The sequence below is a fragment of the Corallococcus praedator genome, assembly GCF_003612125.1.
Lineage (GTDB): Bacteria > Myxococcota > Myxococcia > Myxococcales > Myxococcaceae > Corallococcus > Corallococcus praedator.
This window is the reverse complement of the sequence record NZ_RAWI01000023.1, coordinates 1-48,949: the sequence shown is the minus strand read 5'-3', so window position 1 is coordinate 48,949 and position 48,949 is coordinate 1. Positions and strand designations below refer to the sequence as shown.

Here is a 48,949-nt window from a genome sequence, read left to right as displayed (position 1 = left end):
TGCTCACCCCCGTCCCGCCCGCGCCCGAGCAGGTGAAGACGTGGGACGAAGCCCTCACGCTGGTGCGCCAGCGCTCCACGGACCTGCGCAACGCCGAGGCGGGCGTGGAGCGCGCCCAGGGCCGGTGGCGCCAGTCGCTGTCGCTGCTGCTGCCCAACGCGCGGGCCTCCGCGGGCGTGGGGTTCGATGTGCTCCATCCGGACAGCCCCTCCGCCCCCGGCGGCGGTGTGGTGGGTGGAGGTACGACGGGAGGCGCTGGCACCAAGGTCCCCAGCGCGCCCCTGGGCACGCTGTCCGTGTCGCTCACCCAGTCCGTGGTGGATGTAGGCGCATGGCGGGGCCTGTCGTCAGCGCAGGCATCGGAGCTGTCGTCGGTGGCCAGCCTGAAGGACACGCAGCGCCGGCTCACCCAGGGGCTGGCGCAGGTGCTGGTGGCCACGGTGGCCGCCGAGCGCGCCGCGGAGATCAACCGGGTGGGCCTGCGTCAGGCGCTGGAGCGTCAGGCCCTCACCCAGCGCTCCTTCGAGCTGGGCGCGGGCACGCAGCTGGACGTGGTGCGGGTGGGCCAGGACGTGGCGCTGGCGCGGCAGTCGCTGGTGGCCGGTGATGAACAGCTGCGCCGCACGCGCGAGTCGCTGGGCCTGTCGCTGGGCACGGACCACGGCGTGGGCGTCAACCCGGACTTCAACCTGTCCGGGCTGGTGGAGCAGACGCGCCGGGACTGCTCTCCCCTTCAGGACCTGGGCGCCCGGGCCGACCTGCAGGCCGCGAAGTCCAACGTGGACGCGGCCCGGGACAGCCGGCGGCAGGCTTCCGCGGGCTATCTGCCCACGGTGGGGGTGAGCAGCACGCTCTTGGGCCTCACCACCGATCCCGGCTTCGGCCGCTTCGCCCTGTGGAATGTGTCCGCGGTGCTGTCCGTCCCCCTCTGGGAAGGCGGCCTTCGCGGCGGCCTCGTCCGGGAGCGCGCGGGCGTGGAGGAGCAGGCCGCGCAGCAGTTGGAGGCCGCGCGCCGCAGCGTGGGCGTGGAGGTTTCTCGCGCCCGGCGTGGAGTGGAAGTGTCCGAGGCGCTGTTGAAGACGGCGGCCGAGTCCCTCGACCTGGCGGACCGGACCGACCGGCTCACCCGGCGGGCCTTTGAGGTGGGACGCGGTGGCAGTTTGGAGCTGGTGCAGAGCGGAGCCGCCCTCCGCCAGGCCCAGCTCGCTTTGGTTTTGAGGGAATTCGAGCTCGTCCAGGCCCGCCTGGATGCGTTCCTCACGGAGGCCCGGTGCGACTGGTGACGAGGGTGCGCCCCCTGAAGGCGCTGTTGACGAAGACGCTGTTTGGCGCGGCCCTGGTGGCCGGCGCGGCCGGGTGCTCGGGCAAGACGGAAGTGAAGACCGCCCCCCCGCCGCGCGAGGTGCAGGTCGTGGCGCTGGCGCCGCACGAGGTGCGCGACACCGGGGAGTACCTGGGTTCGCTCCTGTCGCGGCAGAGCGTCACCGTGCTGCCGCAGGTGGCCGGCTACGTGAGGAAGATCCACGTGAAGCCCGGCCAGAAGGTGGAGGCGGGCACGCCGCTGGTGGAGGTGGACGCGCGCCAGGAGACCGCGGCGCTGGACAGCGCCCAGGCCCAGCAGAGCTCCTCCGCGGTGGACCTGGAGCTGGCGCGCCGCACCCTGGCGCGCACCGAGTCCTTGAACAAGGAAGGCCTCGCGAGCGTGCAGGAGCTGGAGCGCGCCCAGGCGGCCGTGAAGGCCGCGGAGGCCGCCCAGCGCGCGGCCGGCGCGACGGTGGCCCAGCGTCAGGTGCAGCTGCAGTTCCATGTCGTTCGCGCGCCGTTCGCGGGCACCATGGGGGACGTGCTGGTGCGCGTGGGTGACTTCGTGGGCGCGACCACGACGCTCACCACGGTGGCCCAGGCGGACGCGCTGGAGGTCAGCGTGTCGGTGCCGGCCTTCCGCGCCCGTTCGCTCAAGCCGGACACCGTGCTGGAGCTGTTGGATCAGCAGGGCAAGCTCATCCTCTCCAGCACCGTCTTCTACGTGGCGCCGCAGACGGACCCGCGCACGCAGCTGGTGGAGGTGAAGGCCGCCTTCCGCAACACCGTGGGCCTGCGCCCCAGCGAGCTGCTGCGCGCGCGGCTGGTGTACTCCACGCGCGACGCGCTCCAGATTCCGGCGCTCGCGGTGGTGCGCCAGAGCGGGCAGCCCTTCGCGATGGTGGTGGAGAAGAAGGACGGCAAGACGCTGGTGGAGCGCCGCCCGGTGTCGCTGGGCACGCTGGGCGACATGTCCTACGTGGTGGAGGGCGGCCTGAAGCAGGGCGACCTCGTCGCGGTGTCCTCGCTGCACATGCTGAAGGACGGCATGGCCGTGATTCCCAAGCAGGTCAGCGCTCCCAACGACCCCGCGCAGGCGCCGGGCACGGCGCGCGCGGACGAAGTCCCCACCCGTGCCATGGCGCCCCGGCCCGCGGCGGGCGGCACCACCGGCGGCAGCCGCTAGGCGTTTCGAGAGAGGGCGTCACCCCGTGTTCGTCGACTTCTTCATCCGCAGGCCCGTCTTCGCCATCGTCTGCTCCATCATCCTGACGCTGGTGGGGCTCATCGCCATCCCCACGCTTCCCATCGCGCAGTACCCGGACCTGGCGCCGCCGCAGGTGACGGTCACCAGCACCTACGTCGGCGCGAGCGCCGAGGTGGTGGAGGCCGCCGTCACCATCCCGTTGGAGCAGGAGCTCAACGGCGTGGAGGACATGCGCTACATCACCTCCACCAGCAGCAACGACGGCACCAGCACCATCACCGTCACCTTCGCGCCCACGCGCAACATCGAGGTCGCGGCCGTGGACGTGCAGAACCGCGTCAGCCGCGCCGCCGCGCGTCTGCCCGCGCAGGTGAACCAGACGGGCATCGTGGTGAACAAGGCCTCCAGCCAGATGCTGCTGACGGTGGGCCTGTCCAGCCCGGACAACCGCTATGACGCGAAGTTCCTGTCCAACTACGCGGACGTGAACCTCAAGGATGCCATCAAACGCGTGCGCGGCGTGGGCGAGGTGCGCATCTTCGGCGAGCGCAAGTTCTCCATGCGCCTGTGGTTGGACCCCACGGAGCTGGCCCGCCGCCAGCTCACGCCCCAGGACGTGGTCAGAGCCCTCCAGGAGCAGAACCTCCAGGTGGCCGCGGGCCAGGTGGGCCAGCCGCCCTCCAGCGACGAGCAGCCGTATCAGATCGCCGTGCGCGCCCGGGGCCGCCTGATTGAGCCGGAGGAGTTCGGCGACATCGTCCTCATGCGCAACACGGACGGCCGCGCCGTCACCGTGAAGGACGTGGGCCGCGTGGAATTGGGCGCGGAGAACTACGCCACGCTCCTGCGCTTCAACGGCCGCACCGGCGTGGGCATGGCCATCTTCCAGTTGCCCACCGCCAACGCGCTGGACGTGCGCGACGGCGTCATCAAGGAGTTGGATCGGCTGTCGCAGGCGTTCCCGCCGGGCCTGGAGTACCGCACCGGCACGGACACCACGCTGGCCGTGCGCGCCTCCGTCAACGAGGTGGTGCACACGCTCATCGAGGCCATCGCGCTCGTCATCCTGGTCATCTTCCTGTTCCTGCATGGGTGGAGGAGCGTGCTGATCACGGCGCTCACCCTGCCCGTCTCGCTGGTCGGCACGTTCGCGTTCGTCTACCTGATGGGCTTCTCCATCAACACGCTGACGCTGTTCGGACTCACCCTGGCCACGGGCCTCGTCGTGGACGACGCCATCGTGGTCATCGAGAACATCGAACGGTTGATGGCGGAGAAGGGCCTGTCGCCGATGCAGGCGGCGCGCGAGGGAATGAAGGAGGTGGCCGGCGCGGTGGTGGCCATCTCCGTGGTGCTGGTGGCGGTGTTCATCCCGGTGGCCCTCTTCCCGGGCACCACGGGCTCCATCTACCGCCAGTTCGCGCTCACCATCGCCGCGTCGGTGGCCCTGTCCACCTTCTGCGCGCTGACGCTGACGCCCGCGCTGTCCGCGCGGCTGCTCAAGCACCACCACGGGGAGAAGTGGGTCTTCTTCCGCAAGGTGGACCAGGTGCTGGACTGGACGCGCGACACCTACGGCAAGGGGCTGCGCAAGCTGCTGGGCTACCCGCTGCTGGTGCTGGTGGCGTTCCTCGCCTGCATCGGCGCCACGGTGATGCTCTTCCGCGCGGCGCCCACGGGCTTCATCCCGGACGAGGACCAGGGCTACGTCATCATCTCCGTGCAGGGCCCGGAGGGCATGTCGCTTGCGCAGACGGAGAAGGTGCTCCAGGAGACGGAGGCCGTCCTCAAGGCCCAGCCGGAGGTGAACGTGATGTTCGCCATCGGTGGCTTCTCCCCCAACGGCAACGGGTCCAACTACGCCACGGTCTTCACGGCGCTGAAGCCCTGGGAGGAGCGCAAGGGCAAGGACCAATCGGTGGCCGCGCTGGTGGAGCGGCTGCGCGGCCCGCTGGGCAAGATTGGCAGCGCGCGCGTCATCCCCTTCCAGCCCCCGGCCATCCGAGGCGTGGGCAGCGTGGGCGGCTTCCAGTTCATCGTGGAGGACGTCGCCGGCAGCCACTCGCTGGAGGAGCTGGCCAACGCGACGCAGGAGATGGTGCAGAAGGGCAACGAGGAGGGCCGCCTGAGAGGCGTCTTCACCCCGTTCAACGCCAACACGCCCATCCTCGACGTGGAGGTGGACCGCCAGAAGGCCAAGGCGCTGGGCGTGCCCATTGAGCAGATCTTCGGCGTGATGCAGCTCTACATGGGCAGCCAGTACGTCAACGACTTCAACTACGCGAGCCGCACGTATCGCGTCTATGTCCAGGCCGAGCAGCAGTTCCGCGACAGCCCGTCGGACATCGGCTCGTTCTACGCGCGCACCGAAACCGGGGACATGATTCCGCTGGAGTCGCTGGTGAAGGTGACGCCCATCGTCTCCGCGCAGGTCATCAAGCACTACAACCTGTTCCGCTCCGTGGAGATCAACGGCCAGGGCGCGCCCGGCGTGTCGTCCGGTCAGGCGCTGGAGGCCATGGAGAGCGTGGCCAACCAGGTGCTGCCGCAGGGCATGGCCTCCGAGTGGACGGGCATCAGCCTGGAGCAGAAGGAGTCCGGCGGGCAGACGATGATCATCTTCGGCCTGGGCATCCTCTTCGTGTTCCTGGTGCTGGCGGCGCAGTACGAGAGCTTCAGCCTCCCGTTCGTCATCATCCTGTCGGTGCCCCTGGCCATCATGGGCGCGCTGGGGTTGCAGGTGGCGCGCGGCTTCGCCAACGACGTGTTCTGTCAGGTGGGCCTGGTGATGCTGGTGGGCCTGTCCTCCAAGAACGCCATCCTCATCGTGGAGTTCGCGGAGCAGCTGCGCGAGCAGGGCAAGAGCTCCCTGGAGGCGGTGGTGACGGCGGCGGAGGTGCGGCTGCGGCCCATCCTGATGACGTCCATCGCGTTCCTCCTGGGCGTCGTGCCGCTGATGACGGCGTCGGGCGCGGGCGCGGCGGCGCGCAACTCGCTGGGCACCGCGGTGTTCGGCGGCATGCTGGTGTCCACCATCGTCAACCTCATCTTCATCCCCGGCCTCTACGTGCTGATGCAGAAGCTGCGGGGCGACGCGAAGCGGTCCAGCGAAGTGGAAGCCCTGCCGGCGGCCCACGCGCCCTGAGCTGACAGCGCTTGAAACAGCAAACCGCCCTCCCCTCCCGACGTGGAGAGGAGGGCGGTTTCGTCTTCAGCGTGCTGGGGCGCGCCTTCAGATTTCGTGGGCGGTCTGCTCGTACACGAGGACGTGGCGGGAGCCGGGCAGGAGGATGATGTTGAGCGTGCGCCAGTTGTCGCCGTTGGGGCCGGTGCTGAACTCGCGGAAGTAGCTCTTCACCTGCGCGTTCGCGGCGTCCTCGCCGTAGTGGTCGAGGATGGCCTGGTGCAGCGGCTGGAACTGGAGGTACATCTGCGACAGGAACGCCGGATAGGTGTACGTGTCCGGGGTCGGGTCGTTGCGGTAGCCCCGGTACTCGCTGCGCGCGAGCACCACAGCGGCGGCGGCGTCCAGCGACGCGGGAGTCGAGTACGGCCACGCGAAGTCATACCGGTCCAGGAAGGAGTACATGTCCTCGCGGTACGCATTGCCCCCGCCGAGCACCGCATTGAGCTCCCCGTCGAGGGGGAACGCCACCAGCGTCACCGGGGCATTGGCCGGCGCCGGGGCGGGGTTCGGCACGCACGCGCCGCCCACGCAGGAGGCCTGGAGACGGTAGTTCTTGGCCAGGCCGTTGCTCCAGCCCACCACCACCAGGTACTCGCCCGGCTGGTTGAGGGTCGCGAGCGGAAGCTTGCTCAGCTCGCCGTAGCCGGAGTCGTCGTCCCCGTAGCGCGGCATGAAGCCGTAACCGTACTGCGTCTTCGGGCCGTACACGTACAGGCCGGTGTCCACCCCCATGCCCGTGCCCAGGTGCGTGACCTCCAGCGCCACCTGCGTGTGCGCCGCGACGGTGAGCTTGTAGCCCTCGTAGTTCGCCGTCGTGCCGGTGTTCCCTGTCACCGCGCCGCCCACGGAGAGGTTGCCCGCGATGTAGAGGTAGCTGTCGAACGGCGCGGGCGGAGCCGGCACCAGCGACTGCGTCGCCGTCGTCACCGTGTCGCCGGCCTCGGGGGCCGGGGTCTGCTCCGGCGGGCCACCACAGGCGCCCAGGAGGCCCGCCGCGGACATCCACAGCATCGCGCTGCGCACTGCCATTCCACGCTTCATCGCTTCCGCCTTCGTTCAAGGGGGCGGGAGGGGCCCGCCCGGGGAGTGAAGCGGCCCCTGTGACAGCTTGAAGACGGGAACTCAAGCAACAGGTGAAACACAGGCGCCCCCGGCAAGCGAGGCGACAGGGGCGCCTGTCTCGGCGTCTTAGAAGCTGGCGGTGGCGGTGATGCTGCCGCCCGCGGCGGGCGTGTTGACGGTGTTGTTGCCACCGCCCTGCCACACGAGGTTGCCGGCGCCGTCACGCTTCACGCACTTCCACTGGATGGAGGTGTTGGCGGGCATGGCGTAGGTGGCGCGCCACGTGGGGTACGCGGTGGGGCTGAGGAGCTTGTTGGTGGCCGTGCCGCTCCAGTTGGACAGCTCCGTGATGCTGCCCGTGACGTAGACGTTCTGGCCCATCACGGTCGTGCCGTTGTTGCACACGAACTCCACGTTGGCGGTGGTGCCGGTGGGGGGCGGGGTGGTGCCGGTGGTCCACACGGAGTAGTCCGTGCCGGAGGCGGCCAGCGTCCAGCCGGTGCCGGGGCTCCAGGCGGTGGCGCCAATCTTCACCGCCACCTTGCCGGCGATGGTGGCCGCGTAGAGGCCCGCTTCCGCGCGCAGGATGGTGACGGGGGACTCCGACGTGAGGCCCGCGTTCTTGCGAATGGTGATGAGGTCCTTGATGGAGGTGCCCAGGCCCCAGTTGAAGTAGTGCGGCCAGTAGACGGTGGGGATGCCCGGGTGGGTCAGGATGTAGGCGTAGCCCTGCATCACCTTGGTGCACGGCACCGGCCAGTGGTTCTGCCCGTTGCCGCACGCCTCGCTGGGGCCCGTGTCGTGGTTGTCCACGAACGTGACGGAGCGGGAGGGCCACCAGCCGATGGTGCCCGCGGGCTTGCCGTCGCTGGCCTTGAGGCGCGCGTAGTTGTTGTTGGTGAGAACGTCGTTGAGCAGGCCCTTCGTCGCGAAGTCGAAGGCGGCGCAGGTGCCCGTGGTCTGGTCCACCCAGCCGATGATCTGGCTCTTCCAATTGTCGGGGTTGTTCGCGTCGAAGTAGTTCGTGGGCCAGTGCTCACCGACGCAGAACCACGGCGAGGTGTCCGTCACGTACTCCTTCACGTAGGAGCCGGCGAAGCCCTTCACGAAGTCGAAGCGCCAGCCGGCGAAGCCCACGCCCTTCAGGCGGCTGTTCATCCACGTCTTCAGGTCCGAGCGCACGATGGCCTGCGAGTGGTCCAGGTCGCGGGCGGCCGCGTAGCCTTCACCGCTGTCCGGGTTGCCGCAGGCCGTGGCCCACTCGTCGCCCTTGGCCACTGTGTTGCAGCCGCCCCAGGTGGGGTTGGTGAAGTCCGCCCAGTTGGCGGTGCCCACGCGGTGGTTCACCACGATGTCCGCGATGGGCTTCACGCCCTGCGCATTGAGCGCGGCCAGCGCGGCGGTGAGCTCCGCCTCCGTGCCGTAGCTGGAGTTGAGCACGTTGAGCTGCCGGGGCAGGTAGCCCTGGATGGCGGCCGCGTCGGAGGGCGGCGGCAGCCACACCATGGTGAAGCCCGCGGACTTCAGCGTGGCCGCGTTGTTCTTCACCGTGTTCCACCAGCCGCCGGCGCTGGCGGAGTTCCAGTGGAAGCCCTGGATCATCACGTCCGTGCTGGCGCCATCCAGCGGCTTGGCCGCGGCGGGCGCGGCGGCGAACAGGCTGGCCACGGAAGCGGCCAGCAGGCGGGTCTTCAGCGTCATCTTGAGCTCGGGGTTGGGGGAGGAAGCGGCGGCAAGCTAGTCCTGCCTTTCCCTGCAAACCAGGACCGCCCGTCAGGGCCACCCTCCCACACGGTGCGCACGGGCGACGCCGCGGTGCGTCGCGCTTTGCTGAACGGCGGAGCTGTCTAGAATCCCACCCTCCGCCGTTCCCACCCCCGAGCGTTGCCCTTGATTGAACCCGAGACGGCCCTTCCGGCCACCGCACCGGTCGCCGAAGAGCGTTGGTCGTGGCCTCCCCTGTTCGGCCTGCTGGAGGTCCAGTTCGGCGCGGCCGTGGGCTTCCTTCAGACGGCGGTGCCGTACTGGCTGGCGAAGGACGGGATGCCGCTGGCGCAGATTGGCGTGCTGTCGGGCACGGCCTTCTCCCCGCACGCGTGGAAGCTGTTGTGGGTGCCGCTCATCGACCTGGGGCCCTGGCGTCGGGTCTGGTACGGCGTGAGCACGCTGCTCACGGCGCTGCTCATCCTGGCGTGCGCGCTGCTGCCGGATCCCGCTCACCAGTTGGGCGTCTTCACGTTGCTGCTGACGGCGTTGCAGGCGGCGTCGACGACGGCGCACGCGGCGCTCAACGGGCTGATGGCCACGACGTCGAAGCTGGAGGACAAGGGGCGCACGGCGGGCTGGCAGATGGCGGGCAACGTGGGCGCCACGGCGCTGCTGGGCGCGCTGGCCATCTTCCTCGCGAGCCGGTTCTCCCGGCAGGTGGCGGGCACCGTGCTGGCCACGCTGGTGCTGGCGAGCGGCGCGGGCATCTTCTGGATCACCGAACGGCATGACCCGTCCACGGTGCCCACCGGGCCGCTGCTCAAGGCCGCGTGGGAGCGGGTGAAGGGCATCGTGGTGGACCTGGCGAAGACGGCCTTCAGCCGCGAGGGCATCATCCTGCTGGTGCTGTGCCTGGCGCCGGTGGCCTGCGGCGCGCTCTCCAACCTGTTCAGCGCGATGGCCCACGACTACCAGGTGCCGGAGCACACGGTGGAGTTGGTGAACGGCCTGGGCATGGGCGTCATGGGCGCCGCGGGGTCGCTCGTGGGCGGCTGGCTGTCGGACCGGATGAACCGCAAGCTCGCGTACGCGCTGGCGGGCGCTGCCACCGGCCTGTGCGCCTTCGCGATGGCGGCGGCGCCGATGACGACCACGACGTACATCTGGGGCACGCTCGCATACAGCTTCGCCAACGGCGCGGGCTTCGCGGCCTTCGCGGGCATGGTGCTGGAGATGGTGAGCGAGGGCGCGGCGGTGACGACGAAGTATTCGCTGTTCGTCGCGGCCTCCAACTTCGCCATCAGCTACACCACCGCGCTGGACGGGCACGCGTCGGCGTTCCGGGGCATCGGCACGCGCGCGAGCATCGCGGCGGACGGCCTCATCACCTTCGGCGGCATCAGCATCGTGGTGATCATCTTCGCGCTCTTCCTGCGCAAGAAGCCCGCGGCCCCCGCCGCCACCGCGTGAGTCCCATGTCCCCTGCCCTGCCCACCGTCGAGGTCGTCACCTGGCGGGAAGCCTTCCGCTCGGACTTCGAACGGCTCAACCGCCAGTGGATTGAAAAGGACTTCCACATCGAGGGCTCGGACCTGGCCTCGCTCACGGATCCGCACGGGACCTTCGTGGCCCCGGGCGGTGAGGTGTTCTTCGCGCTCGTGGACGGCCGGGTGCTGGGCACGTGCGCGCTGCGCAAGGCGGACGGCGACACGTACGAGCTGTGCAAGATGGCGGTGTCCCCGGAAGCGAGGGGCCGGGACCTGGGGGACGCGTTGATGCGGGCCGCGCTGACCACGGCCCGCGAGCGCGGCGCTCGGCGGATGTACCTGGTGACGAACAGCGCGCTCGCACCCGCGCTGGGCCTGTACCGCAAGCACGGCTTCGTCACCACGCGCAGCGGCCCGGAGCTGGCGGCCGCGACGGGCTACTCGCGCGCGGACGTGGAGATGGTCGTCGACCTGTGAGGGCATGAAGAAGCGCCGCGTTCCCGAGAAGGAGCGCGGCGCCTTTCGTGCGGCTTCGGTCCTGACTCCTTCGTGTGCACCGTGACGCCAGCGAACAGGCCGGCGCGCAGGGCCAGTCCTTCCGGCGGGAGCGCGGGGCATGACGCCGTCCTGCGCGCGCGGGATGACGGGCGCATCCGCGTCCGATAGCGGGCCGGTCTCAGTGCGTGACGGGAGGTGATGGCGGGCCGGCGCCGCGCTCCCGTGCGTAAAGCTTTCGTGCACCGGTAGCGTCGGCGCCCCCGGCCTCGACGGCGCGCCCGTCAGCCTCCCTTCGCCCGGGGCACGCGTCCTAGCACGGGCCGCAGCACCGGTGCATGGCCAGCCAGAAAGCCCCACAGCCGGCTGGCGACCGGCCCGTGCGGCCGGTCACGCCGGCGCGCTGCCACGAGTTCCTCGATGACGCCGGGAAAGTGCCGTCCGGCAATGGACCGCAGGCGTCCGTCCCGCAACTCGGCCTCGATCATGAACCGCGGCAGATGCCCCCACGCCATGCCGTGCAGGACCAATTCCTTCTTCATGAGGTGGTCTGGCGCGGAACACCGAGGCGCGCCTTCGACCAGGAAGTGGCCCTGTTCGGGAGGATGCCGCGCCGAGTCCCGGAGCACGCACTGGGTGAAGGCTTGCATCTGCCGCGGCGTGATGGCGGTCTTCGGCTGGAAGGGAAGGAAACCCGGCGCCACCACCGGCACGAGCGCGACTCGGCCCAAATCCATCCACTCCATCCGTACGTCGCTCTTGGGTACACGGTGCACGATGAGGTCGGCCTCGTCCTCCAGCAGCCGCTCCCATGGGCCGCTCACCGCCTCGAACTGCAGATGCAGCCGCGTCTGCGGACATTGCGCGAAGAAGCGGCTGAGCAGCGCCAGCACCGGCGGCAGCGGGCACAGGTCCCCGAGCACCACGCGCAGCTCTGCCTCCTCGCCCATCGCGAGCTGCTGGGCGTGCGTGCTCAGCTCTTCGGCCTCGCGCAGCAACGTGCGGGCCTTGCGATGGAAGGCCCGCCCGGCCTCGGTGAGGCGCACGCGATAGCCCGAACGGTCCAACAGGCTCAGGCCCAGCTGCTGTTCCAGCTTGGCCACTGCCGCGAACACCGACGGATGCGATCGGTGCATCCGCTCCGCCGCGGCCTGGAAGCTTCCGCCGCTCACGACGGCGTCGAAGCACTGCAACTCATGAAGTGTGAAGCCAGTCATTGTCGGAGAAAGCTACACGCTCATCTCAAACTTTGTAATGTCTCTCCGGCCGCCCGGCTCCTATGGATGAGACCGTTCTCATCACCTTCCTGGAGCCAATATGGAATCCCAGCCCCCCTCCTTCATCACCACCGGCGATGGCGTGCGCATCGCCTACCGCTTCGACGGCGCGCTACAGAAGCCGGTGCTGTTGCTCTCGAACTCCATCGGTACCAACCTCCGCATGTGGGACGCCCAGGTGCCGGCGCTCACCGAGCACTTCCGGCTGCTGCGCTACGACGCGCGCGGCCACGGCGCCTCCGGCGTCCCCACCGGTCCGTACTCGCTGGACCGGCTGGGGCGCGACGTGGTGGAGCTGCTGGACGCGTCGGGCCTACAGCGGGTGCACGTGCTGGGCCTGTCCCTCGGCGGATTCGTCGCGCAGTGGCTGGGGATTCATGCGCCGGAGCGCGTCGACCGCCTGGTGCTGGCCAACACCGCCGCATACCTCGGCCCGGCGCAGCAATGGGACCGCGCGATCGCGGAGCTTCTGGCGGCCCCCGACATGCGGGCCACAGCGGAGATGTTCCTGCGCAACTGGTTCCCGGCCGCCATGCTTGAGGCGAACGACAAGGTCGTCGAGCCGTTCCGCCGCACGCTGCTCGCCACGCGGCGCGAGGGCGTGGCCGGAAGCTGGGCCGCGGTGCGCGACGCGGACCTGCGCCGCACCCTCACGCTGATTCGCAACCCGACGCTGGTCATCGCAGGCGAGCACGACACCGTCACCTCCGCCCGCCATGGCGAAGAGATTGCCTCCGCCATTCCCGGCGCGCGGCTTGAGGTCCTGCCCGCTGTACACCTGTCGAACGTCGAACGGCCGGCGGAGTTCCTGAAGGCCGTGGTGGGCTTCCTCGACCCACACGTCTGACGACACGGGGCACAGCTTCAGCGGCCCTCGGGACATCTCGACAAGCTCGGGCGCCGTGCTGGGCGCGCCACTCATGCCCGCGCAGGACTGGCCGAGGTGGCGGTCATCGACGCGCCCGTCATGCCCCTTCGAGCCTGCGGGCATGGAGAGCCTTGACGTGCCATTCGAGTTCGAGGCGCGCGTCGAGCACGGCTGCACGAGCGTCCGGACGAGGCCCGAGGCCCGACGAGACGAGCGCGCCGAGACGCCTGGCCTTAGCCGACGAGCCGGCGGCTGAAGTCGGCGAAGGCCGCGCGCACCGCGTCCGGGTTCTCGATCCAGGGGAAGTGGCCGGCGCCCGGGATGGCGCGCTCGATGACGTTCGGCGTGCAATACCGCGGCGCGTCCCAGCCGCCCTGCCAGACAATGCGGTCTTGCGCCCCCGCAAGACGCAGGATTGGGATGTCCGCCGGCCACCAACGGGCAGCATAGACGTGGTCGAAGTGGGCGTCCGACCAATCGACGGCGGCGCTGTTGTAGGGCATGCGCGCGAGGAGCTCGCGGCCGGCCTGCAGGCCGGCAGGCGTGAAGTTCCAGGGCGCGGACGCCACGGTGATGGCCGTGATGTTGGCGTCGCACCGGTCGGCCTCGTACACGGCCATGGCAGCCTCGACCTCCGGCAGCGGCGAGGCGAGGGCCATCTCGACGTAGCGCGGATGCCAGCTGGCATCCGGCGCCGTATCGAGCAGCGCCAGCCCTTTCAGGTGCGGCGCGAGCTCCGGCGTGGCGAGAAGGTACATTCCGCCGGTCGAATGGCCGACGAAGACGGGATCGGGGACCGCCTGCGCCGCCTCGACGACCACCGTGGGCCAGACATCGAAGACGTCGGCCGGCGCGCCGGGCGGCGAGCGGTTGGAGCCGTCCCCCGGCAGGTCGACCAGCCAGATCGCGCCCGGAACCTCGAGCGCGGCGGCGAGTTCCTCCAGGCTTTCCGACCCGATCCCCGGACCGCCGGGGAGCAGCAGCCAGTTCAAGCCGCCCGGCCGTTCGGAATGCCGACGAAGGCGGACGCCGGAGCGCGTGAACTTTGTCTCGGTCATGAGCCAGCCAGCTACCAGATTGCGCGCAGCAAGGGCGAGCGGATCTGCACGCGACCGGCGCGGGGCGCCCGCCCGCCGACGGCCGCGCCGACCACGATGGGCCCGCGGGACTCCCCGGCCTGAACCGTGCGCTCCTCGACGTCCCGGACGCCGCGCGAAAGCACTGGGGCAAATCGTCACCCTGAACTCTTGCGCGCGGGTCGGCTGACAAGCAACGCCAGGGCTCTCTTACTCAATATACGCGTGAGTGTTTGTCCTCGGCTCCCCAAGGCGTTCAGGCCGCACATCGACCCCAAAGCCCTTGCCCGACAAGGTGTCCTCACTGGTCAGGAAGTTGAAGATTGTCGGACCGAGATCATTGTTGTTTGGGTCCCTGGGGTATTGGGCATTGCCATGGCAACCCATACATCCACCCATCACCACGGTGTCGTAGGTGCTCGGGTCCAATCCCCGCACTTGCCGGACATTCGGCTTGCTGCGGTCGTTGATCAATTGATTCGGCGCTGCGCCGCGAAGGCCAGGATCCGCGACCGCGCCTTTGAACAACTGGACACCAGACCGGCTGCTTTCAATCACAGTGTTTGCCAGGTAGAAGTCCTCGGTCAGCGGATCGGGCTCACCCGTGGAGGTGACGCTGTTCTCATTCACGGGTACAATCTGAATTCCCGCGAGGCGATAATACGGCCACACCGTTTTCTCGAACTCATCATCCTTGCCCATGGCTTGAAGGACTTCGGCATTGACATTATTGACGGCGATCGTCATGGCCTGTGACGGTTCGACCGTGATCGGGCCTGCCAAGGGCGGACGCACTTGGAATGACCCATCAATGATCGGATATCCGTTGGCTGCGTTCACCTGGCCTTCCAGGGGTAGCGCAACCGACTGGAAGTGGCCGGCCCCCGTATTGACCATGGCCTGCACAGGCTTGGTGATCGGCGGCTTGTAATTCATTGTGTCGTAGAGGGTAACGACATACAGGCCGGTAGGGCTCTTATCCGGCTTCTGCAAGTTATCTACATGCTCGAACGTGGTATAAATAAAGGCGGGGTAGTTTTTCATCTTGCGCAGGATGTGCAGGCCGACCAGACCGAAAGTGCCCACCCGCGGTTCAGGACCGTTCCCACCGTTGACGTAGTACGTGGCCTCGGCTGTATGGTAGCGGCGTGATTTGATCAGCTCATCAGTCATCTCCCGCCAGGCCGCCTTGACTTCGATGGACTCATCAGCACTCTGCGCACCGGCAGGCACAGGACTGCCCACATTGGGAGGAAATTCAATGCGTGGAATGGCATTGTGGACGTCGGCTTCTTCGGGGTATGTATTGCCCAAGGTCTTCTTGATATAGTCATGCTCTGCCTGATTCACCTTGGCCTCGAAAAAGATCATATGATCGTCATATGGATTGGCTGACGGCGTGCTTCCGTTTTTCGGGAAAAAGATCTGGTTTTGACTGATCTGAGTGTTTTCGTCGAGGTTGTTGAACCGGATCATGTCGGACACTCTACCGACCGTGACATTCGCGAAGTTGTACTGAGGGCTCAGGGATTTCAGATCGCCCTTGGGAGGCGCGTTCGCGGGGAACAACTCGGAGCGGTGAGCAAAGGTTTCCCAGATCAGGTGATTGCGACCCAGGGGGAAGGGTCCACCAAATTTACGGGTGCCTGTCTCGTAGAAGTCTGGCGAGCCGGAGTCGAGAAAGGTGTATTCCGGATCGGCAGAGATAGTGCCCCGAACCACCGCAATCATCCCCGCGGGAGGGGAAGGATCATAGATCCGCTGGACGGGGGAGTTCAAATAGATGAACTGCCGCCAGGCAAAGCGGGCATATTCCTCGCGACTGATGCTGCCGTCGTAAGGCGGTGGCTCAGCGGGTAGAGTGGCGCTCGTGGTCAAATCTGTCACTGTGATGAGTGCCCCCCCCGGAAATTTTGGATCCGGGTTGTTGTTTCCGGGGGGCATGGTTTTCATGCATGAGGCGAGTGTCGTCGCCAGCGCCAGCGCACAGGCGCAGGTGCTGATGATTCGAAGCGTGCTCTTCATCTTGACGTTCCTTGCTGTTGTCAAAGCCTGTTGCGTGAATCTGTTTCAGTGATCAATTCCAGGGCCATTGCCCGCGGTGCGCAGGCTGATGGGCACCCAAGTGAACAGGCACACTGCAAGTGAAATGCCAGTCCAGGCCCGCGCGAGTCCTCGCCTGAGACATCCCTTCCTTCTTGAACTCGACCCCATGAGTTCGGCCACTTGGAGTCCATCAAAGGGCCGTTGGCGCTCACTTCGCTCTGGGGAATGCTTCAAGCTCTCGCAGGGCGGCTGACACGTCAGGCAGGGCGGCTGACACGTCAGGCAGGGCGTTCGAGGTCTCCTCCCGCGACGGGTCCGAGGCGGTGCTGCGGGAGTTCAAGCTGTCCGGGAGCGCCGTCATCAAGCGGGCGCCCGATGAGGCACACCTGCCCGCGGTGGCGGAGCGCCTGCGCGCGGCGCTGGAGCAGCGGCCGGGCGCGCACCTCGTCATGACGGGAAGGGCGCAGCCCCTCCAGGCGCTGCGCTCACGGCTCCGCGCGGACGGGGTGGACGCGGCGCAGCAGGTGAAGGCGTACGGGTTCGCGGGGAAGAGCGGGCTCGACTGAAGCGGTCTCCCCTGGGCCAGCGCTCAGCGCACCGGGTGCGTCGTCCAGGCCATGCCGTCAACGCTCGATGCGAGAACGTGGCTCCCCGCCAACCAGAGGCGGCCGCCTCCCGCGGACACCCTGCCCACGGTGGGCAGCTGGCCGACGGAATCCACCAGGGCAATGGCGCAACGCTCGATGCCGGACGTGCCCAGGCGGTAGACCCGGTCCGGGTCCGCGACGTAAAGGCTGTCTGCCCACCGCTCGGCGGAATGAATGGGGCCCACCCGCGCGATGACGCGGCAGTCCGCCCCCTTCCCGGCGATGACGTCGCCTCGCGTCGTGCCCGCGATGACATCGCCCGAGGGGAAGCAGCGCAGGTAGGCCACTTCGCCGCTCAGGTAGGAATGCACCTCCCGCCAGCGGCCCTCCGCGTGCATCCAGAGCCCCCTGCCTCCGGCGTAGAGGATTCTCGTTCCGTCCTCTCCGGGACAGCTGTCCAGCGCGAGCACCCGCCCTGGGACCTGTCCCAGCGATTGCGTCCAGGTCATGCCCCCATCGCCGCGCATGAGCAGGCCCACCTCGGACGGAGCGTCGGGCGCGTACGACAGACTCCCGGCGACCACGATGTCAGCACCGCTGAAACACGCACGCGTCTCGACGAGCCCCGCCGGCAGTCCCTGGTACTCGAGGACCTCCCAGCGGCCTCCGTCGCGCTCGCGAATGGCGGCATGGAAGGCCGAGCCGCCGTACGAGAGCAGCGCGCCCAGACTGCTGGTGCCCTGCCGGTACAGCGCTTCAATGGTTCCAGCGCCCGGCAGTTCCTCCAACGTCCAGGTTCCCTCCGTGCACACCGCCACGTGCTGGAACCTGTCGACCTCGAAGCGGACGTCGTCGGGGTCGAAGTCGGAGTCGATGAGACTCTGGAACGCTTCCGGGTCGTAGGGCCCGTTCCACTCCTCGACGGGGCCCGGCCCGCCTCAGTGGTCATTGTCGGGATGCGGGTGGCTGACGACCAGCGCCAGGTTGCGCTCGTCGATGAAGCAGCCACTGTGCACGACACCTCGGAATGCATTCTTCAAGTCGTGGGTCCCCATCGTCATTCGAAGCTGCTGAAGGCCATGCCGTTCGTTTCGTGAGCGTATATCGAGGCCGCGCACGTCTCCGTGAAGGGGAACCTCATCATCAAGGACCAGGCCCGGCTGCTGATTGCCGGGGATGCAGGTCCGTCGGAGGGGACATGGCCACGGCACGCCGTCTACGCATGCCGTCTCTACCGTCCAGCCGGCGATGGGGCAGGCGCGCTTCGAGGGGCCGTGGACGGCGCCGCGGGCGTTGCTGCATCGCGGGGCAGCGCTTGAGCCGGGTGCACCCTGGAGAAGACCGAACTGGCCGAACGGCGAGTGATTCGCTGGTAGCGGGCATAGGCGTCGACGAGCGCGGTGCGCAGGGCTGCTGGCTCCGTCAGGCCATGCCGCGCAGTGGCGGAGGCCAACGCTTCGAGAAGGTAGGCCTCGGGCGCCATCAGGGTTCGGGTGAGCACGACCGGCCGGGCTCCCAGTGGCTCCAGCACTGGCCCGAAGAACTGCTCGCTCATGCAGGCCAGGACAACAACGGGCCTGGGCGTCTCACCAGGGAGGGGCTGAATCCCGGGCGGGGAGCGGTCCATGAGTCGGTCATGTCCGGCCCAGACCACGAGGTCGGCCTGGCTCGCACCCGCGGCGGCGCGCAGGAAGTCCTCCAGTGCGCTGTCAATCCGGTCTCCCGCATAGGCATGGAGCAGGAGCCGGACAGGCCGCTCACCGTGGGCGGCGGCCCGCTCGATGACGAGCTCGCGCAGCACCGCGGAGTCCGCCGGGCCATCACGGCGGCTCCGAACCCGGAACCCGGAAGCCCGCGAGAGGAAGCGCTCCGCCCCGTAGGCCGCGCCCCAGTAGAGATTCGCCTCCAGGGAGCGGGGATCGCCCGCGGGGCCGCGCCCGCACGCAATCAAGGCGTTGTCGCACAACGGCACGAATACCTCTATCTCCACCACCGGCACGGGCGTCACAGCGAGCAGGCTCAACAAGAGGGAGGGCAGCAGGATGTACCTCCGGCATGGACCCATTGAGACACGCGCGGCCCCTTGACGGTTCCATGGCCTGCCCGGCCTCCCCGCCGGCCTGGCGCACAGCCTGGGGGCCCCGTCAGCCGCCTACTTCGGCTCCTCGGCTCCAGCCCTCTCCCTCAACAGGGCTCCCGTCCCTCCTCTACGCAGGGACTGCGGTGCGTGGCGGGTGTGCAGAGGCCGAGGAGCGGCGCGGCCGGGCGTCAGCCCCCGCCGCGCGGCCGCGCCCGTCGGGGTGTCGTCAGCTCCTGCGCGAGCGCTTCACGCAGGATGCCGGCCAGTTGGGCCACGGTCTTGCTCGGCTCCCGTTCGGCCCTGAGCAGGTGCACCGGAATGCTCCCGAGCGCGGGCAGGCCCGAGGCGCCGGGCTCCAGCACGGCCAGCGTCTTCGGCAGGCCGAAGGCCGTTCGCAGCGTCACGCCAAGCCCCGCCTCGGCCGCCGCCCACAGGCCCGCGAGGCTCGGGCTCGCGAACGCGATCCGCCACGCTGGGCGTTGCGCTCGGTGCGCACCTCGATGCGCACCGCCGGATGCGCGCGCGAAGGTGCTGAGCACCCGGGGCAGCCAGGTTTCGGCGAAGTCCTGCGGCAACCCCAGGCGGACCTCGCCCTCCAATTCGCTGCCTCGCAAACGGTGGCGCACGCGCAGGCACCCTCCGCATCCCAGTCCTGGCCGCTGCCCCAACCCGCGCCCATGCCGCCGCCCATCGAGGCGCCGCGTGACACGCCCTTCCCCGGCACCATCCGCTTGCACGTCGACGCCACCGACACGGCGCGCGGTCTCTTCCGCGTCAAGCAAACCATCCCGGTCGCTCCCGGAAGGCGGTTGACGCTGTTGTTCCCGGCGAGCCTCTCACGCACAAGCGCAAAGAGAGGCGAATGCATGAGCACGGACGGCACCTATCTCGCGGTCTTCCTCAGCAACAAGATGAGTCCGCGCTGGCGGGCCTGGTATGCGATGTCCGACGACGAACGGCGCGCGAAGGACGAAGAAGGCTTCTCCGCCCTGAGGGCCTGGGACGAGAAGCACCGGGACGTCATCGTCTACGAGGGCGGCCCGCTCGGCAAAACCAAGCGGACGTCGCCGGATGGCGTGGCGGACGTCGTGAACGAGCTGACCGTTTTCGTCGTCGTGCGCGCGCCGTCGCATGAAGCCGCGGCGAAGTTGTTCGAAAATCATCCGCACTTCACGATCTTCCCGTGCGACGCGGTGGACGTGATGCCGTTGCTTTCGGGTCTGCCCAAGGCGTAAGCCCGCGCGCCGTCACCCGGTCGGCGGGGCGGCGTTGAACACCGCCAGTTGCGCAGCGAACGCACGCTTGTAGGCCGGCCGCGCTTCGGCGCGGGCGATATAGGCGGCGAGGTTCGGATACGCCTCGAGAATGCCCGACCCCTGCAGCCTGCGCAGGACCGTCACCATGAGAATGTCGGCCGCGCTGAAGGCGCCGTCGAGCCAGTCAGCGTCGCCGAGGCGCGCGGAGAGATCCTCCAGCCGTTTCCGGATGATGTCGTCCAGCGCGCGCAGGCGATGCTCGTACCAGGGCTGGTCGCGCTCTAGGATCATCACCAGACTGCGGTCGAAGATCGACGGCTCGACCGTGTTGAGCGCCGCGAACATCCACGCGATCGCGCGCGCGGCCATTCGCATCTTCCGGCAGCAGGCCGGCATGGCGCTCCGCGATGTGGAAGACAATCGCGCCGGACTCGAACAGGGCGAGATCGCCCTCCTGATAGGTCGGGATCTGACCGAACGGATGCAGCGCCTTGTGCGCGGGCTCCTTCATCGCATCGAACGACAGCAGACGGACGTCGTAGGGCTGGCCCACCTCTTCCAGCGCCCAGCGCCCAGCGCACCCGCATGTCCCGCGCCAGTCCCCTGCCGCGATCGGGCGAGCGTTCAAAGGCGGTGATGGTGATGGTCATGTCCTGCTCCTTGATCGCTCAAAGGACGATCCGACGACGGCGTTCCCTACACCCCGCGTCGGCGCGGCGTGAGTCCGGTTGCATCCGGCCTTGCGATGGCACCGCACCGGTTGTCCATCACAGCACAGCCGAGGCCGTCCATGTTGAAGCCGATCGCATCCGCCGCCCTGAATCGCGATCTCCGCATGGCGCTGCCTCGCGGAATCCGAGTACGACGCGACGCCGAACCTCGACGACCTCCAGCCCATCTACCATCGGCAGGACGTGGCGTTCGGGCCCATTGGCTGGCTCCGCTGGTACAAGGACGCGGATGGCTCCATGACGGGCCTCCCGACCCGGGACTACGCCATCTATGAACTGGTCGAGAACGTCGTCCTGTCCTCGCAGGGCATCCACCTGAAGCAGACCGGGATTCTCGAAGTGCCCGGCGGCGCGGCGTCACCGAATGTCGTGGGGACCGCGCTCAACAACGAGCGCCTGCTCGGGGCGGCCTTCTTCAACAACAACGAGCTGGTCGTGTCGGGGCAGACCGGCGTGTCTTACGGCCGCGTCACCAACAACGCTCAGGGCATCTACCAGTGCGGTCATACGGCACGTTCGTGGCCCCGGGCGGAGAGGTGCTCTTCGCCCTCGTGGGCGGACGTGGAGAGGGTCGTCGACCTGTGAGGGCATGAAGAAGCGCCGCGTTCCTGCGAAGGAGCGCGGCGCCTTTCGTGCAGCCCCGGTGCTGACTACTTCGTGTGCACCGTGACGTCAGCGGACAGGCCGGCACGCAGGGCCAGTCCTTCCGGCGGGTGCACCCAGGTGATGCGCACGGGCACGCGCTGCACCACCTTCACGAAGTTGCCGGACGCGTTGTCGGGAGGCAGCAGCGAGAAGCGTGAACCGGTGCCGCCGGACAGGCTCTCCACCCTGCCCTCCAGCTTCTCACCGGAGAAGGCATCCAGCTCCACCTCCACGCGCTGGCCGGCGTGCATGTGGCCCACCTGCGTCTCCTTGAAGTTCGCCACCACGTAGGTGGTGAGCGGCACCAGCTCCGCTACCGCCTGCCCGGGAGTGAGCAGCTGTCCCGCGTGCACGGACAGCTTGGACACCTGGCCGTCCGCCGGGGCGACGATGCGCGTGTCCTCCAGTTGGAGCTTGGCCTGATCCAGCGCCGCCTCCGCGCCCTTCACCCGGGCGTGCGCCAGCGCCGCGTTGGCCTGGGCGGCGGCGATCTTCTCGTCGATGGGAGCGCTCACATCCAGTTGGCCCTGCGCCTCCGCGACCTTGCTCTCCGCGGTGCGCCGGCCCTCCTCCGCCAGGGTGAGCTGCGCGCGGGCACCTTCCAGCGCGGCCTGCGCGGTGTCGTGGCCCGTCTGCGCATCATCCAGCGCGCTCTGCGCCACGACGTTCTGCTCGCGCAGGCTCTTCGCGCGCTCCAGATCCAACGCCGCCTTGCGGGCCTGCGCTTCGGCCCGGGACACCGCCGCGCGGGCGGAGGCCACCTGCGCCTGGGCGCTGCTGACCGCGGAGTTGCTGGTGGTGACGAGCGCCCTCGCGCTGGACAGCCCCCCCTTCGCCCCGGCGGCGGCCACGGTGGCCTGCGCGTCCGCGGCGACGGCCTGGGCGCGCGCGGACTCCAGCTCCGCCTCCGCCTGCTTCACCCGGGCCTCGTAGGGGCGCGGATCGATTTGGAGGATGACGTCGCCCTGGTGCACGGTGGCGTTGTCGGCCAGGGCCACCTTCACCACCGGGCCGGACACGCGCGCGGACAGGGGCACCACGTCCGCCTCCACCTGCGCGTCGTCGGTGGTTTCCTGCCCTGCGGTGAGCAGCTTGAAGCCGCCCAGGGACAGCAGGATGAAGGCCACCACGGCGCCCAGGATGAAGAAGCCCCGCTTGCCACGCTTCGCCTGCGCCTCGGCGGAGGGCGCGGGCGCCGCTTCGGGGACGAGCTGGGGGGCCGTTGTTGTCGTTGCCATGGCTTAGATCTCCACGTCGATGTGGGGCTTCTCGTGGGAGCCCCCGCCGCTGGGAGCGGCCTTGAGGAAGTAGATGAGCGGCAGCACCACCACGAACATCAGCGCCGCGAGGACGAACAGCTTGTCGAAGGCGAGCACCATGGCCTGCCGGGACACCGAGCCGACCATCATCTGGAGGCTGGCCGCCTTCGCGCCGGCGGCATCCAGGCCGTGCTGCATGAGCCCCTGCTGGGTGGCGGCCATGCGGCCCGCGACCTCCCAGCGCTCCGGGTTCAGGTGCGCCGCGATGGAGGCCTTGGCCGTCACCGTGTAGCGCGACAGGAGCGTGGTGAAGATGGCCAGGCCCATGGAGCCGCCAATCTGGCGCAGCAGCGAGTTGAGCCCGGTGGCGTCCGCCATCCGCTCGCGCGGGATGTTGGCGAGCGCCGTGGCGCTGAGCGGCACGAACATCAGGCTGAAGCCCACGCCCTGGAGGGCAATGGCGCTGATGATGTTCCCGGAGCCCGTGGCCAGCGAGAAGTGGCTCATCTCGAACGCGCCGAAGCCCGCGAACACGATGCCCGCGGCCACCAGCACCCGCGCCGGCACCTTGCCGTACAGCCGCCCGACAATGGGCATCATCACCAGCATCACCAGCGTGCGGGGCATCAGCGCGAACCCGGACTGGGTGGCGGTGAAGCCCAGCAGCTCCTGCATGAACACCGGCAAGAGGAACATGCTGGCCATGAGCACCGCGAACACCAGCGCGCTGAGCATCGTGCCGGAGGCGAACACCGGGTCCTTGAACAGGCGCAGGTTCACCGCGGGCGCCTCCGCCGTCAGCTCGCAGATGACGAACGCGATGAGGCACGTGGCCGCGAACAGCGCGCAGGCGATGATGAGGGGGGACTGGAACCAGTCATCCGCCTGCCCCTCCTCCAGGAAGTACTGGAGCGACGCGAGCCCCATGCAGAGCAGCGTGATGCCGGCCCAGTCCATGTGCTTGCGCTGGCGTTCGGCCTCCACGCGCGCGGTGGCGCGCAGCTGTTCGTCCTCCTGGACGAAGCGGGCCACCATGAAGAAGCCCAGGATGCCCACCGGCACGTTGATGAAGAAGATCCACGACCAGTGGAAGTTGTCGACGATGTAGCCACCCAGCGTCGGGCCGATGGCCGGGCCCACCATCACGGCCATGGCGAAGACGGCCATCGCCGTGCCCTGCTCCTTGGGCGGGAACGTCTGGCGCAGGATGGCCTGCTCGGTGGGTTGCAGCGCGCCCGCGCCCAGCCCTTGGAGGAAGCGGAAGAGCACCAGGGTCGGCAGGTTCCACGCGAAGCCGCAGAGGAACGAGCCCACGACGAAGAGCACCAGACACGCCAGGTACACGCGCTTCTGACCGAACAGGCGGCCCAGGAAGCCCGTGAGCGGCATCACCATCACCGTGGCGATGACGAAGCCGGTGGTGGCCCAGGTGATCTCCTGCACGGTGGCGCCCACCGCGCCGCGAATCTGCGGCAGCGCCACGTTGACGATGGACGAGTCGATGGCGCCCATCAGCGTGCCGAACGTCACCGACAGCGTGACGAGCCACTTGTTCGGCAGGGCCTTGGGTGTGGCCGCCAGGGCTCCGGGTGATGCGACGGAAGTCGCCATGTCGCTAGACCTCGATTCCCTTCAGGAAGACGCGGAGGACCTCCTCCGCCCAGGCCGAGGCGGGAGGGTTCGCGCGGTCGCCCTCGCGCACGCGGTCCAACGCGCCGCGCACCATGCCCATCAGCAGGGCCGGATAGAACGCCCTGCCCTCCGCGCGGAACTCCCCGGCCTGGATGCCGCGCGCGAAGACGGGCTCCATGCGCCGGTTCAGCTCCGCGAGGACACGGCTCTTGTTCTGAGTGCGGGCCGCGTCCTCGGGCAGCTGCATCATCACGCGCACGAAGGCGTCGTGCTCCGACACGTGGGCGAACACCGCCACCACGAAGGCGCGGAGCTGCTCGCGGGCGGACTGCCCCTCCACCTGGGCCAGCGCGACATCCAGCCGCTCCAGCAACGCCTCCCGGCGCTTCGCGCGCAGCGCCTCCAGCAGCGCCGCCCGGTCCGTGAAGTGGTTGTAGAGCGTCCCCACCGACACGCCTGCCTGCTCGGCGATGGACTCCATCTTCGCCGCGTGCAGGCCCTCCCGGGCGAACACCGCCGCGGCCGCCGCCAGGATGGCGTCAGCGGTGGCTTCCTTCAGGCGCGAGCGCAGCTTTTTGACAGGCGCCTCAGATTTTGAATCTCGATTCATTTCTTGAAGGGAGATTTAACCCTCTCCGTCCCGGAGTCAAATCGAGAGGGTGGCGAGGAGCGAGCGACCGGCCAGGTCCACGACCCGCATGTCGGGCGGTAGGGCTCTTTCTCCGAGGCGACTTGCTCAGTCCGCCAGTTCCCAAGAGGCCACGGTGTACCTGTCAGGAAACTCCCGGGACAGCGCCTCCCACGGCACCATTTCCTGATCCACCAACTCCAGGAACGAAATCCCCAGCGCCTCGCAGAACGCGAAGGCGCCCCCCGTGGACAGTGCGGCCAGGGCCTCATCCGGGGTGCGCCCCAGGAAGAGCAGGAGCCAGGCATGCCGACGCGCGCTTGTTCTCCGGTCCTCGACGGAGGGCTCCAGGTCCTCGCTTCGAAGGGTGAGCTTCGCCTGGTCCATGAAGAAGCCGAGGCTCCAATCCCCCCCTTCGTCGAACACCTCTACGAGCCGCTCCGTCAGCTTCCCAAGGGCTTCTCGGTTCTCACCCGGGCTGGCGAACGCCACCCATCGTGGCCCGGGGACCGCAGGTGTCGCCCCGGGGCCCGAAGGGGCGACGGCGTCCCCCGCCGGCTCCACGTCCAGCACGGCCTGAAGCCGGGCCCTCTCCAGGGTCTTGCGGAAAACCGCGGGGCTCGTCACCAGCGCGGCAAAGAAGTGGGAAGCCTCGGACATGGACGACTCGTGCGGTTGCGCGGTGGAGGGGCTTGGACCTCAAGGGCCATCGAACCGGCGAAGCCATTCGTCGGAAGTCTCTGGGGTGAATCGGTTCCCACCCGCGAAGTGCAGGGACCCCACGGATTCGACCCGGAGAGGCCGAAGCGCCTGGGCCACCCGGAGATAGGGCTCGGGAATACGGCCATCGTTCGCGTCGCCCATTCGAGGGCGGGAACCGGCCTGGATGAGCACACCTCCATCATATTCGCGGAGGGAAATCTCATCGCCCAGGGTCGCGACGAGGCCAGGGATTCCGCCCACCCGTGGAAGGAAACGCTCCCCGACGATCGTGAGCCAGTTGACGCCCTTGATGCCATCTCCCAGATACCGGGCATGGCTGAGAGGACTGTCCACCTCCAGTCCGGGAAATCGACGGGCCATGGCATAGACAGCGGGTTGGAAGTCACTTTCCACGCCCACATCGGGAGACTCCGCCAGGCCAGGCCCTCCGTACCCATGGATGGGATGAAGATGGTTGCAGAGCTCAAGCATCAGCGCGGGAAGACTCCCCGGATGGTCCGCGAACCAGGTCAGGGGCAGCATGAACGACAGGTGGCCCAGCGCCTTCTCCCAGTCCGGGGGACCAAAGGCTTCAATCCGGAAGTGACTCGCGGCCTCCGGTTGCTCGCCACCGTGGGTGGAGTACTCCCAGGCCTGATTGCCACCTCGCTGCGCCATCACCGCGCGAAGAGAGGGAACACGACTGGAGCCGTGGGGATACATCTTCCCGCTCTTGGGATGCACCACCCAGCGCAGGTGTTGGCCGAAGCATGCCTGGAGGCGCTCCACGCAGGTGAGCACCGCATCCCGGGTTTCCGGCCGGTGGGCATTCTCGAAATAGAGTGTGGCGAGGAGTCCCACCTGCACGACGACGCGGCCCTGACCGTCGCGCACGGCCAACTGCTTCTCCTCCGTGAAATCGTCGTCCGTTGTCATGGGCTCACTCCGTCCAGCGGCTGCCTTATCAAAAAGCAAGGACCAGGCGAGCGACAATCCCCGGAATCAGGACATCATCCGCCTGCGTCGCGCCGGTCGGCGCCAGGTCATCGAGGACGAGCGCGACCAGCGCCAGACTCAGCAAGGTCACCTCCCACCAGTTCGGCGCGGACACCGGCTCCGGTTGCTCCTGGGGCTGCTTGTCCTTCCGGCAGTTGCAGTCCTCCAACTTGAGGATGGTGAGCTTGCTCCGGTCGCCAGCGATCCTCTCGTAGGCCCTGCGTTGTTCGAGCGTCGGCGTATCGCCCGGAAATTTCATCTCGACGACATGCTGGATGTTGTTCTGGAGCGGAGGACTGCTCCCGTTCTTGACGATGACGACATCAGGCCGGCGAACCATGCCAGCATTCGCGGGCACACCGTTCTTCTTCATCCATCCCGGCACCCAGGCGTGCCCGCGGAGTCCACGATTGCCATCCATGATGGGTTTCGGAGGAGTCGACCGCATGTCGTAGCTGATCTCCGGCTTGTAGCGACTCTTGTTTCCAACACTGTCATCGATTCCCTGGAGGAGGGTGCTGACACACTGTTGTTTGAGCGCCCGGCCGTCTTTTCCCGTCTTGAAGTTCCCCACCTTGTTGCAGTGGCACATCAGCTCGCAAAGCACCTGCTTGTCCGTGGGCGAGAGACCCGCGCCACTCGCCCCGGGAGGCTGAAGCTCGGCGGGGCTCATCGAATTGCTCGGGCTCCCGTGGTTGTGCTGCATGGCATCACCCATGCGCGGGACGTTCTCGCCTTCGACCATCACGTCGAAGGAATAGCTCACGAAGGACGCCTTGCCCTTGATGCGTCCCGACACCACTCCGCCCCCCGCGGTGCCCGGTTCGTTGCCCGTGCTCAAGGCGAAGTAGGAGGATTTGATGGCGAGCGGCACGCCATCCACGAGCACACTCGAGGCTCCAGCAGCGGTATCGCTGGACTTCGCCTCATTCATATAGGGCACGGGTGAGGGGCTGGGTGTCGGGGTCAGACAGGGGTCTGGCCCCGCGAGCGAAACACCGTCCGACTTCTCGTGGACGACGGTGCGACCATTCACCATCACGGTGGTGCCCATGGCTCAGCGCCTCTCCGGCAAGACCCGGCAGACCGCGCCATGACCGGGTGGGGTGTGGGTGGCGACAAGGGCGCCTCCAGGGAGCCCGCTTCCGTGGAGGAGGCAGAGCGTCGCGAGCACCATCAGGAGGGGGCCGGTTGCCGCACCCACGTCGCCCAGACTCTCACTGGGATGAAGCAGCGAGGCGGCACTGGCCTGGTCCCTGAAAGCACGAAAGCGGGCGAAGGCCATCTCAAGGGCTTCGTGTTTCGAGCCGTCCATGTCGCTCAAGATGAGGCCAGGGCTTTCGTTGTTGGCGGCGCTCGAGCGCAGACACTCACGGGTGGCGCGAGTGAGGAGGGCTCCCGGCAGAGGACTCTTCTCGCCTTGCAGTGGGGTGCCTTCCCCCCACGCAGCCAATTGGGACAGTGCTCGGGATTGGGGCCTGAGCGGCTCCAGCACCAGGAATGCGGCCGCCTCCCCCGGGACCCTGCCCTCCACCTCCAGGCTGTTGCGGAGCCGGCACTGACGGTCGAGGTGCTCCACCGTCCTCGGAGAGCACAACGTATCCACTGCGCCCAGCACACATGCGTCGAGTTGCCCCTGCGCGAACAACACGGAAATCTGCTCCAGGGCCATGACCCACCCGGTGTGTCCTCCGGGGATCAGGGACACCCTGGGACTGCCTATCGACCGGGGAAACCGTTCCAGGAGCGCCTGCACCACCGAGGCGGGGAAGCTCCATGGCGAGGGCCGCGCCCCTGGCTCGGGGGTCACCAGGACCAGCCCCACGCGGTGGCGTGCGTTCCAGGAATCCGCCACACCCTGCAATGCCTCCGTGAGCGCCGCGACCGCGAGTTCCAGCAATCGGGCCTCTTCACCCACCCGAGGGTGGAGCGGAGCGATGGCGGAGAGCACGGCGCCCTCCCCGGTCCTGTCGACGATGAAGCTTTCGTGAAAGGCGTTGAACTTCGCCTGGACGGAGAAGAACGTCTCACGCGCGCCAGGCCCCACGGGAGTCCGGGCGCCGACCCCTGTGATGGCGAGCGGCCTCATGAAACCTGCCCCAGACGGACCCTGGGCTTGCCCTGGATGGAGACCTCCACGGAAGTGCTCGCCGAGCGAGGCAGGGGAAGCAGCGTCCGCCACGCCATGCTCACGCGCTTCTCATCTGGCATCAGCCACACGGCATCGAGGTCCGACTTCAATCCACGCTGGCGGTACACGACGTCATGAGAAGGGCGAGGCAGTTGGAACGCAGTGGGAACCTCGGGATGAAAGCCCTTCCACATCACGTCCTCGCCCCCCTTCAACGGCACGGCGGTGCGCAGGTACGGCGGCGCGACATGAAAGAAGCGCGGGTCGAAATCCCCTGGCACGAATGGGGCGCGCTCCTCACGCCAGCGATCGTCATAGGTCCCGGCGTGCTGCCTCCGGGGGCTCCAGGCAGGATGGACCGGACCGAATCCCAGTGTCCGCGCCGGCTCGCTGAAGCCCCGGTAGGGATTGTCAGCCCACTCCAGGTTCGGGGCGGCAACAGGCTCACGTGACGACGGACGTCCCGCGAGGAAGCCACGGCCAATCGGGTTCTCCGGCCAGAAGACCGACTTCGACGGGTCTGGGTCCGCACCACCAAAGGCCGTTTCCCACGTGAGCGGAAGCCGTACGAACGGCTGCGGGGAGCTCAACCGCCATCCCAACAATGAATTCTCGTTCCACCGCTCACCCCACACGCGCGCGGAGATGGAAATGGGGCCGACCCGCAGGGAGAGAGGCATGACCGTCATGGGTTCACCGTGCGCCGTCCAGGCGCTGCCCTGAACGAGGATGTCGGTGCCTGGCTTGCCGGTGTTGAAGTCGCCAGGCCTCTTCAGCTTCAAGGGCTGGCCGGGTTCGAATTCATCGCCCCGGGAGACGGGACTCTGCTCCCCCGCGGTCACCAACCGACCGTCCGGTTCAAAGGCGTAGGTGCACTTGACGATGACGACCAGCACCTCCTGGCCATCCCGATCCCAGGCGATCAGGTGTGATGCCGCGAAGGGGCTGTGATTGGTGACATGCATGGCGACTCAGCGCTGGCCGAGCTTCCGGGCCCAATGTTGGAGGGCTTTACGTTGTTGGCCCTGGAGCGACTCGGGGTCCGCGATGGGGGGATGTCCGGAATGAAGGGCAACTTCACGAAACGTCCACGCCCTCAAGGTTCCACCCTGGATTTCCAGGTCACGCAGACTGCGAGCAAGGCTCCAGGGCGCGCCATGCCGGATGCGCTGGCCCGCGAGCTGTCGCGGAGGCTGGGCTCGCCAGTGCCGAAGGGCCTGGGCGCGCAGGTCCTCGCGGTGCGCGTCTCGCTCGACGCGGTCCGCCTCCGCATCCGGGTCCAACGCCTCCCCATCATCGGCCACGTCCTCTTCGGGCTCGGGAAAGAGGCCCTGCGCGGGTGACCATCCAGAGAGGCACGCATAGGCCTCCAATGCCGCCGAGAGGACGCTCCGAGAGGCGCTCTGTTCAAGCCCCGCCACCACCACGGGCAGTGCCCTCGGGTCTCCATGAAAGCCCAGCGCCAGGAGCGCGAAGGACGCATGTGGCCCCTCCAGTTGCGCCTGGATCAGCTTGAAATCCTCGGGCTCCCCCAGAGCCGCCAACGCGGGCAGCAGTGTTTCGATGTGACGTCCTGCCCGGACGCAACCGCGCAAACGGGGGAGGCAGCGTGGAGGATTGATCTCCAAAAGGGCCAGGAGCGCGGCCTGCTCGAGGGCTGGCGTAGCAAGGGCATTGTCCAGAAGGGGAACCACCAGCGAAGGCGCGAGCCAGGCACCCGCCAGGAGGCAGGCAGCCCGGACCGCCGGCTGCTCGTCCTGGATGGCGCGTTGGAGAATCGCGGTCGCATGTTCACGGCGCCGCCCCAGCAGGAGAAGAAGCTCCGCCCGGACCTGGACCTGAGACTCGGAGCTGCTCTCGAAGCGGCGCCAGATCTGGGGCGCAAGCTCGCTGCCAGAATGCCAGAAGAGGGCGTCGAGCAGTGCGTTCCGAAACGGCGTCGCGCGTTCGCCTGAGAGGGCATCCAATACGGGTTCGATTTCATCGCAGCCCAGAAGCACCACCGCGCCCCCGAATACTTCTTCCTCCCATTCACTATCGAGGAGGGGCCGCGCCAATTCCAGGCTGCTTTCCCGGGAGTAACGAAGCGCATCAAGATGCAATTGGTGCCGCGTTTCCCACTTCGCGAGCTGCGCCCAGGAGGCGTGCCGCGTCCGAAGGAGGCGTTGATACCGGGCCCGGAAGTCACCGACGCCTTCGAGGTGTTGCCGAAGGAATGGCAGATAATAGGAAGGAGGGTTGGAGGACATTCAAGCCCTCCTCAATTGATCCGAACAGCACTTCCCTTCAACCGAGCCATCCCTGTCGAACGAACGGTGACGTCGGTTCCGCGCAATTGGATGCGCCCATCCTCTCGAATCTCCATCCGTCCTTGTCCGCACCGCAATTGGAGCGAAGCGTCCGCGGCATGCGCCTGCTCACCCACGACTCCCAGGATGAGGAGCATGTCTGGGGAGCCGACAGGCTTGCAGACCAGGACATGGGCCCCAGGGGCCGGGGGAGGAGCGGCGCAGATGCCCACGGGCAGGACGAGTTTTGCTGCCAATGATTGTGCTGAAAGCGCGGCGCATTGGACGAGGAGCGGCTCACCCGGCGCGCTGACCACTTGGGCGAGGTAGAGCGCTCCCGAAGAAGCCTGCTCCAGCGGAAGAGGAATTGGCAGGGCCTGCATGCAGCCTCCTTGCGCATTCAGCGTCTGCCCGATTCAAACCCTGGCATCTACGCAAAGGCAAGCCCCTCCCCATGAGGTCCGCCCAAACCCATGTCAGACAAAAATGACCTCCTCTGCTGACATGGGTGGGCTTCAATCCACTACGGCGTGAGCATGCCCAGCTTGGGCGCAGGCAGGTCCACGGACAGCTCCTGCGTGAGGTTGTCCGGGGCGTGGAAGCCCTTGCCGCTCACCTCGCCCGCGCGGAACAGGGCCCAGCTCTGGAGGCCGCGCTGGAACGTGCGCGTCATGTGCCACAGCTCCAGGCCGCTGTTGGCGACGAAGAGGTACAGCGTGCGCTTGGGGTTCCAGGGGTTGGGCAGCGCCACGGCGAGGCCGTCATCCGCGCGGCCGTACGTCTTGCCCTGCCAGCGGAAGTAGCGCCGGCCCAGCTCCACCGGCAGCTTCTTCTCCGCCTGGAGCCGCGCGAGCAGCCCGTTGTCCTCCGCGCCACCGAACACGACGAGGTCGCGGTCCGCCAGCTCCGCGTCCGTCACCTCCGCGTCCGGCTTGAGCGGGGCCAGCTTCTCCGGCGACGCGTCCGCCAACTGCTCGCGGTAGTTCAGCGCCAGCGTGCGCATGGACTCCACCTGGCGCGCGGAGCCGTAGACGAAGAGCAGCTTCTCCCAGTCGTCCAGCGTGTTGGCCAGGGTCTGGTAGCGCTCGCGGGCCACGGGGATGTCGTTGCCCACGTTGAACACCACGCGCACCGGCTTGTCCGCGACCTTCACCGTGAAGGTGTCGCTTGCGCCCTTCACCTCCACGCGCTCCAGCGTGGCGCCCTTCTCCGTCTGCACCTCCACCAGCGTGACGAACTGCCAGGGCTTGCCGGACTGCTCCACCTTCAGCGTGACTTCGTAACCCTCCTTCGCCTTCTGGGCGCGGGAGGTGAGGCGCGGCGCGGGCAGGCCCTCACGCGCCACCCACTGGCTCACGAGCGGCGCCACGTCCCGGCCCGCCGCCTCCGACGCCGTCTTGATGAAGTCCTGGGTGGACAGCTTCTTGTTCGCGAACCTCCCGTGCACCGCGGCCATCACCTGCGCGAACTTCGCGTTGCCCAGGGTCAGCCGCAGCTGGTGCAAGAGATACGTCCCCTTGATGCGGGGCACCGCGTACTGGCCATAGCGCCCGTAGTCCGTGCGCGCGGACGTGGGCACCACGTCGCCTTCGCGGGAGGAGACGTAGAGGTAGCGGGCATTGAGCTCCGCGAGCGCGTCCCGCTGCTGGTCGAACGCCTTGCCCAGCGCATCATCGCCTTCCGGCAGGTCCTTGAGCTGGGTCCAGTACGCGGCCGAGCCGCTGACGAACCAGTTGTCCCCGTCCGTGGCGGGGAACACCGTGTTGGCCCAGAGCTTCTTCTCGTCGAAGGCGAGCGCGTCCTTCACGCGGGTGAAGTCCTTCTTGGGCTTCTCCACCTTGGGCTCGGGCTTCTGCTGCGCCTTCGCGGCCTTGAGCTTGTCCGCCACGTAGACGGGGCTGAAGGCGGTGTAGCCCAGCGACAGGTGCGGCGTGGCGCCAGGCAGGTCCGGAATCCAGCGGCTGCCCACCATCTTCTCGCGCAGCGTCGTCTTGCCGAAGTGGGCCAGGAACATCAGCTTCTCCGCCATCTCCGACGTGGTGACCTTGCCGTCACACGCGTGGGGGCGGTTGATGGGGCTCGTCGCGAGCATCCGCGTGGCGCTCTCCACGTCGAAGCCGGCCTTGCCGTACCGGGCATAGGCCTCCTGGAAGGCGATGTCGCGGTTCCAGGTGTTGAAGGCCAGATCCACCGGGGCGTTGCTCGTGTTGGGCACGGACTCCTTGCGCACCTCCGGGTCGCGGTTGTTGTTGTTGGCCCAGATGAAGTCCTTGAGGTTTCCGGGCGTGTCGGCCTGCTTGCCCTTGCTGCCGGTGCGCCACAGGCGCGTCTTGTTCGTGCCCAGGAGCAGGCACGCGCCCTCGTCCGTCTTGGTGTCCGCCAGCGTCCAGTCGTTGGTGTACAGGCCGTTGTTGCGGTCCTTGAGGATGCGCTCCACGTCGTCGATGGACGACGCGTACTGCGCGGCCCGGCGGATGCGATTGCTCTGCGGGGTGCCGTCGATGTTGAAGGGCGTCTGGCCCACGGTCGTCTCACCGATGACGATGCCCGCGTCATTGAGGAACCAGTCCGCGCCGCTGTGGATGCCGCCCGGGAAGGTCTGCATCACGAAGCGGTGGCCCTTCGTCGGCTGCACGTCCAGCACCACGTCCCAGTGGACGCCGGTGTAGCCGTTCCACATGAAGATCTGCCCCATGACGACGCGGCCGTCCTTCGTCGCGGACTTCGTGGCGACGAACGACGAGCAGTGGTCACCCTCCCCCGCCCGGCCGTTCTCGTCCTCGCCCTTGAGGAAGGTGCGTCCGGACAGCGGGGACGCCGTCACGCGGTTGGCTTCCTCCAACTGGCCCAGGTCCACCGCGGAGTTGAGCGCGACGATGTCCAGCACATCCAGGTCGCGCTCCTTCGCGTCCGGGCCCTTGAACTTCGCGCCGGCCACGTTCGCGCCGTCGGCAATGCCCTTCATCTCCTCCAGGAACTCCGGGTCGAAGCGGCGCAGGAAGAGCGAGTCCGCGAGCAGGCGCACCTGCGCCCAGCCCTTCGCGGCGTCCGCCTTGTCCTTCTGGATGCCCAGCTTCTCGATGTAGCGGACGATCTCCTGCGACACGAGCTCACCGAACTGCCGGCCGCGCTCGTAGGGCTCGCCCTCGATGTGCACGTACACCCAGCCGCCGTCGTCATACCGGAAGCCCTTGCCGGCCCAGCGCACGCTCTCCATCGGGACGTACGCGGTGATGTCGTCCACCTCCTCCAGCTTCACGTCGTCGAACCACGCAGTGCCGGTGGCCTTGCCGTTGTGGCCCAGGTGCGCCTGCACGCGGTCGGTGGACTGGGTGGCGAAGAACATCACCTGCACCCGGCCGCTGGCGTCCGCGCCCTGCGGCGGCGAACAGTTGGTGAAGGGGAAGCTCTGCATGGACAGACATGCGCCCAGCGCCGTTGGGTAGCGCGCCTGCGCATCCGCCTGCACGCCCTTCGTGCGCACCCACGCGCTCAGCCGGTACAGGCGCCCCACCTGGAGCTTCACCGGCTCCGACTGCACGGTCGTTTCGGCGCCGCCCTGGGGGCTTTCGATGAGCAGCCCCCGGCTGCCTTCCGCCTTCGCGTCGGTGCTGGTGGACACCTTGCCCTGGCCGGACGCGGACCAGCCCTTCGGGAGTCCCGCGCTCGCGGTGGCCTCGAAGCCGGCGTTGGGGACGGAGATGGGCGCGGGGGCCGCCCACGCGGGGGCCGCGGCGCAGGCCAGCAGCGTGGAACCCAGCAGATGGGAGCGTTTCCACATCAGTCGGAGGTGGGGCATGGCGTGCTCGTCTCGTACCGGCAACGGGGAAGTGGGGCGCGGCATCCTGTCATGCCGACCGCGAGCGTGCAGGCCGCGAGGGACTCGTCTCTGTCTGGCCTGGTGGTGGGCGCATGTCGCACGCCTCATGGGGGCCCGGGCGAATTCGAGAGCAAGCCGCGGAGTGCTGACCTCCAGCGCGGAGGTTAGTTTCCGGGCGTGGTCATGAGGACCGCTCTCGAAGGGAGGCAACACACCATGACGGCGAAGCTGAAGGCCCTCGCGGCGGCGACGCTGGGTGACCCGCGCTGGCCGTCGGTCGCCACGCGGGATGCGGCGGCGGACGGACGCTTCTTCTATTCCGTGCGGACGACGGGCGTGTACTGCCGTCCTTCGTGTGGCGCCCGGACGCCCCGGCCGGAGAACGTCGGCTTCCACGCGACCACGGCCTCGGCGGAGCAGGCGGGGTTCCGGGCGTGCAAGCGCTGCAAGCCGGGCCAGCCCTCGCTCGCTTCGCGGCACGCGGATCAGGTGGCCGAGCTGTGCCGCTTCATCCAGGGCGCGGAGCAGCCACCAAGCCTGGAGGCACTGGCGGACCGCGCCGGCCTGAGCCCCCATCACCTGCACCGCGTGTTCAAGGCCGTCACCGGGCTGACGCCCAGGGCCTACGCGGCGGCCCACCGGGCCGAGCGGATCCGCACCGGCCTGACGCGACGCGGCTCCGTCACCGAAGCCATCTACGACGCGGGCTTCAACTCCAGCGGGCGCTTCTACGAAACCTCCAGCCAGGTCCTGGGCATGACTCCGACGAACTTCCGCGCCGGTGGCGCGAACACTGAAATCCGCTTCGCCATTGGCGAGTGCACCCTGGGCCCCATCCTCGTGGCCTCAAGCGACCGGGGCGTGTGCGCCATCCTGATGGGGGAAGACCCCGACGCGCTGGCGAAGGACCTCCAGGACCGCTTCCCCCAGGCGACGCTGGTGGGCGGGGACGCGGCGTTCGAACGACTGGTGTCGCGGGTGGTGGGCTTCGTGGAGGCTCCCGGCGTGGGATTGGATCTGCCCCTGGACGTGCGCGGCACGGCGTTCCAGCAACGCGTGTGGCAGGCGCTGCGGGAGATTCCGGTGGGCACCACGGCGAGCTACACGGACATCGCGGAGCGCATTGGCGCACCGAAGTCGGTCCGGGCGGTGGCGCAGGCCTGCGGCGCGAACGCGCTGGCGGTGGCGATTCCCTGCCACCGGGTGGTGCGCCATGACGGGGCCCTGTCGGGCTACCGCTGGGGCGTGGAGCGCAAGCGCGCGCTCCTGGACCGCGAGGCGAACCGATGAGGACCCGGGGTGCGTTCGCGCCATCCCCGGTGGATGGAATCGCGACCCGCGTGGGGACGGTGGATTGGGGCGCGGTGGAGCAGGAGTTGGATGCGCGGGGCTGCGCGACCATGGAGCGGCTGCTCACCGCCGAGGAGTGCGAGGCCCTGGCGCTGCTGTACGACGTGGAGGGGGCGTTTCGCAGTCGGGTGGTGATGGCGCGGCACGGGTTCGGGCGGGGGGAATATCAGTACTTCGACCATCCCCTGCCGGAGGTGGTGTCGGAGCTGCGCACGGCGCTGTACCCGCGGCTCGTGCCCATCGCGAACCGCTGGAACACGGCGATGGGCATCGACGTGCGGTATCCGCAAGCGCACGCGGAGTTCCTCGCGCGCTGTCACGCGGCGGGACAGGTGCGGCCCACGCCGCTGCTGCTGCGCTACGGCGCGGAGGACTACAACTGCCTGCACCAGGACCTTTACGGGGAGCATGTCTTCCCGCTCCAGGTGGCCTTCCTGTTGTCGGAGCCGGGACGGGACTTCACGGGCGGTGAGTTCGTGCTGTCGGAGCAGCGGCCCCGGATGCAGTCTCGACCGGAGGTCGTCCCGCTGCGACAGGGGGACGCGGTCGTCTTCGCGGTGCATCACCGTCCGGTGCAGGGCACGCGGGGCACCTACCGCGTCAACCTCCGGCACGGCGTCAGCCGGGTGCGTTCAGGGCAGAGGCACACCGCGGGCATCATCTTCCACGACGCGGCCTGAAGCACCTGCGGCACGGAAGGTTCCTCAGCGAACGGAGGAGCAGGACAGGGAGCACAAAGTGTTCACCTGGAAGGCGCCCCGATTAGGCTCGCCCCATGAAGTTTCTAGGCGAACTGGATGATGTCTCCCTGGGGCGGACGCAGCGGTGCAACCGTCGCCTCACGGACCCGAACCGCCTGCAGGCGATCCGCGACACCGGGCTGCTGGACACGCCCCGGGAGGAGACCTTCGACCGCCTCGCACGCCTGGCGGCGGAGCTGCTCGACGTCCCCCTGACCATCATGTCGCTGGTGGACGCCGACAAGCAGTTCTTCAAGGCGGACTTCGGCCTGCCGTCCCCCTTCCGGGAGACCCGGACACTGCCGATCGACGCCTCGCTGTGCCGCTACACGCTCGAGGGAGACCCCATCATCTCCTCGAATGCGCTCAATGACCCCTTCCTGAAGTTCCATCCTTCGACCGGGCCCTGGGGCATCGTCGCCATCATCGTGCTGCCGTTGATCAACCCGGACGGCCACGTGCTGGGGACCTTCTGCTGCATCGAACCCAAGGTGCGCGAGTGGACCCCGAGGGACCTCAAGGTGATGCGGGAGCTGACGACGTCCATCATGACGGAGATCAACCTCCGCAATCAGATCCAGAAGCTGAAGACGGAGCAGAACCTGCGGGAGACGTTCGTCGCGGCGCTCACCCATGACCTGCGCACGCCCCTGACGGCGTCGAAGCTGAGCGTGCAGCTCCTGGGAAGGCGCCATGCGGACCTGCCGAGCGTCCAGACCTCCGTGGCGCGGGTGAGCGCGAGCCTGGACCGCGCGGAGCGCATGATCCAGAACCTGCTGGACGCGAGCCGGATCAAGGCCGGCAAGCGGGTGGCCCTGGATCTGGGGGAATGCGACCTCCACGCCATCACGACCCAGGCCCTGGAGGAACTCGCGGCCGTCTACACGGAGCGCTTCGTCCTGAAGGCAGAGGGCGTGTTCAAGATGAAGGCGGATCCGCTCGGGCTTCGCCGCATCGTCGAGAACCTGGCCTCCAACGCGGCGAAGTACGGCGCGCCGGGCACCCCGATTGAAGTCCTGCTCGCCCAGAGTGGGAACCGTGTGACGCTCCAGGTGAGGAATCAGGGCACCCCCATCGCCGAGCACGAGCAGCAGACCATCTTCGAGCCCTTCCACCGCACGCGGTCCGCATCGGAGAGCGCGGAGAAGGGCTGGGGGCTCGGCCTGCCGCTGGTGAGGGGACTCGCCGAGGCGCACGGTGGGAGCGCCACCGTGACGAGCTCCGCCGAGGACGGGACCTGCTTCACCATCATCCTCCCGCTCGAGGCGACTTCGCGGGAGCCGCACGCGACCCTCGCGGATTTCGCGCGCATTGAAGCGAAGGAGTTCACGGGCTTCCGGAGCTGAGCACGAGCGCCCACCGCGGGCGCGAGACGCCTCCCTGAGTCAGGGTGCGCGTCCGTGATTGTGAAGCATGGCTTGAAGGCCCATTGCGTCGGTCGCGTCTATTTCCCGACCGGCGCCGGGCGTATTTCTTCCTGACAGCGAGGCACGAACGCCCTCGACTCCAAGGAAGGTTCACCGTCATGCCGATCTCCCGTCGCTCCGTCCTGGGGACCTTCGCAGCATTGGCCTCGCTCCCGGTCCTGGGCCAGGTGAAGACAAAGACCCAGGCCCTGCGGATCGGCGTCATCGGCGCGGGGTGGCTGGGGGGCACCGTCGGCCAGATCTGGGTCCGGGCCGGGCACGAGGTGCTGTTCTCCTCCCGCCATCCTGACGAGCTCGTCTCCCTGACCCGGCAGCTCGGCCCGCGCGCTTCGGTGGGCACGCCACAGCAGGCGGCCGAGTTCGGCTCCGTCGTGTTGATCGCCACGCCCTACAGCGCGATTCCGCAGCTCGGGCGCGACCTGAAGACGGCGCTGCGCGGCAAGGTGGTCCTCGATGCCTGCAACCCGCCCGCGGGCCGCGACGACGCCCTGGCGCGCGAGGCACAGGCCCACGGCGCCGGCCCCACTTCCGCGAAGTACCTGCCGGGCACGCGGCTGGTCCGGGCCTTCAGCGCCGTCGACGCCACGGCGGTCGAAGCGTCCGCCGGCCGGCAGAGCGGGCTGCTGGCGGTTCCCATCGCCGGGGACGACACCCAGGCCGTCCAGGTGGCGGCACAGTTGGTGCGCGACGCTGGCTGCGAGCCCTTGGTGGTGGGCAACCTGGCCTCGGCCACACGCTTCCAGCGGGGCGGGCCGGGCTTCCGGGCCAACACGACGATGCCGGAGCTGCGTCGCCTGCTCGGCCTGCCTGAAAAGGACTGACACCCCACCGTCGCCGCGTGGGGACAACCGGGGTCCCGGTGTCTCAGCTCCCTACCAGCGTCACGCTCACGGGGGTGACGAAGGGAGCGTCATCGTCCGCGCACATCTTGCGGTAGTCCGCGTTGAAGGTCATTCCAACCTTGGCGTGCGGGGTGTCGCGCCCGCCGGTGCCCTCGGTGATGACCAGCGTGATGGAGCAGCCGAACTTCATGTCTTGAGGAGGGATGATCAAGGAGCAGGAGCCCTGATTCAGGGCAAAGGTGGCCGCGCCCGTCATGGTCGCGGTCAGGGTGCACTCGAAAGGGGCCAGGGAGACGCGCAGGCGATCCGACACGCCCGGTTCCGCGGTCAGGCTCAGGGTGGGCTGGGACTGGACGGGATTCATCGCGTCGCTCGTCACCGGGCTGAACATCGTCATCGTGACGGGATGGGTGCCGGTGACGCTGGAGCGCGTGTCCTGGAGCGGCTCGATGGGACTGTCATTGTCGTCACCTCCACCGCAGGCGGAGCAGAGGAGGCAGACGGCGGCGGAGGACGTCAGGGCAAGCGGACGGAACATGGGCGGGCTTCCTGGGTACGCCCATACGACGGATGGGCGTCAGGCGTTGGAGTGGAGACGCAGGGACTCGCCCTCCCGCTCAGCAACTGCAGGTGTTGAAGATGTTCTGGTATTGGTATTCCGTGTGCGTGTAGGTCCCCGCCTCGTTGAAGCACACGCGGTAGCTGGACTGCTGGTTGAAGCGGCCGCGATAGTTGTAGCGCCGGGCCGTCTGACCCAGCGGGCAGGACGGGGCGGCGCCCTCGATTCCTCCCCCACCGACGAGGGATTCGGGGTCGCCCTCCTTCGCGTACGGTTCACAAACCCAGTAGTAGCCACATGACGTGGTGGCACCACAGGAGGTCGTGCCCGTGTTGGTCCAGGTGGACCAGGTGCCACAGGAGCCCAGCTCCGCCTCCACCGTGGCCAGCGCTTCGGCCTCCTCGGCCGCGGCCTCCTCGGGCGTCATCGCCCCGCCACAGGCCGTCAATGCCAGACTCGTGCACACCAGGGTGAGCGCTCGCAGCCACAAGGTTCCAGACTTCATGGACGACTCCTGGGTCCGGTACAGGGCTCCCGAATGAAGCCCGACCTTCCGACCTGGAATCATGCCAGCCAGGACATCCCCGCCAAGCCAGTCCGGGCCTGAAGGGCCCGTCCCGCCGCCTGGAAGTATTGTGCAGCGGACGTTTGTGGAAGCGCCGCGCCTGGCCCGAGGCGGACCTCTGGCTTTGAAGCGCAACCCCAACAGAAAAATAGAAGTTCGGGGCAACGACCCGGTTTCCTTCCCGGCTCCGTATTCGCAGGGGGGACGGCCGGAGCACGAAGGCCCTTTCCCACACAACACGATGAGGGGATGGGTATGTCGAGGATCAAGGCAGCGGTGTGCGGTGTGGCGCTCGTCATGGGTGCGCTGAGTGGGTGTGGGGACCCGGCTCTGGAACCCGTAGTCACGGAGGCCGCGCACGAGGCCGCGGTGAAGCTCCACCTCGCGCAGGAGGACCTCATCGCCGGCGGTCCGCTGGCCCTGCGGGTGGAGGTCGCGAGCCCGGTTGCCACCACCGCCACCGTGGAGCTGAGCGCTCCCGAAAGTCTGGCGTTGGAGCGCCGCACGCTGACGGTGGACCTGGCGGCGGGCGAGACGAAGTCGGTGTGGGTGCGCGGGCACGCGCCTCGCGCGGGCTTCTTCTCCGTCACCGCCGTGGCCCGGGCTGACGCATGGGGACGGCCCACGTCGCACCTGCTCGGCCTCAACGCGCACCGGCCCGGCGAGACCGTCCTCGCACCCGTCACGCAGACACTCACCGAGCACCTGTCCGGAGTCCCCCGGGTGCGCTCCGCCGAGGAGCTGGCCCGACTGGACGCCGAGGACGTGCGCGCGGCGGCGCGCGGCGGCGGACAGGACACGTCGCCCCGCACGGTGATGCTGGATGGCGTCACCTTCCCCCGAGGGGATGGCACGCGCTCCGCCCCCGTGAGCACCGTGATGACGGTGCTGCCCGACACCGGCAGTGGCGCCCCGTCTCGCGTCGACCTGGAGGCCGCCTCCCGCGTGGCGCCGTCCGGCGAAGTGCAGGCGAAGGGCTTGGGCTGCAACGCCAATGGCGACGCGGCGTCCGTGCACGTGGGCCTGTCGTACCAGGGGCGCTGGCAGGACGTCCGCAACACCCGCGTCACCGTCTATGACGAGAACCCCGCCCTGCCGAACACCCAGGTGGCCACGGGCTACACGGACGCCTCGGGCTGGTTCCACTTCCGCAAACCCACCTGCGATTACGGCGCCCCGTGGGACATGTCGCTCGCGGACCTGTTCTTCGTCGTCGAGACGGAGGACCTGTACTCCATGGGCGTCTACTACATCCTCACGCCCTACAGCGGCACCCACAGCGTGCGCACCGGCACCTTCTGGGATACCAGCGGCACGACCTTCTCCGTGAACCTGGCCGCAAGCAACTCTCCCGCCGAGCAGGCCCTGGGCGTGCTCAACCTCATCCAGCACGCCGAGGAATTCAACGCGTACGCTGGCGGCACGGGAGGTTCCTACTTCTCGCTGCGCGTGGCCTGGCCCACCCACGTGCCCTTCACCTCCGTCTCCTTCGCCACGGTGTCGAAGCTGGAGCTGGTGGAGCAGGACTGGGCGGATCCGTTCACCGTCTGGCACGAGTTCGGCCACGAGCTGATGTACTTCACGACGTCACCGGTATCCTGGTACTCGGCCTATGAGCTGGGAGCGCTCGCCATCACCTTCCCGAGCTTCGCCTACGGCAGCCACTTTGGGACCGAGCAGCAGCACCCGGAGCTCGCGTACAACGAGGGTTGGGCCAGCTACTTCGGTGCGCTCCTGGCCCAGTGGCACGGCTACCCGGTGGGCGGCAACCTGAGGAACTTCGCTACGACGATCACCGGTTGCAACGGTGCGGGCTGCACCTATGGCGATGCGGGCACGGTGTGGGCGAACGGCAACGAGAACGAGATGCGCGTGTCCACCTTCCTGTATCGCTACAACGTGGAGGTGCTGCAGGCGGCCTACGGCCTGGGCCCCCGCGGCGCGTTCGGCAGGATGCGGGAGCGGCTCTTCTACGTGGGCCGCTACGACGTGGACATCCACGAGGCGTGGGAGTGGTGGCTCCGTCCGACCATGCCCCCCGGGTGGGAGTGGACGGTGTCTCAGATTGCCTCCGACACCTTCATGGACACCGGCCGCATCCCGTAGCGCTCACCCTCAAGCGGAGATGGCTCCCACCGGCGGAGTGGCCCGCGCTGCTTGCGATGAGCGCGCGACGAGCTTCCCGGTGACGCCCTTGGGAAGCACGACGCCGAAGAAGAACCCCTCTTCGAAGGGCTCCGTCGAATCGACCTGGGCCTTCGCACGCGCGGCGATGGTCGCCAGCGCCGTGCGAAGGAACACCATCGCGAAGTCCCCGCCCACGCACGCGCGCGGGCCCCGTCCGAACGGGAAGAAGTGACCGCTGCCCAGCGGATCCCGGGCCGCGCCGCCGTCCAGCCAGCGCGCGGGGTGGTACGTGTCCGGCTCCGTCCAGTGGGCCGGGTCCCGGTGCAGGTGCTGGTTGGAGATCATGATCATCGCGCCCGCGGGCAGCGTGACGCCCGCGAGCTGCGCGTCCTTCGACGGCGTGCGGGTGAAGACCCGGACCGCCGGCAGGAGGCGCAGGGATTCGAAGGCGCAGGCCTCCGCCCAGGGCGCATGGCCCAGCTTCTCGAACGTCAGCGGCCCGTCCCCCAGCGAAGCAGCCTCCTGCGCGAGCCGTGCCTCCGCCTGGGGATGCTTCTGGAGCTGGTGGAACGCCCCCACCAGCGTGACGCTGGAGGAGAAGGCGCCTCCGTAGAAGATGCCGCCCAGCAGGTGCGCCAGCACCTGGTCATCAATCCCAGGCGTCTCGCGCAGCGTCCACGACATCACGTCCACGCCCTGGGGATTCGGGTTCTTGCGCGCGGCGCGCACCCGGTCCGCGAACTGGCCATAGAAGCGCGCCTTCGCCTCGTCGAAGCCCTTGGGCGGCGAGACGAACTTCAATGGCAGCTTCGCCTGGATCCGGGCATCCGCGCCCTTCGCCAGCAGCATGAAGTCGTCGAACACGGAGGTCGGAAGCCTCTCCCCCACCGCCGCCACCGCGAAGGCGTCGAAGGTCAGCTTCCGCATCGCGGTGGTGTAGTCGATGGAGGGCTCCTTCAGCAGGGCCTCCACGGACTCCACGATGGACCGGTGCATCGGCTCCACCTGGGCGGCCAGCCACTTCGGGGACCAGGGCTGCTCCATGGGCTCCAGCTTGCGCTTCTGGGCCCAGTCCCCGCTCAGCTTCGCGATGAAGACCGTGTCGTCCGTCACCGTGGGCCGGATCTGCTCGCTGATGTTTCCCTTCTCGAACTCCATCCGGCGGGGGGACTCCAGCACCTCCGCGATGATCGCGGGGTCGTTGAGCACCACGCCGGGGCTGGGCCCCATCCAGATGAGCGTGACACCGCCGTACTCGCGGCCATACCGCGCGCAGACGTCCCAGGGCTGGGGCCCCAGGAAGTCACCCGCGGTGCCGAGCACGCCGGGCTGCGGCCCGGGGAGTGAAGCGAAGGGCTTGCGCCTGGAACCGAAGAACAGGTTGAACAGGCCACGAGAAAGCAGGTTGGGCATGGGCATCTTCTCCAGACGTCTCAGACGGTGATGCCGCAGGGGATCCGGTCGGACTGCAGGACCGTGTAGGGCACTTCGCACTTCTCGTTGCGAGCCTTCACCGCGTCGCGCTGGGCGCGCAGCCGGGCATGGAAGCGGTCGCGGAGGGCGAGCACCTCCGGCTCCTGGAAATACTCCTCGTACCAGCCGCCCTCGTGGAGCAGGTACTCCTCGTCGTCACCGAAGCTGGAGAGCGCGCGGCCGATGGAGACCTGCCAGAGCATCTGCGACTTGGTGGGAATCATCTCCACGATGTCATCCGGCCCGATGAGGCCCTTCTTCGTCGGAGGCGGCTTGCGCATGCACAGGGGCGCGTTCGGCACGAAGGCATAGTGTTCGTACTGGAGGTAGTTCACCGCCGCGTGCTGGACGCTGACGGTGAAGAGGACGGTGGTGAGGATGTCCACCAGGTCCGCGACGCGCTTGAGCTCCGTGCAGGGCAGCTTCTCCACCGACATGCCGTGCGAGATGAGGTCGGCCCACCAGCGCTGCATCTCGACGTCGTTCATGAGGTCCGCGTCGGACTTGTAGAAGTGCCCGAGCACCCCGCCGACGTATTCCTCGAACGCGTCCCACAAGGGCAGCGCGTCGTCCCGGTACGGGTAGTGTGGGAGCACCGCTGGATCCATCACCCCGCGGCGCTCGATGTCCTGGCGCGGCTTGTTGTCCGTCAGCTTCCAGCGCTGGTAGCCCTTCTTGCCCAGGAACACGTGGCCCTTGTCGGGGCCGCCGGTGGCGATGATGTCGTCGAACACGCCGCCCTCCGCGAGCAGGCCCCTTCGGGCGCCATCGTTGATGGCGAGCGTGTACCGGAAGTGCCGGCGCAGCAGCTTGTAGACAGGGTGGGGGTCCGGGAGGTTGCGCATCGTCGCCATGACGAACGGCTCCGCGATGAAGTGCGTCCGCAGCGCGTGCCCCACCATCTGGTGCGTATTGCCTTCGCTGCACCGGACGTAGATCTTCGCGGCCAGCCAGTCATATTGGCTGTCATTGGGCGTGAACACCGGATCCTTCTCCGGGTCCCGGCCGAGCTGGATGGCGATGGGCCGCAACTGCCGGGTGTCGTCCAGGTACAGCAGGCAGCGGGACGCGGGCGACCAGCGCCGCTCCTCGACGCCCTTCTCGTCCACCTTCTTGAACATGGGCACGTCGTCCAGGATCTCGAAGTCGAGCAGGAAGATCCGCTTCGACGCGAGCGCCTGGGCCAGCGAGGTGCCCGGTGACAGCAGGCCGTGCAGGTCTCCGTCCGCGAGCGGCAGGCCCTGGGGCAGCGCGGTGATGGACTGGATGTGGACGGGGGTGATGCCCTGGACGGCCTGCCGGGCGAACTCGTAGTCGTCCTTCCACCGGTTGGCGAGCTGGGGCAGCTCGATGCCCTTGAAGAAGTCGAAGATGTCCACCAGGCCGTTCCACGCCTTGTTCAGCAGGGGCATGTGCAGCTTGATGGCCGCCAGCGTCTTCGCGATGACCACCTCGTAGCTGCCATCCACGAGGCCCCGGTACAGTTCATCTTTCGGGAGCGGCTTCGCCTCGCTGATGTCGAGCGCCCCGGGCAGCCCGGCGGTGGCCTCGGGCGCACGCCAGCCGTACATCCGCTGGCGTGCCTGGAGCTGCTCCTGACGGGCGGACGCCGCGCGCTCGTGCTGCTCCTGATGCGCCATTCGCGCCGTGCCTTCGAGGACCTCCACGGTCGCCCTGCCCAGCACCCAGCGGTGGTGGGGGAAGAACCAGCGCTTCTCTCCCGCGGTGACGACGACATTGTCGAGCAGCCAGTCGCTCGCGACGCCATTGCCGGTGTTCGAGAAACGGAGAAGCAGCAGCTCGCCCAGGTCGCGGGTCTGGAGCGGATAGGAGTCCTGCGCTCCGGCTTCGAAGTCATTGTGGAAGCGCTTGTCCAGCGGGTGTGAGTCGCTTTCACCCTGCGTCCCAACCAGCACGACAGAGATGTTGGCGTTGGTTCCCGCACCGAGCCGCGAGTTCGTGCGAATCGTTAGCGTGTAATCGACAGTCATGGAATCCCCCACTAGCACGGGGACACACCGTATGGCGCAAAAGCGGGCTGGACAAGCCGTGATACCCTCCAGGGTGCGATGACACCCGCCCCGAACAGCCTCTGTCACGGACCCGAATCCACGATGCCCTTCGGTGCGATGTCTTGCATTGAGGTCCGCCGTCAATGAGCACCGTCTGGCGCCGAATCATCGCGTCCCTGGGCCTCAAGTCCCGAAGCCCCGAAGCCGACCTCCTGGAGCCGGACGAGCTGGCCCGGTGGTACGCGGGGCTCGACCTGAAACAGCGGCTGGCGGTGAGCCGGAACCTGGCTTCGCGCGTGCGTGCGCCGCGTGCGACAAGGGATCCAGCCACCCTGCCCGCCGTCGCCAGGGGCCGCCTGGTCTTCGAGCAGGACGGTCCCCGGGGGCCCATTGCGCTGCACCACCTCAAGGTGGAGTTATGGGACCGGGACTTCGGGACGCCGGACGACTTCCTGGGCGAGGGATTCACGGATGCGGACGGGGCCTTCGCCATCCGCTACGACCCGGCCGACGCGGGTGAAGGCGACCTGCCGGACCTTGAGCTTCGCTTCTTCGAGCCCCAGCACACGTTCCGCAAGGACGGGCGCGTGGTGGAGACGTGGCGGCGCATCGGTTCGGAGCGGGGCCCGGACGACCACGGCGGGCTCCAGTACGACTTCGGCACGGTGCGAGTTCCCTACTGGGAATACGACCCGGCGTCACCCCTGGCGCGGTTGCTCGTCGTGGAGGAAGGCACGCCACCGACGGCGTATGCGCCGGGACGTTCCCTGGCGATGCTGAAGGCAGTCGCGCCCATTGAACTCATCAAACGGCAGCACCAGCTCCAGGGACGGCTGGGGCAGGCGCCGAGTCTGGCGAAGATTCAAGCGGACTATCCGGAGTCGACGACGGCCCGGATGGAGCGGGAGTCGCCGGGCTCCACCCGGAGTGATGCCTATTTCGGTGAACGCCTGCTCAACGGCATGTTCTCCAGCGTGATGGACCGGGACCCGGAAGCCCCCGGGGATGCCCAGGCGTTCCGGCTCTACCTGCCGTGGAATGCGTATGAGCAGGACGGCCGCCACTGCCTGCCGGATGTGGACGTGAGGCTGCGGCTGGTGGAGGGAAGGCTGCTGCCCGTGCGCATCATCCTGGGGATGCGGGAGCCAGGAGCGACGGCGCCCGGTTCACCCGTGACACGGCGGACCTTCACGCCCACGGACGGCGCGGATTGGGAGGCAGCCAAGCGGATGGCGCGGGTGAGCGCGACGCTGGACGTGGAGTTGGGCAACCATTTGGGGCAGTGCCATTTCAACGTCGAGCAGTATGCCATTGCCGCGCACCGGAACCTGCGACGCAATCCCTTGCGCTGGCTGTTGATGCCGCACCTGCGGGAGGTGGTGTTGATCAACCACTCGGCCAACGGGTTCCTCGTGGGGTCGACTGGATACATCACGCGCTCCAGTGCCCTGACGGAGCGGGGTATCAACAAGCGGCTGGAACACCTGATGGGCAGTTATGACTGGAAGGGCTTCGCGCCCGCGACGCCTGTCTGTGAAGGGCACCGGTATGCAAAGGCCGGACAGCTCTTCTGGCGGCTGCTCGGGGAGCACATCGACGCGTTCTTCGCGGAGCACGGCACGGAGTTGGAGGCGCAGTGGAATGAGGTGCGCCGGTTCTCGGACGACCTCGTGACGCATTCGGTGCCTGCCTTCGTGTGTCGTTATCTGCGGGCGAAGGTGCCGGGGAAGGAGGCACCGTGGTTCGTGCGCTCGGAGCGCATGGACCTGGACGCGAAGGCCGCGGAGCCACCGCCCAAGGCCGTGAGCGCGGTGACGCATACGGATTCGCCCCAGCCCGGGGAGGTGGAGGCGCTGAAGAACCTCTGCCGCTACGTCATCTTCTTCGCGACCTTCCGGCACGCCTGGGCGAACAACCTCCAGTGGGAGGACGCGGGCGAGGTGCTGTATTCGTGTCTGGGGCTTCGCTGGGGCAAGGGAGGCGCGCTGTCGACGGAAGAGGACCTGGACGTGGCGCCGGAGCCGGATGAGGCGACGGAGATGCTGTGGATCTCCTGGATGCTGTCCAAGACGAACTACGGGTTCATCCTCTCCAATGAAGAAGAGGACGTGCATCCCCGGCTGCTGGAGCTGCTGCGGGCCCACGCTGGAGAGTTCTCAGCGCTGGGCCTGGATGTCCGGACGGTCAGCTCCCGCATCAACATCTGAGCGGTTTGGACAACCGCGCTCAGTACGTCCACGGGAAGCGCTTGAAGTCGCGCTTCCGCTTCTGGACGAATGCGTCCCGGCCTTCCTGCGCTTCCTCCGTGCCGTAACCCAGACGCGTGGCCTCTCCCGCGAAGAGCTGCTGGCCCACGAGCCCGTCGTCCGGGAGGTTGAAGGCATACTTCAGCATCTTGATGGCCGTGGGGCTCTTGGTATTGATTTCCGCCGCCCACTGAAGCGCCACCTTCTCCAGGTCCGCGTGCGGCACCGACGCGTTGATGGCATTCATCTGGAACGCCTCGTCCGCCGTATAGGACTGTCCCAGGAAGAAGATCTCCCGCGCCCGCTTCTGCCCCACCTGCCGCGCCAGCAGCGCGGACCCGTAGCCCGCGTCGAAGCTCGCCACGTCCGCGTCCGTCTGCTTGAACATGCCGTGCTCCTTGCTCGCGATGGTCATGTCACACACGACATGCAAGCTGTGCCCGCCTCCCGCCGTCCAGCCCGGCACCACCGCGATCACCACTTTGGGCAGGAAGCGGATCTGCCGCTGCACCTCCAGGATGTGCAACCGCCCCAGCCGCGCCGGATCCGCCGCGTCCTCCCCGGGCTCGTACTTGTAGCCATCCTTGCCCCGGATGCGCTGGTCCCCACCCGAGCAGAACGCCCACCCGCCGTCCTTCGGCGACGGCCCGTTGCCCGTCAGCAACACCACGCCCACGTCCGTCATGAACCGCGTGGCCTCCAGCGCCCGGGCCAGCTCGTCCACCGTCTTCGGACGGAACGCGTTGCGCACCTCCGGCCGGTTGAACGCGATGCGCACCGTGCCCTGGTCCACCGCGCGGTGGAACGTGATGTCCTTGAACTTGAAGCCTTCCACCGGCTGCCAGCGGGACGCGTCGAAGAGGTCCGAGACCATGCGCAGTCTTGCTCCGAAAATAGGGGGAGTGAACGGGCTGGCACCCTACCAGTTTCCCGCTCGAAGACGCCCGCGCTACCGTGCGCGCCATGCCCACGAGCCTGCTCGTCATCCATGTCCATGTGCACGTGCTGCCCCAGCACGTCGACGCCTTCCTCCAGGCCACCCTCGCCAACGCCAGCGCCAGCGTGAAGGAGCCCGGCATCGCCCGCTTCGACGTCTGCCAGGCTGTCTCTTATGCACATCTGACGCTGCCGACGAACTC

Annotated in this window: 40 protein-coding genes and 1 pseudogene; 16 read left to right on the top strand and 25 right to left on the bottom strand. The window is 68.1% G+C overall.

Annotation, left to right across the window (positions count from 1 at the left end):
• The 3 genes from D7Y13_RS05265 to D7Y13_RS05255 all read left to right on the top strand — a co-directional run.
• Window positions 1-1,283, top strand: a 1,283-nt coding sequence (locus D7Y13_RS05265) for a TolC family protein (RefSeq protein ID WP_147452422.1), incomplete at its 5' end; no start/stop codon positions are given.
• The gene (locus D7Y13_RS05260) at window positions 1,280-2,488 is read left to right on the top strand and encodes an efflux RND transporter periplasmic adaptor subunit (RefSeq protein WP_370451650.1); all 1,209 of its coding nucleotides are present in this window, start codon (window positions 1,280-1,282) and stop codon (window positions 2,486-2,488) included. The genes D7Y13_RS05265 and D7Y13_RS05260, both read left to right, overlap by 4 nt.
• Before the next feature lie 25 nt (window positions 2,489-2,513).
• Window positions 2,514-5,654, top strand: a complete 3,141-nt coding sequence (locus D7Y13_RS05255) for an efflux RND transporter permease subunit (RefSeq protein ID WP_120532238.1) — start codon at window positions 2,514-2,516, stop codon at window positions 5,652-5,654.
• 87 nt (window positions 5,655-5,741) lie between these two features.
• On the opposite strand, the gene D7Y13_RS05250 is transcribed toward D7Y13_RS05255, so the two are convergent.
• Complete coding sequence (locus D7Y13_RS05250) at window positions 5,742-6,725, bottom strand: hypothetical protein (protein ID WP_233595422.1); 984 nt, start codon at window positions 6,723-6,725, stop codon at window positions 5,742-5,744.
• Window positions 6,726-6,884: 159 nt separating this feature from the next.
• The gene (locus D7Y13_RS05245; protein WP_120583082.1) at window positions 6,885-8,459 is read right to left on the bottom strand and encodes a carbohydrate-binding module family 20 domain-containing protein; all 1,575 of its coding nucleotides are present in this window, start codon (window positions 8,457-8,459) and stop codon (window positions 6,885-6,887) included.
• Window positions 8,460-8,648: 189 nt separating this feature from the next.
• Here D7Y13_RS05245 and D7Y13_RS05240 point away from each other — a divergent pair, with 189 nt between their 5' ends.
• A complete protein-coding gene (locus D7Y13_RS05240; RefSeq protein WP_120583085.1) occupies window positions 8,649-9,935 on the top strand; it encodes an MFS transporter in 1,287 nt (428 codons plus the stop codon).
• Between the two features lie 5 nt (window positions 9,936-9,940).
• Entirely contained in the window at window positions 9,941-10,429 is a 489-nt protein-coding gene (locus D7Y13_RS05235) for a GNAT family N-acetyltransferase (RefSeq protein WP_120583081.1), read from the top strand.
• A 302-nt stretch (window positions 10,430-10,731) separates the two neighbouring features.
• Here the strand turns inward: D7Y13_RS05235 and D7Y13_RS05230 are convergent, their stop codons facing one another.
• Complete coding sequence (locus D7Y13_RS05230; protein ID WP_120583080.1) at window positions 10,732-11,664, bottom strand: LysR family transcriptional regulator; 933 nt, start codon at window positions 11,662-11,664, stop codon at window positions 10,732-10,734.
• Between the two features lie 100 nt (window positions 11,665-11,764).
• Between D7Y13_RS05230 and pcaD the strand changes: the two genes are divergently transcribed.
• Complete coding sequence (gene pcaD, locus D7Y13_RS05225) at window positions 11,765-12,571, top strand: 3-oxoadipate enol-lactonase (RefSeq protein WP_120583079.1); 807 nt, start codon at window positions 11,765-11,767, stop codon at window positions 12,569-12,571.
• Window positions 12,572-12,825: 254 nt separating this feature from the next.
• Here pcaD and D7Y13_RS05220 read toward each other — a convergent pair whose 3' ends face one another.
• Together D7Y13_RS05220 and D7Y13_RS05215 are read right to left on the bottom strand one after the other, a co-directional pair.
• Window positions 12,826-13,650 carry an alpha/beta fold hydrolase gene (locus tag D7Y13_RS05220; RefSeq protein WP_120532232.1) on the bottom strand — a complete coding sequence of 275 codons (825 nt, stop codon included), beginning with the start codon at window positions 13,648-13,650 and terminating at the stop codon, window positions 12,826-12,828.
• 228 nt (window positions 13,651-13,878) lie between these two features.
• Window positions 13,879-15,693 carry a hypothetical protein gene (locus D7Y13_RS05215; RefSeq protein ID WP_120583078.1) on the bottom strand — a complete coding sequence of 605 codons (1,815 nt, stop codon included), beginning with the start codon at window positions 15,691-15,693 and terminating at the stop codon, window positions 13,879-13,881.
• Between the two features lie 344 nt (window positions 15,694-16,037).
• Here D7Y13_RS05215 and D7Y13_RS05210 point away from each other — a divergent pair, with 344 nt between their 5' ends.
• Window positions 16,038-16,280 (top strand): hypothetical protein, encoded by a 243-nt coding sequence (locus tag D7Y13_RS05210; protein ID WP_199732723.1) that lies wholly within the window; start codon window positions 16,038-16,040, stop codon window positions 16,278-16,280.
• Window positions 16,281-16,303: 23 nt separating this feature from the next.
• Here D7Y13_RS05210 and D7Y13_RS05205 read toward each other — a convergent pair whose 3' ends face one another.
• From D7Y13_RS05205 to D7Y13_RS05195, 3 genes are all read right to left on the bottom strand, one after another.
• The gene (locus D7Y13_RS05205; protein WP_120583077.1) at window positions 16,304-17,119 is read right to left on the bottom strand and encodes a hypothetical protein; all 816 of its coding nucleotides are present in this window, start codon (window positions 17,117-17,119) and stop codon (window positions 16,304-16,306) included.
• 413 nt (window positions 17,120-17,532) lie between these two features.
• Window positions 17,533-18,327: a hypothetical protein gene (locus tag D7Y13_RS05200; RefSeq protein ID WP_233595420.1), complete on the bottom strand. Its 795-nt coding sequence runs from the start codon at window positions 18,325-18,327 to the stop codon at window positions 17,533-17,535.
• Window positions 18,328-18,569: 242 nt separating this feature from the next.
• Window positions 18,570-19,007 carry a type 2 periplasmic-binding domain-containing protein gene (locus tag D7Y13_RS05195; RefSeq protein ID WP_147444259.1) on the bottom strand — a complete coding sequence of 146 codons (438 nt, stop codon included), beginning with the start codon at window positions 19,005-19,007 and terminating at the stop codon, window positions 18,570-18,572.
• 51 nt (window positions 19,008-19,058) lie between these two features.
• Between D7Y13_RS05195 and D7Y13_RS05190 the strand changes: the two genes are divergently transcribed.
• Entirely contained in the window at window positions 19,059-19,616 is a 558-nt protein-coding gene (locus D7Y13_RS05190) for a hypothetical protein (protein WP_244222321.1), read from the top strand.
• 12 nt (window positions 19,617-19,628) lie between these two features.
• On the opposite strand, the gene D7Y13_RS47750 is transcribed toward D7Y13_RS05190, so the two are convergent.
• Together D7Y13_RS47750 and D7Y13_RS47745 are read right to left on the bottom strand one after the other, a co-directional pair.
• Entirely contained in the window at window positions 19,629-20,006 is a 378-nt protein-coding gene (locus D7Y13_RS47750; protein ID WP_233595418.1) for a glutathione S-transferase C-terminal domain-containing protein, read from the bottom strand.
• A gap of 79 nt (window positions 20,007-20,085) precedes the next feature.
• Window positions 20,086-20,190, bottom strand: a pseudogene (locus D7Y13_RS47745) (thioredoxin domain-containing protein); the annotation flags it as partial.
• Window positions 20,191-20,605: 415 nt separating this feature from the next.
• Here D7Y13_RS47745 and D7Y13_RS05180 point away from each other — a divergent pair.
• Window positions 20,606-20,953 (top strand): hypothetical protein, encoded by a 348-nt coding sequence (locus D7Y13_RS05180; protein WP_147444258.1) that lies wholly within the window; start codon window positions 20,606-20,608, stop codon window positions 20,951-20,953.
• Window positions 20,954-21,018: 65 nt separating this feature from the next.
• On the opposite strand, the gene D7Y13_RS05175 is transcribed toward D7Y13_RS05180, so the two are convergent.
• The 10 genes from D7Y13_RS05175 to D7Y13_RS05125 form a co-directional block, all read right to left on the bottom strand.
• A complete protein-coding gene (locus D7Y13_RS05175; protein WP_120583075.1) occupies window positions 21,019-22,251 on the bottom strand; it encodes an HlyD family secretion protein in 1,233 nt (410 codons plus the stop codon).
• Between the two features lie 3 nt (window positions 22,252-22,254).
• Window positions 22,255-23,883, bottom strand: coding sequence for a DHA2 family efflux MFS transporter permease subunit (locus tag D7Y13_RS05170; RefSeq protein ID WP_120583074.1), 1,629 nt, complete (start codon window positions 23,881-23,883; stop codon window positions 22,255-22,257).
• 4 nt (window positions 23,884-23,887) lie between these two features.
• Window positions 23,888-24,514 (bottom strand): TetR/AcrR family transcriptional regulator, encoded by a 627-nt coding sequence (locus D7Y13_RS05165; protein ID WP_120583073.1) that lies wholly within the window; start codon window positions 24,512-24,514, stop codon window positions 23,888-23,890.
• Between the two features lie 126 nt (window positions 24,515-24,640).
• Window positions 24,641-25,192: a hypothetical protein gene (locus tag D7Y13_RS05160; protein ID WP_120583072.1), complete on the bottom strand. Its 552-nt coding sequence runs from the start codon at window positions 25,190-25,192 to the stop codon at window positions 24,641-24,643.
• Window positions 25,193-25,231: 39 nt separating this feature from the next.
• Window positions 25,232-26,128 carry a type VI immunity family protein gene (locus tag D7Y13_RS05155; RefSeq protein WP_233595425.1) on the bottom strand — a complete coding sequence of 299 codons (897 nt, stop codon included), beginning with the start codon at window positions 26,126-26,128 and terminating at the stop codon, window positions 25,232-25,234.
• Window positions 26,129-26,198: 70 nt separating this feature from the next.
• Window positions 26,199-27,284: a PAAR-like domain-containing protein gene (locus D7Y13_RS05150; RefSeq protein WP_120532220.1), complete on the bottom strand. Its 1,086-nt coding sequence runs from the start codon at window positions 27,282-27,284 to the stop codon at window positions 26,199-26,201.
• 3 nt (window positions 27,285-27,287) lie between these two features.
• On the bottom strand, window positions 27,288-28,181 hold the full coding sequence (locus D7Y13_RS05145; RefSeq protein WP_147444256.1) for a hypothetical protein: 894 nt from the start codon (window positions 28,179-28,181) through the stop codon (window positions 27,288-27,290).
• A gap of 134 nt (window positions 28,182-28,315) precedes the next feature.
• Window positions 28,316-29,326, bottom strand: a complete 1,011-nt coding sequence (locus D7Y13_RS05140; protein WP_120583070.1) for a DUF2169 family type VI secretion system accessory protein — start codon at window positions 29,324-29,326, stop codon at window positions 28,316-28,318.
• Window positions 29,327-29,332: 6 nt separating this feature from the next.
• Window positions 29,333-30,610, bottom strand: coding sequence for a hypothetical protein (locus tag D7Y13_RS45105; RefSeq protein ID WP_147444255.1), 1,278 nt, complete (start codon window positions 30,608-30,610; stop codon window positions 29,333-29,335).
• A gap of 562 nt (window positions 30,611-31,172) precedes the next feature.
• Complete coding sequence (locus tag D7Y13_RS05125; protein ID WP_120583068.1) at window positions 31,173-34,448, bottom strand: C45 family autoproteolytic acyltransferase/hydrolase; 3,276 nt, start codon at window positions 34,446-34,448, stop codon at window positions 31,173-31,175.
• A 237-nt stretch (window positions 34,449-34,685) separates the two neighbouring features.
• Between D7Y13_RS05125 and ada the strand changes: the two genes are divergently transcribed.
• From ada to D7Y13_RS05105, 4 genes are all read left to right on the top strand, one after another.
• Window positions 34,686-35,759, top strand: a complete 1,074-nt coding sequence (gene ada / locus D7Y13_RS05120; RefSeq protein WP_120532214.1) for a bifunctional DNA-binding transcriptional regulator/O6-methylguanine-DNA methyltransferase Ada — start codon at window positions 34,686-34,688, stop codon at window positions 35,757-35,759.
• A complete protein-coding gene (locus D7Y13_RS05115) occupies window positions 35,756-36,499 on the top strand; it encodes a 2OG-Fe(II) oxygenase (RefSeq protein WP_120532213.1) in 744 nt (247 codons plus the stop codon). Before ada ends, D7Y13_RS05115 begins: the two co-directional genes overlap by 4 nt.
• 95 nt (window positions 36,500-36,594) lie before the next feature.
• Complete coding sequence (locus tag D7Y13_RS05110) at window positions 36,595-37,905, top strand: GAF domain-containing sensor histidine kinase (RefSeq protein WP_120532212.1); 1,311 nt, start codon at window positions 36,595-36,597, stop codon at window positions 37,903-37,905.
• 179 nt (window positions 37,906-38,084) lie between these two features.
• A complete protein-coding gene (locus D7Y13_RS05105) occupies window positions 38,085-38,807 on the top strand; it encodes an NADPH-dependent F420 reductase (protein WP_120583067.1) in 723 nt (240 codons plus the stop codon).
• Between the two features lie 43 nt (window positions 38,808-38,850).
• Here D7Y13_RS05105 and D7Y13_RS05100 read toward each other — a convergent pair whose 3' ends face one another.
• On the bottom strand, window positions 38,851-39,366 hold the full coding sequence (locus D7Y13_RS05100) for a hypothetical protein (RefSeq protein ID WP_120583066.1): 516 nt from the start codon (window positions 39,364-39,366) through the stop codon (window positions 38,851-38,853).
• Between the two features lie 79 nt (window positions 39,367-39,445).
• Complete coding sequence (locus D7Y13_RS05095) at window positions 39,446-39,892, bottom strand: hypothetical protein (protein ID WP_147444254.1); 447 nt, start codon at window positions 39,890-39,892, stop codon at window positions 39,446-39,448.
• 315 nt (window positions 39,893-40,207) lie between these two features.
• Here D7Y13_RS05095 and D7Y13_RS05090 point away from each other — a divergent pair, with 315 nt between their 5' ends.
• Window positions 40,208-42,058: a transthyretin-like family protein gene (locus tag D7Y13_RS05090; RefSeq protein WP_120583065.1), complete on the top strand. Its 1,851-nt coding sequence runs from the start codon at window positions 40,208-40,210 to the stop codon at window positions 42,056-42,058.
• Between the two features lie 9 nt (window positions 42,059-42,067).
• Here the strand turns inward: D7Y13_RS05090 and D7Y13_RS05085 are convergent, their stop codons facing one another.
• Both D7Y13_RS05085 and D7Y13_RS05080 read right to left on the bottom strand, forming a co-directional pair.
• Complete coding sequence (locus D7Y13_RS05085) at window positions 42,068-43,492, bottom strand: cytochrome P450 (RefSeq protein ID WP_120583064.1); 1,425 nt, start codon at window positions 43,490-43,492, stop codon at window positions 42,068-42,070.
• Between the two features lie 20 nt (window positions 43,493-43,512).
• Window positions 43,513-45,543: a lipoxygenase family protein gene (locus D7Y13_RS05080; RefSeq protein WP_120532206.1), complete on the bottom strand. Its 2,031-nt coding sequence runs from the start codon at window positions 45,541-45,543 to the stop codon at window positions 43,513-43,515.
• 164 nt (window positions 45,544-45,707) lie between these two features.
• Here D7Y13_RS05080 and D7Y13_RS05075 point away from each other — a divergent pair, with 164 nt between their 5' ends.
• Window positions 45,708-47,771 (top strand): lipoxygenase family protein, encoded by a 2,064-nt coding sequence (locus D7Y13_RS05075; RefSeq protein ID WP_120583063.1) that lies wholly within the window; start codon window positions 45,708-45,710, stop codon window positions 47,769-47,771.
• 19 nt (window positions 47,772-47,790) lie between these two features.
• Here the strand turns inward: D7Y13_RS05075 and D7Y13_RS05070 are convergent, their stop codons facing one another.
• Window positions 47,791-48,684: a 1,4-dihydroxy-2-naphthoyl-CoA synthase gene (locus D7Y13_RS05070; protein WP_120532204.1), complete on the bottom strand. Its 894-nt coding sequence runs from the start codon at window positions 48,682-48,684 to the stop codon at window positions 47,791-47,793.
• 89 nt (window positions 48,685-48,773) lie between these two features.
• Here D7Y13_RS05070 and D7Y13_RS49920 point away from each other — a divergent pair.
• A partial coding sequence (locus D7Y13_RS49920) for a putative quinol monooxygenase (protein ID WP_500683179.1) occupies window positions 48,774-48,949 on the top strand: 176 nt, incomplete at its 3' end.

What these genes read in the sequence shown, in the direction of transcription:
- D7Y13_RS05175 (WP_120583075.1), bottom strand. Translation starts at nt 22,251, where the DNA reads ATGGCAACGACAACAACGGCCCCCCAGCTCGTCCCCGAAGCGGCGCCC.
- D7Y13_RS05115 (WP_120532213.1), top strand. Translation starts at nt 35,756, where the DNA reads ATGAGGACCCGGGGTGCGTTCGCGCCATCCCCGGTGGATGGAATCGCG.
- D7Y13_RS05165 (WP_120583073.1), bottom strand. Translation starts at nt 24,514, where the DNA reads ATGAATCGAGATTCAAAATCTGAGGCGCCTGTCAAAAAGCTGCGCTCG.
- D7Y13_RS05235 (WP_120583081.1), top strand. Translation starts at nt 9,941, where the DNA reads ATGTCCCCTGCCCTGCCCACCGTCGAGGTCGTCACCTGGCGGGAAGCC.
- D7Y13_RS05085 (WP_120583064.1), bottom strand. Translation starts at nt 43,492, where the DNA reads ATGCCCAACCTGCTTTCTCGTGGCCTGTTCAACCTGTTCTTCGGTTCC.
- D7Y13_RS05075 (WP_120583063.1), top strand. Translation starts at nt 45,708, where the DNA reads ATGAGCACCGTCTGGCGCCGAATCATCGCGTCCCTGGGCCTCAAGTCC.
- D7Y13_RS05080 (WP_120532206.1), bottom strand. Translation starts at nt 45,543, where the DNA reads ATGACTGTCGATTACACGCTAACGATTCGCACGAACTCGCGGCTCGGT.
- D7Y13_RS05180 (WP_147444258.1), top strand. Translation starts at nt 20,606, where the DNA reads ATGACGGGCCTCCCGACCCGGGACTACGCCATCTATGAACTGGTCGAG.
- D7Y13_RS05160 (WP_120583072.1), bottom strand. Translation starts at nt 25,192, where the DNA reads ATGTCCGAGGCTTCCCACTTCTTTGCCGCGCTGGTGACGAGCCCCGCG.
- D7Y13_RS05220 (WP_120532232.1), bottom strand. Translation starts at nt 13,650, where the DNA reads ATGACCGAGACAAAGTTCACGCGCTCCGGCGTCCGCCTTCGTCGGCAT.
- D7Y13_RS05090 (WP_120583065.1), top strand. Translation starts at nt 40,208, where the DNA reads ATGTCGAGGATCAAGGCAGCGGTGTGCGGTGTGGCGCTCGTCATGGGT.
- D7Y13_RS05125 (WP_120583068.1), bottom strand. Translation starts at nt 34,448, where the DNA reads ATGCCCCACCTCCGACTGATGTGGAAACGCTCCCATCTGCTGGGTTCC.
- D7Y13_RS05150 (WP_120532220.1), bottom strand. Translation starts at nt 27,284, where the DNA reads ATGGGCACCACCGTGATGGTGAATGGTCGCACCGTCGTCCACGAGAAG.
- D7Y13_RS05100 (WP_120583066.1), bottom strand. Translation starts at nt 39,366, where the DNA reads ATGTTCCGTCCGCTTGCCCTGACGTCCTCCGCCGCCGTCTGCCTCCTC.
- D7Y13_RS05110 (WP_120532212.1), top strand. Translation starts at nt 36,595, where the DNA reads ATGAAGTTTCTAGGCGAACTGGATGATGTCTCCCTGGGGCGGACGCAG.
- D7Y13_RS05140 (WP_120583070.1), bottom strand. Translation starts at nt 29,326, where the DNA reads ATGCATGTCACCAATCACAGCCCCTTCGCGGCATCACACCTGATCGCC.
- D7Y13_RS47750 (WP_233595418.1), bottom strand. Translation starts at nt 20,006, where the DNA reads ATGGCCGCGCGCGCGATCGCGTGGATGTTCGCGGCGCTCAACACGGTC.
- D7Y13_RS45105 (WP_147444255.1), bottom strand. Translation starts at nt 30,610, where the DNA reads ATGTCCTCCAACCCTCCTTCCTATTATCTGCCATTCCTTCGGCAACAC.
- ada (WP_120532214.1), top strand. Translation starts at nt 34,686, where the DNA reads ATGACGGCGAAGCTGAAGGCCCTCGCGGCGGCGACGCTGGGTGACCCG.
- D7Y13_RS05190 (WP_244222321.1), top strand. Translation starts at nt 19,059, where the DNA reads ATGCCGCCGCCCATCGAGGCGCCGCGTGACACGCCCTTCCCCGGCACC.
- D7Y13_RS05105 (WP_120583067.1), top strand. Translation starts at nt 38,085, where the DNA reads ATGCCGATCTCCCGTCGCTCCGTCCTGGGGACCTTCGCAGCATTGGCC.
- D7Y13_RS05230 (WP_120583080.1), bottom strand. Translation starts at nt 11,664, where the DNA reads ATGACTGGCTTCACACTTCATGAGTTGCAGTGCTTCGACGCCGTCGTG.
- D7Y13_RS05095 (WP_147444254.1), bottom strand. Translation starts at nt 39,892, where the DNA reads ATGAAGTCTGGAACCTTGTGGCTGCGAGCGCTCACCCTGGTGTGCACG.
- D7Y13_RS05170 (WP_120583074.1), bottom strand. Translation starts at nt 23,883, where the DNA reads ATGGCGACTTCCGTCGCATCACCCGGAGCCCTGGCGGCCACACCCAAG.
- D7Y13_RS05215 (WP_120583078.1), bottom strand. Translation starts at nt 15,693, where the DNA reads ATGAAGAGCACGCTTCGAATCATCAGCACCTGCGCCTGTGCGCTGGCG.
- D7Y13_RS05250 (WP_233595422.1), bottom strand. Translation starts at nt 6,725, where the DNA reads ATGGCAGTGCGCAGCGCGATGCTGTGGATGTCCGCGGCGGGCCTCCTG.
- pcaD (WP_120583079.1), top strand. Translation starts at nt 11,765, where the DNA reads ATGGAATCCCAGCCCCCCTCCTTCATCACCACCGGCGATGGCGTGCGC.
- D7Y13_RS05245 (WP_120583082.1), bottom strand. Translation starts at nt 8,459, where the DNA reads ATGACGCTGAAGACCCGCCTGCTGGCCGCTTCCGTGGCCAGCCTGTTC.
- D7Y13_RS05070 (WP_120532204.1), bottom strand. Translation starts at nt 48,684, where the DNA reads ATGGTCTCGGACCTCTTCGACGCGTCCCGCTGGCAGCCGGTGGAAGGC.